The sequence below is a fragment of the Pseudomonas sp. 10S4 genome, assembly GCF_034344865.1.
Classification (GTDB): Bacteria; Pseudomonadota; Gammaproteobacteria; order Pseudomonadales; family Pseudomonadaceae; genus Aquipseudomonas.
The window spans coordinates 6,259,196-6,316,866 of the sequence record NZ_CP133774.1; the positions used below are offsets into that span (position 1 = coordinate 6,259,196).

Annotated in this window: 43 protein-coding genes and 8 pseudogenes (2 of these 51 running past the window's edge); 18 read left to right on the forward strand and 33 right to left on the reverse strand. The window is 56.5% G+C overall.

Annotated features, from left to right (window positions below; all coding sequences use genetic code 11):
- Nucleotides 1-709, reverse strand: the 5' portion of a protein-coding gene (locus RHM58_RS29190) for an AraC family transcriptional regulator ligand-binding domain-containing protein (protein WP_201256429.1). 254 nt of this gene lie to the left of the window's left edge; the window shows 709 of its 963 coding nt (coding positions 1-709); its start codon is at nucleotides 707-709; the stop codon falls past the left edge of the window.
- A gap of 67 nt (nucleotides 710-776) precedes the next feature.
- Between RHM58_RS29190 and RHM58_RS29195 the strand changes: the two genes are divergently transcribed.
- Together RHM58_RS29195 and RHM58_RS29200 are read left to right on the forward strand one after the other, a co-directional pair.
- Entirely contained in the window at nucleotides 777-1,631 is an 855-nt protein-coding gene (locus tag RHM58_RS29195) for a sterol desaturase family protein (protein ID WP_201256428.1), read from the forward strand.
- On the forward strand, nucleotides 1,628-2,224 hold the full coding sequence (locus RHM58_RS29200) for an NADPH-dependent FMN reductase (protein ID WP_201256427.1): 597 nt from the start codon (nucleotides 1,628-1,630) through the stop codon (nucleotides 2,222-2,224). The genes RHM58_RS29195 and RHM58_RS29200 overlap by 4 nt, the downstream gene beginning before the upstream one ends.
- Before the next feature lie 355 nt (nucleotides 2,225-2,579).
- Here the strand turns inward: RHM58_RS29200 and RHM58_RS29205 are convergent, their stop codons facing one another.
- The 3 genes and pseudogenes from RHM58_RS29205 to RHM58_RS29215 form a co-directional block, all read right to left on the reverse strand.
- Nucleotides 2,580-3,149 (reverse strand): GNAT family N-acetyltransferase, encoded by a 570-nt coding sequence (locus RHM58_RS29205; RefSeq protein ID WP_201256426.1) that lies wholly within the window; start codon nucleotides 3,147-3,149, stop codon nucleotides 2,580-2,582.
- 100 nt (nucleotides 3,150-3,249) lie between these two features.
- On the reverse strand, nucleotides 3,250-4,176 hold the full coding sequence (locus RHM58_RS29210) for a Gfo/Idh/MocA family protein (protein WP_201256425.1): 927 nt from the start codon (nucleotides 4,174-4,176) through the stop codon (nucleotides 3,250-3,252).
- A gap of 288 nt (nucleotides 4,177-4,464) precedes the next feature.
- Nucleotides 4,465-5,059: pseudogene (locus RHM58_RS29215) on the reverse strand (eCIS core domain-containing protein).
- Between the two features lie 229 nt (nucleotides 5,060-5,288).
- Here RHM58_RS29215 and RHM58_RS29220 point away from each other — a divergent pair.
- The 3 genes from RHM58_RS29220 (at nucleotide 5,289) to proP (ending at nucleotide 8,863) form a co-directional block, all read left to right on the forward strand.
- Entirely contained in the window at nucleotides 5,289-6,200 is a 912-nt protein-coding gene (locus RHM58_RS29220) for a hypothetical protein (RefSeq protein ID WP_322268913.1), read from the forward strand.
- A gap of 137 nt (nucleotides 6,201-6,337) precedes the next feature.
- Nucleotides 6,338-7,228, forward strand: coding sequence for a bestrophin family protein (locus tag RHM58_RS29225; RefSeq protein WP_322268914.1), 891 nt, complete (start codon nucleotides 6,338-6,340; stop codon nucleotides 7,226-7,228).
- 132 nt (nucleotides 7,229-7,360) lie between these two features.
- Nucleotides 7,361-8,863 (forward strand): glycine betaine/L-proline transporter ProP, encoded by a 1,503-nt coding sequence (proP, locus tag RHM58_RS29230; protein ID WP_201256421.1) that lies wholly within the window; start codon nucleotides 7,361-7,363, stop codon nucleotides 8,861-8,863.
- Nucleotides 8,864-8,896: 33 nt separating this feature from the next.
- Here proP and RHM58_RS29235 read toward each other — a convergent pair.
- The 3 genes and pseudogenes from RHM58_RS29235 to RHM58_RS29245 all read right to left on the reverse strand — a co-directional run bounded on the left by RHM58_RS29235 (nucleotide 8,897) and on the right by RHM58_RS29245 (nucleotide 13,565).
- A pseudogene (locus RHM58_RS29235) lies at nucleotides 8,897-11,793 on the reverse strand (EAL domain-containing protein).
- Between the two features lie 331 nt (nucleotides 11,794-12,124).
- A complete protein-coding gene (locus RHM58_RS29240; protein ID WP_242486434.1) occupies nucleotides 12,125-12,820 on the reverse strand; it encodes a tRNA (adenine(22)-N(1))-methyltransferase in 696 nt (231 codons plus the stop codon).
- 286 nt (nucleotides 12,821-13,106) lie between these two features.
- Nucleotides 13,107-13,565: a hypothetical protein gene (locus RHM58_RS29245; protein ID WP_322270937.1), complete on the reverse strand. Its 459-nt coding sequence runs from the start codon at nucleotides 13,563-13,565 to the stop codon at nucleotides 13,107-13,109.
- Between RHM58_RS29245 and RHM58_RS29250 the strand changes: the two are divergent.
- Nucleotides 13,512-13,726, forward strand: a pseudogene (locus RHM58_RS29250) (Rid family hydrolase); the annotation flags it as partial. The gene RHM58_RS29245 and the pseudogene RHM58_RS29250 sit on opposite strands and share 54 nt — an antisense overlap.
- Nucleotides 13,727-13,957: 231 nt before the next feature.
- On the opposite strand, the gene RHM58_RS29255 reads toward RHM58_RS29250, so the two are convergent.
- From RHM58_RS29255 to RHM58_RS29270, 4 genes and pseudogenes are all read right to left on the reverse strand, one after another.
- Nucleotides 13,958-15,463 (reverse strand): diguanylate cyclase, encoded by a 1,506-nt coding sequence (locus RHM58_RS29255; protein WP_201257628.1) that lies wholly within the window; start codon nucleotides 15,461-15,463, stop codon nucleotides 13,958-13,960.
- A 474-nt stretch (nucleotides 15,464-15,937) separates the two neighbouring features.
- Nucleotides 15,938-16,100: pseudogene (locus tag RHM58_RS29260) on the reverse strand (DHCW motif cupin fold protein); the annotation flags it as partial.
- A gap of 107 nt (nucleotides 16,101-16,207) precedes the next feature.
- Nucleotides 16,208-16,582 (reverse strand): tautomerase family protein, encoded by a 375-nt coding sequence (locus tag RHM58_RS29265; RefSeq protein ID WP_322268915.1) that lies wholly within the window; start codon nucleotides 16,580-16,582, stop codon nucleotides 16,208-16,210.
- Nucleotides 16,583-16,588: 6 nt separating this feature from the next.
- Nucleotides 16,589-16,924, reverse strand: coding sequence for a carboxymuconolactone decarboxylase family protein (locus RHM58_RS29270; RefSeq protein WP_322268916.1), 336 nt, complete (start codon nucleotides 16,922-16,924; stop codon nucleotides 16,589-16,591).
- Nucleotides 16,925-17,034: 110 nt separating this feature from the next.
- Between RHM58_RS29270 and RHM58_RS29275 the strand changes: the two are divergent.
- Nucleotides 17,035-17,921: pseudogene (locus tag RHM58_RS29275) on the forward strand (LysR substrate-binding domain-containing protein).
- Between the two features lie 308 nt (nucleotides 17,922-18,229).
- On the opposite strand, the gene RHM58_RS29280 reads toward RHM58_RS29275, so the two are convergent.
- Nucleotides 18,230-19,510: a haloacid dehalogenase-like hydrolase gene (locus RHM58_RS29280; RefSeq protein WP_201257624.1), complete on the reverse strand. Its 1,281-nt coding sequence runs from the start codon at nucleotides 19,508-19,510 to the stop codon at nucleotides 18,230-18,232.
- Nucleotides 19,511-19,774: 264 nt separating this feature from the next.
- On the opposite strand from RHM58_RS29280, the gene RHM58_RS29285 reads away from it, so the two are divergent.
- Complete coding sequence (locus tag RHM58_RS29285) at nucleotides 19,775-20,545, forward strand: DeoR/GlpR family DNA-binding transcription regulator (protein WP_201257623.1); 771 nt, start codon at nucleotides 19,775-19,777, stop codon at nucleotides 20,543-20,545.
- Nucleotides 20,546-21,103: 558 nt separating this feature from the next.
- A complete protein-coding gene (locus RHM58_RS29290; protein ID WP_322268917.1) occupies nucleotides 21,104-21,601 on the forward strand; it encodes a nuclear transport factor 2 family protein in 498 nt (165 codons plus the stop codon).
- 163 nt (nucleotides 21,602-21,764) lie between these two features.
- On the opposite strand, the gene RHM58_RS29295 is transcribed toward RHM58_RS29290, so the two are convergent.
- Entirely contained in the window at nucleotides 21,765-22,769 is a 1,005-nt protein-coding gene (locus RHM58_RS29295; protein ID WP_201257622.1) for a quinone oxidoreductase family protein, read from the reverse strand.
- 36 nt (nucleotides 22,770-22,805) lie between these two features.
- Nucleotides 22,806-23,693, reverse strand: a complete 888-nt coding sequence (locus RHM58_RS29300) for an alpha/beta hydrolase family protein (RefSeq protein WP_201257621.1) — start codon at nucleotides 23,691-23,693, stop codon at nucleotides 22,806-22,808.
- Nucleotides 23,694-23,882: 189 nt separating this feature from the next.
- Between RHM58_RS29300 and RHM58_RS29305 the strand changes: the two are divergent.
- Nucleotides 23,883-24,292: pseudogene (locus RHM58_RS29305) on the forward strand (transposase); the annotation flags it as partial.
- A 299-nt stretch (nucleotides 24,293-24,591) separates the two neighbouring features.
- Here RHM58_RS29305 and RHM58_RS29310 read toward each other — a convergent pair.
- A pseudogene (locus RHM58_RS29310) lies at nucleotides 24,592-26,117 on the reverse strand (MFS transporter).
- Nucleotides 26,118-26,309: 192 nt separating this feature from the next.
- On the opposite strand from RHM58_RS29310, the gene RHM58_RS29315 reads away from it, so the two are divergent.
- Nucleotides 26,310-27,179: a LysR family transcriptional regulator gene (locus tag RHM58_RS29315; protein WP_201257619.1), complete on the forward strand. Its 870-nt coding sequence runs from the start codon at nucleotides 26,310-26,312 to the stop codon at nucleotides 27,177-27,179.
- A gap of 172 nt (nucleotides 27,180-27,351) precedes the next feature.
- On the opposite strand, the gene RHM58_RS29320 is transcribed toward RHM58_RS29315, so the two are convergent.
- A complete protein-coding gene (locus tag RHM58_RS29320; protein WP_322268918.1) occupies nucleotides 27,352-29,322 on the reverse strand; it encodes an APC family permease in 1,971 nt (656 codons plus the stop codon).
- 610 nt (nucleotides 29,323-29,932) lie between these two features.
- On the opposite strand from RHM58_RS29320, the gene RHM58_RS29325 reads away from it, so the two are divergent.
- The 4 genes from RHM58_RS29325 (at nucleotide 29,933) to RHM58_RS29340 (ending at nucleotide 35,406) form a co-directional block, all read left to right on the forward strand.
- Nucleotides 29,933-30,964 carry an IS110 family transposase gene (locus RHM58_RS29325; protein ID WP_095147509.1) on the forward strand — a complete coding sequence of 344 codons (1,032 nt, stop codon included), beginning with the start codon at nucleotides 29,933-29,935 and terminating at the stop codon, nucleotides 30,962-30,964.
- Between the two features lie 822 nt (nucleotides 30,965-31,786).
- Nucleotides 31,787-32,794: an HAD family hydrolase gene (locus RHM58_RS29330; protein ID WP_201257632.1), complete on the forward strand. Its 1,008-nt coding sequence runs from the start codon at nucleotides 31,787-31,789 to the stop codon at nucleotides 32,792-32,794.
- Between the two features lie 276 nt (nucleotides 32,795-33,070).
- Nucleotides 33,071-34,507 carry an IS1182 family transposase gene (locus RHM58_RS29335; protein WP_322268696.1) on the forward strand — a complete coding sequence of 479 codons (1,437 nt, stop codon included), beginning with the start codon at nucleotides 33,071-33,073 and terminating at the stop codon, nucleotides 34,505-34,507.
- Nucleotides 34,508-35,028: 521 nt separating this feature from the next.
- Nucleotides 35,029-35,406: a c-type cytochrome gene (locus RHM58_RS29340; protein ID WP_322268919.1), complete on the forward strand. Its 378-nt coding sequence runs from the start codon at nucleotides 35,029-35,031 to the stop codon at nucleotides 35,404-35,406.
- A 270-nt stretch (nucleotides 35,407-35,676) separates the two neighbouring features.
- On the opposite strand, the gene RHM58_RS29345 is transcribed toward RHM58_RS29340, so the two are convergent.
- From RHM58_RS29345 to RHM58_RS29355, 3 genes are all read right to left on the reverse strand, one after another.
- A complete protein-coding gene (locus RHM58_RS29345; protein WP_201257616.1) occupies nucleotides 35,677-36,543 on the reverse strand; it encodes an SDR family NAD(P)-dependent oxidoreductase in 867 nt (288 codons plus the stop codon).
- A gap of 2 nt (nucleotides 36,544-36,545) precedes the next feature.
- The gene (locus tag RHM58_RS29350; protein WP_322268920.1) at nucleotides 36,546-37,244 is read right to left on the reverse strand and encodes a pirin family protein; all 699 of its coding nucleotides are present in this window, start codon (nucleotides 37,242-37,244) and stop codon (nucleotides 36,546-36,548) included.
- 129 nt (nucleotides 37,245-37,373) lie between these two features.
- Nucleotides 37,374-38,276, reverse strand: a complete 903-nt coding sequence (locus RHM58_RS29355) for a pirin family protein (RefSeq protein WP_322268921.1) — start codon at nucleotides 38,274-38,276, stop codon at nucleotides 37,374-37,376.
- 256 nt (nucleotides 38,277-38,532) lie between these two features.
- Between RHM58_RS29355 and RHM58_RS29360 the strand changes: the two genes are divergently transcribed.
- Entirely contained in the window at nucleotides 38,533-39,444 is a 912-nt protein-coding gene (locus tag RHM58_RS29360; protein WP_201257613.1) for a LysR family transcriptional regulator, read from the forward strand.
- A gap of 138 nt (nucleotides 39,445-39,582) precedes the next feature.
- On the opposite strand, the gene RHM58_RS29365 is transcribed toward RHM58_RS29360, so the two are convergent.
- Both RHM58_RS29365 and RHM58_RS29370 read right to left on the reverse strand, forming a co-directional pair.
- A complete protein-coding gene (locus RHM58_RS29365; RefSeq protein WP_201257612.1) occupies nucleotides 39,583-40,488 on the reverse strand; it encodes an NmrA/HSCARG family protein in 906 nt (301 codons plus the stop codon).
- A gap of 55 nt (nucleotides 40,489-40,543) precedes the next feature.
- Nucleotides 40,544-41,404, reverse strand: coding sequence for an SDR family oxidoreductase (locus tag RHM58_RS29370; RefSeq protein WP_201257611.1), 861 nt, complete (start codon nucleotides 41,402-41,404; stop codon nucleotides 40,544-40,546).
- A gap of 683 nt (nucleotides 41,405-42,087) precedes the next feature.
- Here RHM58_RS29370 and RHM58_RS29375 point away from each other — a divergent pair.
- The gene (locus RHM58_RS29375; protein ID WP_201257610.1) at nucleotides 42,088-42,573 is read left to right on the forward strand and encodes a hypothetical protein; all 486 of its coding nucleotides are present in this window, start codon (nucleotides 42,088-42,090) and stop codon (nucleotides 42,571-42,573) included.
- A 145-nt stretch (nucleotides 42,574-42,718) separates the two neighbouring features.
- On the opposite strand, the gene RHM58_RS29380 is transcribed toward RHM58_RS29375, so the two are convergent.
- The 10 genes and pseudogenes from RHM58_RS29380 to RHM58_RS29425 form a co-directional block, all read right to left on the reverse strand.
- The gene (locus RHM58_RS29380) at nucleotides 42,719-43,756 is read right to left on the reverse strand and encodes a GGDEF domain-containing protein (protein ID WP_201257609.1); all 1,038 of its coding nucleotides are present in this window, start codon (nucleotides 43,754-43,756) and stop codon (nucleotides 42,719-42,721) included.
- 54 nt (nucleotides 43,757-43,810) lie between these two features.
- On the reverse strand, nucleotides 43,811-44,206 hold the full coding sequence (locus tag RHM58_RS29385) for a RidA family protein (RefSeq protein WP_201257608.1): 396 nt from the start codon (nucleotides 44,204-44,206) through the stop codon (nucleotides 43,811-43,813).
- 17 nt (nucleotides 44,207-44,223) lie between these two features.
- Nucleotides 44,224-45,236: pseudogene (locus RHM58_RS29390) on the reverse strand (GlxA family transcriptional regulator).
- Between the two features lie 355 nt (nucleotides 45,237-45,591).
- The gene (locus RHM58_RS29395; RefSeq protein ID WP_201257607.1) at nucleotides 45,592-45,954 is read right to left on the reverse strand and encodes a DUF6124 family protein; all 363 of its coding nucleotides are present in this window, start codon (nucleotides 45,952-45,954) and stop codon (nucleotides 45,592-45,594) included.
- A gap of 524 nt (nucleotides 45,955-46,478) precedes the next feature.
- Entirely contained in the window at nucleotides 46,479-47,882 is a 1,404-nt protein-coding gene (locus tag RHM58_RS29400; RefSeq protein ID WP_322268922.1) for an MFS transporter, read from the reverse strand.
- Between the two features lie 950 nt (nucleotides 47,883-48,832).
- Nucleotides 48,833-50,152, reverse strand: a complete 1,320-nt coding sequence (locus RHM58_RS29405) for an outer membrane protein transport protein (protein WP_322268923.1) — start codon at nucleotides 50,150-50,152, stop codon at nucleotides 48,833-48,835.
- Between the two features lie 152 nt (nucleotides 50,153-50,304).
- The gene (locus RHM58_RS29410) at nucleotides 50,305-52,203 is read right to left on the reverse strand and encodes an acyl-CoA synthetase (protein ID WP_322268924.1); all 1,899 of its coding nucleotides are present in this window, start codon (nucleotides 52,201-52,203) and stop codon (nucleotides 50,305-50,307) included.
- 2 nt (nucleotides 52,204-52,205) lie between these two features.
- Complete coding sequence (locus RHM58_RS29415; protein WP_201257603.1) at nucleotides 52,206-53,162, reverse strand: fumarylacetoacetate hydrolase family protein; 957 nt, start codon at nucleotides 53,160-53,162, stop codon at nucleotides 52,206-52,208.
- 176 nt (nucleotides 53,163-53,338) lie between these two features.
- Nucleotides 53,339-54,430 (reverse strand): VOC family protein, encoded by a 1,092-nt coding sequence (locus RHM58_RS29420; RefSeq protein ID WP_201257602.1) that lies wholly within the window; start codon nucleotides 54,428-54,430, stop codon nucleotides 53,339-53,341.
- 84 nt (nucleotides 54,431-54,514) lie between these two features.
- Entirely contained in the window at nucleotides 54,515-55,129 is a 615-nt protein-coding gene (locus RHM58_RS29425) for a TetR/AcrR family transcriptional regulator (RefSeq protein WP_201257601.1), read from the reverse strand.
- A 361-nt stretch (nucleotides 55,130-55,490) separates the two neighbouring features.
- Between RHM58_RS29425 and RHM58_RS29430 the strand changes: the two genes are divergently transcribed.
- Nucleotides 55,491-56,726 (forward strand): NADH:flavin oxidoreductase/NADH oxidase family protein, encoded by a 1,236-nt coding sequence (locus tag RHM58_RS29430; protein ID WP_322268925.1) that lies wholly within the window; start codon nucleotides 55,491-55,493, stop codon nucleotides 56,724-56,726.
- Between the two features lie 21 nt (nucleotides 56,727-56,747).
- Here RHM58_RS29430 and RHM58_RS29435 read toward each other — a convergent pair whose 3' ends face one another.
- Nucleotides 56,748-57,395: a TetR/AcrR family transcriptional regulator gene (locus tag RHM58_RS29435; protein WP_322268926.1), complete on the reverse strand. Its 648-nt coding sequence runs from the start codon at nucleotides 57,393-57,395 to the stop codon at nucleotides 56,748-56,750.
- A gap of 2 nt (nucleotides 57,396-57,397) precedes the next feature.
- A protein-coding gene (locus RHM58_RS29440; RefSeq protein ID WP_201257598.1) for a bifunctional 3-(3-hydroxy-phenyl)propionate/3-hydroxycinnamic acid hydroxylase crosses the window boundary here: on the reverse strand, nucleotides 57,398-57,671 show its 3' end. 1,385 nt of this gene lie beyond the right edge of the window; the window shows 274 of its 1,659 coding nt (coding positions 1,386-1,659); the start codon falls outside the window, past its right edge — the gene reads right to left on this strand; it ends in the stop codon at nucleotides 57,398-57,400.

Here is a 57,671-nt window from a genome sequence, read left to right on the forward strand (position 1 = left end):
GTCGCGCCCCTGCCGCCACCTTGGCGGCCCAGCCGCTGAAATTTCGATACACCGCAATCCGCCGGTCTAGTTCCTGAGTCAGCAGCTCCAGCATACCGTTATGTCGAGTAAGCATCGGAAGACCCAGGCTACGAGAATCAAAGTAAAAGCAGCTAGTCGGGCAGTCAAACTCAATCCGCTCTCCAAACGAATGCGCGTATTGCTTGTAATACGACGGACGCGAATGGGTAAATTTTGCCAGCACTGGACAAACTTCCTGGCCAGTTCCGCGCTGCAGTTGGGTTATAAACATGACGCCGTAGTGCTCGGTGACATAGCGCCTCAGCTCACCCGGTGCGTCGACGCCCAGCTCTACCCCAAAGCCGTTTTCGTCATTCACCAACCTGACACTGTCCGCATCCGATGCCAGCGGTGCGTAACGGGCCCAGTACTGCAGTGCAGAGGCAACGTCTGGACTGTACAGGCACAGATAAACTAGTACGTGCCAGTCCTGAGGTGTGAACAGTGTGAACAGTTTCAGGCCAATGGCGGGGTCAATACGCGCCGCCTCACGCCATAGCTGATCCAACTCCACCAGACTGTAATCTGCACTTTTATGCTGGGCTTGGCTGTCGAGAAAACGCTCCAACACCTGACCGAGCTTGCCGCGATGAAAACGCTGGTTCGAGCGATTGGCCGGTTCTAGCTCAACTCTGTCCGATTCACGCATTGGGGGCGCCGAGCTCCTGGTTTCTAATTATTTGGCATTGCCCGCAAGGGCCTAAATCGAGAGTGCCATGAATACAACAATGCTCGCCAACAACCCAACCTTTATCGTGGCCGGAATTTTCCTTGCCTTCGTTTTAATAGAGCTTGCTTGCTCATCGTTTCGCCAGGCGTCAAGTAGCAAACGTGACGTGCTGATTGAGGTCTTCGGGTCTAGCATAATGGTAGCCATCACGTTTCCTTTGGTGATGTGGCTAAGTGGCATGATCTTAAATCAGCTTCTGCCAGATAAGAAAGACGCGTTGGCCGAGATCCCATGGATTGCCGGATTTGTGTTGTTTTTACTGCTGGATGACATGACCCAGTATTGGTGGCACCGCCTGACTCACCGCATCCCCGCGCTATATGCCCTGCATCGCGCTCACCACTCAGCTCCTTACATGAGTATTCGCATCGTCTATCGCAATAACAGTTTTTACTATCTGCTGATGCCGGGCATCTGGCTTTCCGGTGTTCTAATTTATCTTGGTCTCGCCCCGATTTATTACGTTTATTTGATCTTGAAAATGACCGTGATTTTTGCGGCGCACAGCAGTGTCGCCTGGGACGATAAACTTTACCGCATCCCTGCTTTACGCCCTCTTGTCTGGATATTGGAGCGCACCTTCTCTACGCCATCCACTCACTCTGCACATCACGGTTTGACTGCTGAGGATGGCGTCACGCATTACAAAGGTAATTTTGGCAACATGTTGTTTCTTTGGGATGTACTGTTCGGGACGGCAAAGATTACGCGCCGTCGTCCACCAGCTTATGGTATCGAGCACTTGTCGCCGATCAGTTGGAAAGAGGAATTATTCTGGCCAGTTGTTCGATCCCGTCGTGTGGCGCCGACGGTGAATGCTGAGCAGAAGGTCGCACGATGAGTAGCCATATCGTTCTGCTGTCTGGATCAAATAGATCACACAGCCAATCAGTGAAGGTCGCCAATTATCTGCGAAACCGATTAGAAAAATTAGAACTTTGCGAGTCAATCAACCTAATAGACTTAGCATCAAGTCGACTACCACTTTGGCCGGAAAAAGATACTGACAACGTCTGGAGCATACAGCAGTCAATCCTTAAAAAAGCAACAGCGCTGGTTGTTATCAGCCCAGAGTGGAACGGCATGGCTTGCCCAGCCTTAAAAAACTTCTTCCTTTATGCCGGTCTCGCCGAATTGGGACATAAGCCAGCGCTATTGGTAGGGGTTTCGGCCGGTTTAGGGGGCGCCTATCCTATCGCTGAGTTACGTGGATCCAGTTATAAAAATTGCCGGATTACCTACCTTCCGGAGCATCTGATTGTCAGGCAAGTTGAAAGTATGCTGAACAATGGAGAACCTAAAGACGAAAATGATATTCGCCTTCGGGCGCGTGCCGACTGGGCTTTGCATATGCTTTGTTATTACGATAAAGCGTTGCAAGCAGTGCGAAATGATATCGACATGTACCAACCGGACTTCTCCACCGGCATGTAATCCATAAAAACCTTTCACCAAAATACAATCCGCCGCCGATCAATCAAATGGGGCATAGCACTAAAACTATGCCCCCTAAGGAGGCGCTGAACAACTCACCAGCTCGCACTATTTGCCGAAGACCAGACAACTTAGTCCCTCTTTTCGAAAACAAAAATAGAGTACGTTAGGTGATAGCTTAAGGCGTAAACACTCACAGTGAATTCAAGCAAGTCGTCGACCGTCCGATCACATGGACTGATGGCTGGACCACGGTTACCTTCGAGAGTGTCCGTAAGCTCTCACCAGGGGAATTGGCTCGGCCACCATCTGAGCGCGCTCGTAATACCCGTTGGCCTCCTGAATACGGCTATTACTACTGGTCGACTCCAAACTCTCTAGGCCACTCACGGGCGAGCATCGCGAAGATCACGTCATCAACCCACTCCCCACGGAGTTGGTAGCTTTCCACATGATAAGCCTCTTGACGGAAATCTAGCGCTCGGAACAGTGCCACGCTTGCCCTGTTGCGAGGGTCCACAGAACAGACCAACCTACGATAACCCCACTGCCGGAAAGCAAGGTTGATACTGGCCACCACGGCCTCGCGTGCATACCCTTTGCGCTGATGAGCCGGGCTGAGTGATAGACCGAACTCGATTGAATCCGCCGTCGTTGCTGGAAACCGTACTCCGAAGTCGCCGATCAACTCACCGGTTTGCTTGCTGCGGATGGCAAGCTGGCACCACTCGCCGGCTTGGCCAAATTTTATGTTCGACTGCTCTGAAATAAAGTCGGCCGCCTCTTTGACACTGGAAGGTTGCCAGCCTTGGTACCTGGCCACCGTGGGATCCCCACGATATTCAAATAGAGCTTTTGCGTCGTTTTGAGCAAGCGCATCAAGTACTAACCGCTCCGTCTCGATCACTGGGTCTATGTTTTGCACCACTCTGCGCGCCTTTTTTGGGATCTAATCGTGTATTGGGTCGAGATAAGGGGACAGATTTAATTACCACCAAGCGTAAATAAACCTGTCTCGCTTTTCTCTAATCGTAAAACGGCTCAACCAACGCCCGACTGCCGACAAAAAAGCTATCGGCAACCAGTCGCAGCGGTTGGAGGTCCAGGTCACTGGTTTTGTCGGCAATCAGCTGTTGAAAATGTCGATACACCGCCGCGTACTCGCCCTCCTCCGAGACGGCTTGGCGCACCCCGTCAATACTCAGCAGTGCGCCGCCGTTGTCCAGTCGCAGGATGCCTTCGGTGCAGCGAATCTCGATGCTCCAGAGTTCATCATGACCGTGGTCGAAATCAAACTCCGCGCGGACATCGAGGTGGCGCGCGTCAGACATCTTGATGGAAGCGGCAATAGGCGACTGGCAGTTGCCGGGGACTCGCAGTTCGGCAGACTCAACGAACAGCGGCAGCGCCAATAGATGGGTTGCAATCGACAAGGCATTGATACCGGGATCGAAGACGCCCAGGCCGCCGGGTTGCCAGATCCATGTCTGGCCGGGGTGCCACTTGCGCACGTCTTCCTTCCAGTCGATCTGCACGCTTTGCAGGGTGCGGCTGGCCAGCCAGTCACGGGCCGCTTCGATGCCGGGCGCGTAGCGTGAATGCCAGGCGAACAAACCGCTAACGCCCTGCTCCCCGACCTGATTCACCAGTGCCATCGCTTCACCCAAGGTGGCGCACGGCGGTTTTTCTACCAGCACGTGTTTGCCAGCGGCCAGCGCTTGCTGCACCAGAGCGAATCGTCCTTGCGGCGGAGTGCAAAACGCAATCGCATCGACCTGCGGGCCGTTTTCCAGCAGCTCGCTCAAAGACTGAAAGTTCTCAACCCCGGCGCAGGGCTGCCCTTGGGTTGCGACAGACACCAACTGGAACGCAGGGTTGGCGTTGATAGCGGGGACGTGTTGATCCTGGGCAATCTTGCCGTAGCCCACCAGACCGAGACGGATCGGTTGCATCAATGACTCCTGATTTTTTGTCTTGTTTTGGTCAGCGAACTGGCGAGATTACGTTTGTATGGCGAGGAAGTCATTGATGAAGTGCTTAGGTTCCATCTGGTGTGCGAGGTTGAGCGTTGTGGTTCGTACTAAGGTCTGCTTTGGGGTCGAAAGCAGCCTGTCGCGAGAGGTAGAAATCGGTCAAAAGCAGTCAGTCAGGAACGACGGGGTCGACGCTGGGAGCATGAAGCCGTACTGGAAGAAATGCAGGACAGGTTGCGCAATGCGCCGGAGCTTCACTACCATCTTTCAGTAAGTCCCTTCCCGCACCCACCGCCTGACCTCAGCCTGTATGGCATAAGCCGGTGCCTCCACAGCATTGAAATCTTGTGTATAACGCTGGGCAAATCCTTCTACCCCCATTCCCGATACTGCTGCACATGCTTTAATTCGTGAGCCCAGAGCGGGATGTTCTGCTCTGCGGTTTGAGCGTCCCGGAAGAGAATGATGTCGATCAGCGTCACGGCACCGACATCGGGGTTTTGCAGCATGGCAGTGGCGGCATTGAGTTGGCCGTTGTCGCTGACTTTGTAGCGCGCGGCATCGAGGACACTGGGGTCGTACCAGCGCAGCAGTTGCTCCCGGATATGCAGTGGAATGGGTTGGGTGCCGGCGCTGGCTGCTTCGGCGCGGGCTTGGGTCAACCACAGCGCCAGTGCGGGTGCCGCGATCTGATAGATGCCATCAGGCAGGGGCCGAGCAGCGGCCCCAGGTCCGGCAGACAGACGCAGCCATCCAGGCACACTTGTTTCTCGCCAACCGGGCAGGCATTGGGCTGGGCTGGGACTTCAAGTGTCAGGCAAAGAACAAACAGCGCCACCAGGCGCGTGATGATGGGCGGCATTGGGCGCTCCAGGGGCGGATGCAGCGCGAACAGTGGGTCACCATTGATCGACGACCCGCATGGATTTAGCGTAGTCCCGAACCAAGCGCTCCCAATGTAATCGCAGGAAGCGTCAGACCGCTTTTCCTTCATTCTTGCGGCTCATACTGGATCGGTCATAACTGGATCCGGGTTGCAGGAATGATTCAAGTCGCCGATAAGCAATGACTTCAAGGGAATGATTTGATCCATGAGAGATGACCCCTACTCACTGTCCATGCGCTTTCAGACGCCCGACCCTGGCATTGCCCCGCGCGAACGGGTGCCGATGCTTGCCCAAGAGCAAGCCTGGGCGCGTGAGCACGCATCCGGGCACCGTTTCAGCTGGATCGCGGTGTTGCTGCCGCCGTTGTGCTTTGGGCCGCTTCTGCCGGGTATCGCGTTTTTACTGGGCCTGTTGCTCTATCGATCGTTATTCGCTCCTGGCCTGGATGTCGACCGGATTGTCGGAGACGCCTCTGGCTGGCTTGCGCTCGGGACGCTGCTTTTCACCGCGGCCTGGGTGTTACGCAACTTTTTGCGCGATACACACGACCCGACCAAACGCTATTGGCAGTCCATCCCGGACCAAGGGCTGGTCGAGCTTGAGCGCCATACCTTGGTGTCTGGCACCAGCTTGTGGTCCTGCGACTATGATCCGGACTGCAACACCCTCATGCGATGGACAAACGGCAAGCTTGAATGCGTGCAAGACAGTGGTGTGTCGCAATGGGTTCTGGCCAAAACCACGGCCGGCCACTGGCTGGTACTCAAGGATGAATATCCGGGCAACTTCAGCTACGGACGGGTTGGGAAAATGCCCTCGCCAGACAAGCAAATGCAACCCGGCCAGGAACTGACGATCCCCTTTGCCCCCGGTACCAACCTCGCTCTCGGCCGGCGTTTCAGCGGCGCGCCGATGCCCTTGGTCGACACGCCCTATTGGGTGTCTGCCGATGAGCTCAAACGCCTTGTCGAGGTCGCCCATCACTGGACCTTTTTCCCTCCGGACCGCTACGCCGTGGTCAACAATCAGGATGCCGAGTGGGTGCAACGGCTGGTGGACAGGGCTCAAGCCAGCGTCGGGCCCCAGTCGGCGCGACTCACCCCAACAGCGGTTTAGTCATATGATCGCACCCGGCGTCCCGGTTCTCGCACTCACCGCTCATGATCATTGATCGCAGCCCCACCGAACCTTTACCCGGCAACCACCGTCCGAGTTAGTGCATTAATGCCCACCGCTCGCCGCGAGGTCCGCGCTTGAAAGCCGCCATCATCAAAAAATACCGTCTGGTCATCAAGACCATGGGCTATGTGGGCTGGGCCCTGTTCTGGTTGCTGCTCTGGGATATAGCCGTCACCGTGGACTTCATGCTGTTTCTCAACAGCAAAATCAACCTGCCGCTGATGCCTTTGACGTTGCTGGGCTCGGCGTTGGTGGTGCTGATCAGTTTTCGCAACAGCAGTGCCTACAATCGCTGGTGGGAAGCGCGCACGTTGTGGGGGGCGATGGTCAATAACTCCCGTAGCTTTGCGCGGCAGGTCCTGACGTTGCTGGATGACCCGGACAATGAAGTCAACCCGATGAAATCAACCCTGCTGCGCCGCCACGTGGCATATGTGAACTGCCTGGCCGCGCACCTGCGGGGGCAGCCTAGTCCGGACGAGATACGTGCGTTTATTCCCGCCGAGGAGTTCGCCCGCAGCGGCACCACCAATAACTTTGCCAACGATATCCTCAACGGTTCCGCGGCGCTGCTGGCCCAGGAATACAAGGCCGGGCGCCTGGATAGTATTCGCCTGGCACGGCTGGAGTCGACCCTGGTTGATCTGTCCAACAGCCAGGGCGGAATGGAGCGGATTGCCAATACGCCGCTGCCCTACCCTTACGTCTATTTTCCACGGCTGTTTATTTCGCTGTTCTGCCTGATTGTGCCGGTGGGGCTAGTCGAGTCCCTAGGCTGGTTTACCCCACTGGCCTCGACGGTGGTGGGCTTCATGCTGCTGGCCATCGAACGCATCGGCACCGATCTGCAAAGCCCGTTCCGCGACAGCGAACACCAGATCCAGATGGAAACCCTCTGCGAAACCATCGAGAAAAACCTGCAGTCGATGCAGCGTGATTCGCTGGGTGGCGATCGACTCAGCTAATCCCGACACAACGCGGCGCAGACAAAAAAAACGGCAGCCAGTGAATTATTCGGTGTCTTCTTGTATCTGAACCAATGAGTGCGTGCCTGTAAAACGATGGCATCGAGATGGATCAGCGACAGGGAAATCCGCATGAAATCAAGCAAGAAAGCCGTTAATCCCATCGGGTTGAAAGACATCACCATTGTCGACGACGCCAAGATGCGCAAGGCGATCACAGCCGCCGCACTGGGCAATGCCATGGAATGGTTCGACTTCGGCGTCTATGGCTTTGTCGCCTATGTGCTCGGCAAGGTGTTCTTTCCCGACGCCTCCCCCAGCGTGCAGATGATTGCCGCGCTGGGCACCTTCTCGGTGCCGTTCCTGATCCGTCCTTTGGGCGGTCTGTTCTTCGGTTCATTAGGCGACAAATATGGTCGGCAGAAAGTTCTGGCGGCCACCATCGTGATCATGTCCCTCAGCACATTCGCCATCGGGCTGATTCCGTCCTATGCCTCGATCGGCATCTGGGCCCCCATCCTGCTGTTGCTGGCCAAGATGGCCCAAGGCTTCTCGGTGGGCGGCGAATACACCGGCGCCTCGATCTTCGTCGCCGAGTATGCCCCGGACCGCAAGCGCGGCTTTCTCGGGAGCTGGCTGGACTTCGGCTCTATCGCCGGTTTTGTACTCGGTGCAGGCCTGGTGGTGCTGATTTCCGCGGTGATAGGCGAAGAGCAATTCCAGGCGTGGGGCTGGCGCCTGCCCTTCTTCCTCGCCTTGCCCCTGGGCATGATCGGTCTCTACTTGCGTAACGCACTCGAAGAGACCCCGGCCTTTCAGCAGCATGTAGAAAAGCTCGAGCAAGGTGATCGTGAAGGTTTGGCGCGCGGACCGAAAGTGTCCTTCAAGGAAGTCGCCACCAAGCACTGGCGCAGCCTGATGACCTGCATCGGCGTGGTGGCCGTCACCAACGTCACCTACTACATGCTGCTCACCTACATGCCGAGCTACCTCTCGCACAACCTGCACTACAGCGAAAACCATGGGGTGTTGATCATCATCGCGATCATGGTCGGCATGTTGTTCGTACAGCCCATGATCGGCTTTATCAGCGACAAAATTGGCCGCCGGCCGTTCATCCTCTTCGGCAGCATCGCGCTGTTCTGCCTCGCCATTCCGGCCTTTATGCTGATCAACAGCGGCAAGCTCGGGCTGATTTTTTCGGGGCTGCTGATCATTGCCGTCGTGCTCAACTTCTTCATCGGCGTAATGGCGTCGACCCTTCCGGCAATGTTCCCCACTCACATCCGCTACAGCGCTCTGGCCAGTGCCTTCAACGTCTCAGTGCTGATTGCAGGCCTGACCCCGACCGCAGTGGCCTGGCTGGTGGAAAGCACCAATGACCTGTACATGCCGGCGTACTACCTGATGGTGATCGCCGTGGTGGGCCTGGTGACCGGCATAACCATGAAAGAAACCGCCAACCAGCCCCTGCGTGGTGCCGCTCCGGCAGCTTCTGATATTGAGGAAGCGAAAGAGCTGCTGCAGGAGCATGAAGACAATATTGAACAGAAGATCGAAGACATCGACGCTGAAATCGCCGCGCTGGAAGCCAAGCGCAAGAACCTGGTGCAGCAGCACCCGCGCATCAACTGACGGGGAAACCCGTGGGCGTTTGGGGAAGTCGTCCTAACGCCCAACCAGGGTTGTCGCCAACAACGCCTCCAACCCCATCGGCTTGGCAAAATAATAACCCTGAGCCTGCCCTGCGCCCATTTCCCGCAGCAAGACCAGCGTCGCTTCATCCTCGACACCTTCTGCCACCACACTCAGGTCTAGCGATTCAGCCATGCGCACAATCGCCCGGACGATCGCGCGACTGCGAGGACTGGAGGTCAGTTCGAGGATGAACGACTTGTCGATCTTCAAGCCGCTGAAACGGTATTGATGCACATAGCTCAGGGATGAAAACCCGGCACCGAAGTCATCGAGCACCACCGACATGCCGTTGTCGGCCAGTTGCTGCATGGTCCGTCGGGCCATCGCCGGCTCGGCGACCAGCGCGCCTTCAGTCAACTCCAGGCAAATCCGCGACGGCGCGACCCCGTGCCGCGCCAACAGTGCAAGCACATCACTGACGAAGTCCGGACGCGTCATGCTGTAGCTCGAGCAATTGACGTGCACCGGCGGCCAATTGGCGTGTTGGGGTTGTGCGAGGATCACGGCAATGCTGTTCAGCATGTACAAATCCAGTCGACCGATCAGACGCAAACCCTCGACATCCGGCAAAAACTCGCCCGGTGCAATCACCCGGCCGCCCGGCTGATGCCAGCGGATCAGCGCTTCAAGGGCCAACAGTTCGCCGCTTTCAACGCTGACAATCGGCTGGAAATACGGCAGCAGCTCGTCGGTACGTTTGAGCGCATTGCGCAACGCGCCTTCACGCTCGACCTGATCCGAGACTTCACGGCGCACTTCCTGGTTGAACACCGCGTAGCTGTCGCGTCCGGCACTCTTGACCCGGTACATCGCCGCATCGGCATCGCGCAGCAAGTCGGCAGGCTCGTGGTGGAACTGACTATCGGCGCTGACAATACCGATACTGCAGGACGAAAAAACTTCATGGCCATTGATGAAAAACGGCAGGTCGAACGCCACCAAAATCCGTTCGGCGATTTCGATCACCACGTCCAGCGGCGCCTCGGGAGCGAGCACCGAAAACTCATCACCCCCAGGCGCGCCAGCATGTCGGTGTCGCGCAGACAACCGCGCAAACGCTGGGCGGCCTGCATCAACAGCAGGTCGCCAAAATGGTGGCCGAGGCTGTCGTTGACGACCTTGAAGCGGTCGAGGTCGATGAACATCACCGCCAGGTGCCCGCCTTCGCTGCCGAACCGCGACCAGGCCAGATTGAGGCGCTGCTGCAGGTAGGTACGATTCGGTAGCCCGGTCAGCGCATCGTGGGAGTTTTCGTGTTGCAACTTGGCATTGGCGTGATCGAGCTCGCGGGTGCGGTTCTGCACCCGGGCTTCCAGCTTGAGGTTGGCGGCATGGATCGCTTCGGCGGCCGTGCGGCGCGACAACGCTGTATCTATGTGCCGCGACACGAACGTCAGCAGTTCCTGGTCACGCAGGGTATAGCGCACCTGCGAGGTATAACTTTGCACCGCAAGTACGCCACGCACCACTTCGCCATCGAACAATGGAATGCCCAGCCAGGAGTAGGAGCGGAAATACACTTCGGAAAGTTCGATTTCACCGTGCGCAGACAATCGCTCAGCCTCGCCGGCGTCAATCAGGCAAGGTCGACGCTGACGGATAACATACTCGGTCAAGCCACGGCACCCACGCCGTGCCACCGGACAGGTCGTCTGCCGCTCATCTATGTAATACGGAAAGGTCACTTCACTGATCGCATCGTCGAACAGCGCAATGTAGAAGTTCTGCGCGAACAGCAGATCACCGACGATGCCATGCAAGGTTTGAAACAACTCAGCCATGTCACCAGGCTGGCTCGACAGTTCAGCAATCTGGAACAGTGCGCTCTGTAGATGTTCGGCGCGCTCTCGGTCTGCCACTTCCTGCCTCAAGGCATCGTTGAGTGCCGAAAGCTCCAGGGTGCGACGCATCACCGTCTCTTCCAGATCCGCTCGATGCAGAATCCGGTCCAGCGCCATGGCCACGTGGCGGGCCACCACCAGAAACAGCGCGCGGTCTTCAGCGCTGTAGATACGAGAAACGTCGTAGACCTGCATGGCAAGCATGCCAAACACATCATCCGAGGCATTTTTCAACGGTGCGCCCATCCAGAACTCGGGACGATCACCGATGCAGTAGAAGCGGCCTTCGGCCTGAGCGGCGAGAATGCCGGCGGCGTCGATCAGCAACGGCTGGCCCGTGGTCAACACCTGGCCGGTCAACGACAGGTGCGAACGATCAAGGTATTCGTAGTTCTCTGACTCCAGGGCATCCACGTCGATGATGTCGACGTAATACGGGTAGTCAATCTTGCCGCTGTGCGGGTCATACAGCGCGAGATAGAAGTTTTCGGCATCGATCAGGCTCGCCAGCAATTGGTGAACCCCCACCAGAAACACTGACCGGTCGCGGGTCGAACTGGCCAGGTAGGTAATTTCATACAGCACACGCTGAGTAATCTGCGCGCGGGCAAGGGTATCGGTCTGTACCTGAATGCCCAGGCGCTGGGCAAACGCGGCGAGCGCCGGCTCCGCGGCATCGTTGACGGGCGCGAGTAGCCAACCCAGCACCGTTTCGCCTCTACCGGTCGGCCAGCGGTGCAAGCGCCGGGTCAGGCAAAAGGCTTCAAACTCTTCATTCACAATGATTGACGGCCATCGCACCCGTGGGTCGCCCTGCCCGACTAAATGCATTTGTTCACCGGCGCGATAAACCACCCACGCGGTGGTATGGGAACCGTTGCGCGCTGAGTCCAGCAATTGCTCGATCGTATCTTCGTTGCCGGCGCAGGCCATGCCGACAGTATCCGGGTTCTCTTTTGGTTGAGAGGCAACAACGTCGCAATCGTTCGATTGTCGCGGGGAGTCGGTCAATGGACGAAAACTCATCAGCGCTCCCTGAGCCAGAAACTGGCGATACTCACTTATTGTTTGCTAGCAATGTGCCAGTGATCTTCCCGTTTAAAGCTTATAGAGGGTTTTTTCAATCGTTTTATTCGCTTTGGTGCCAACTAAGGGACGGACGACGAGTTATTCGCTACTTGTTGTCCAGGACAACCTTTTCGACGGTGAGGTGTTTGATCGCCGCAAATGGCGCGAGATCCGCGGCGGCGTTTGTAGAAGTGACCAAACGCCTCTCGCGCTCGACGGGTTTCCAGTGTTGCCAGGTATCCCGGCAGATTGAATGGATGCGACTGGATCAAGATGACCGAAGCTATTCTCAAGCCAGCAGCTGGGTGATCCAGCGGGCCTGCCGGGCGATGTCTTGCACCTTTTCCTCGGGCACGGCCTGCCGCGCCCGGGCGAAGTTGGTCAGGGTCTTCTGCTTCTCGCGCAGGATGCGCTGCCACTTGGCCAGGAACACTGGGCTGCGTGCCTGCATTTGCAGCGGGCCGAAGTACAGTTCCTCGGCGGTGTACATCACCGCTGCGGCGCGCTCGGCGACGATGATTTCGTAGTCGAAGCGGTTTTCACGCAGCAGTTCCTCGCAGAGGATGCGGTAGCCATTTTCCATCAGCCATTGGCGCAGTGGCTGCTCGCCGCCGTTGGGCTGCAGGATCAGCCGCTCCTGGCCGCTCAGGCGCGATTTACCGTTGTCGAGGATGTCGCGGATCGTTTCGCCGCCCATGCCGCAGATGCTGATCGCCGTGATCCCGTCGCCCGGCTCGATCGCCGCCAGGCCATTGCCCAGGCGCACGGTGATCTGCTGGTCCAGGCCGTTCTCGCGCACGGTGCGTTCGGCCGAGCGGAACGGCGTCAAGGCCACCTCGCCGGCCACCGCCGCCGCGATGGCGCCACGGCGCATCAACGCCACCGGCAGGTAGCCGTGATCCGAGCCGATATCGGCCAGGCGCGCACCTGCTGGCACATGTGCCGCCACGCGTTCCAGGCGCATGGACAATGTCTGTTCGTTCAACTGCAGTTCCTTTTCACCACGAGTGTCCGGCAGCTTGGCCGGATCAGGGCGCGACTCTATCGAGCAACGCCGCGCAGTTCAAATTCCTGCGACCAGGGCCACGGGCCGTCCCGAGCCTGGCGCTCGCGCAGGCTTGACGGTTGGGTAGTACCCGATAACGAGACGTGCAACTGGAAAACGGCCGTCATTAGAGAAGTAAACCCGACTACTTCAGACCTTCTCTAATTAACCGGGTGGCGTCTACTTGGGAAGTAGAGGCCACTCGCATAAGGTCTATGCCGTACGCTTAGTGCGCATTCAACAACGAAAATACACCCATCACTACCCACAGTACTGACAGATACTGCATGGGCACAAAAAACAACGTGTGCTTCTTGCGAAAGATGACTTCGCCACCCGTGTCTTTATCAATGTAGGTTTTGCCCGGCTGGTTATTCAGTCGGTGACCAACATAAGCGTTGACGGCCGCACCAACCAATAGACCGACACCCAGCCCGAGCCCATTGGGCAGCCCCACAAAAGGCAATATGCAGAGCACCGGGATAAGAATCGAAAGAATGCCCCAGCCTTGCCAGATCACAAAAAACATAACGCGTCCCTGCTTAATTTTTGAGGCGCGCAATCTAACAAAAAAACGCGTCGCGGTAACAATTTGAAATAAGTTGCCCGATGGAAAGCGCGTTCTACATGAGCCCTGGCGCGGGTCGATGCCTTGCTCATAGAAGCCGGCTCGACTCGGGAGCATTTGCTATCTTTCTGGCCGACATGGCGGACTTCGAAGCGATGAACGCCGTATGGGACGCTTGGGTACCAACGGAGTATGCCCCAGCGCGCGCCTGTGGCGAGGCGAAACTGGCTGATCCGCGGTTGTTGGTGGAAGTCATCGTCTGCGCGGCGAGGGGGTGAATGCTTACGGCGTTCACATACGTTTCAAATGTCGATTACAGCCGATAGCTGCCTTTAGTGACAGGCGGCAATCGGCCAGAAGCAGGCATTCAAGGAGCCCACAAAAACACTAACGATTTTGGCAGATGTGGCAAATCAAACGATGAACATTGCAGATAACAGAACCGGTAAAAATACGGTGGAACAAATGGTGCATTTCCAATTTGACAGGAAGTCGGTTTTGAACGCACATCACCATTTCCCCCTCACAAACTGGTTACGTCCCAACGCCTTGGCGCGATACAGCGCCTGATCTGCCGCCTCGATCAATCCCTGCAAATGATCCAGTTCCGACCCCGTGGCTGTAGCACACCCGATGCTTACACTGACACGTCCGAACGGGCTGGATTTGTGCGTAATGTTCTCTTGTTCCAAGCGGTCGAGGATAAGTTGCGCCACTACCGTTGCACCGTCACTGTCGGTGTCAGGCATGATCACGCCCATCTCTTCTCCGCCATAACGTGCCACCAGATCCGACGGTCGCCGTACACACTCCTCGAATATTCTGCCAACCGTCTGTAGGCATGCGTCTCCAGCCACATGCCCGAGTGAGTCGTTAAACAGCTTGAAGTAGTCGATATCAATCATCAGCAATGCCAACGACGTGCCGTCACGTTGTGCGCGCCGTGCTTCCATGGCGAGGCTCTCATCGAAGCAGCGCCGATTTGCCAAACCGGTCAGGGCATCCTTCATCGCGAGCAACTCAAGCTGCCGATTCGATGAGAGCAATTGCTGCTGAGTCCCTCGTAACTGGCCCTCTACCTCGGTTCGCCGGCGAATATCCAGGATCAAAAACCAACCGATGAGACCGGTAAGCCCCAGCAGCCCCGTCACCACCACCGCCGACAGCAGTGCCTCCATTCGCCACGCAGCGAGGGCCTCGCGCTTGCCAAGTGCAACGGTCGTAATCAGCGGCAGTCGGTCACTCTTTCGGAAGGCGTAGAGGCGCTCCACACCGTCCAGGCTGGAGGTAAACGACGCAGTGCCGACTGATCGATCTACAAGATACTTTGCATAGATCGGCGACTTCAAAAAGTTGCGCCCCATGTCCTGCTCGCGGAAGGGATAGCGAACCAGCAAAGTACCATCGGTATAGGACAATCCGATGGCTCCTTCCTGTCCTACGTCGATCTTTCCAAACAGCCGTAGGAAGTTTTCGATCCCCAAGGTGACCGCCACCACCCCGGCAAACTCGCCGTGAGGATCATTGAAGCGCCGGCTGACGGTGATCACCCACTCCTGATTAGAGCGGCTTTGGATTGGCGGACCGATAAAGGTCTCACGGGATGGATCGTCGCGATGATGAATGAAATAGGCACGATCAATGCTGTTCGCCCCGGCGGGAATCGGCCGATTGGAAGACATCAACCAGCGGCCCTGATTATCGTAGATGGTGATGCCACTGAGCTGTGGCATCAGCGGCTCCTGTCGGTTGACCAGCATACTCAGGCGCTGGATCTGCGCAGGGCCAATACCTTCGGCTTCCAAGCGTTCGACGAGTCCGAGCAGAAGCAGCGAGCTTTGGCGGACAATACCTTCAGAGTAAGTAGCAAGCGCCTGGGTAAGGTTCAAGCCATGGACATTCACTTCCTCCAGTGCTCGATCTCGAGAGCTCAATACTTTCCAGACAGTCAGTGACGCCAGGGAACAACCGATAACCAACAGCAAAAGCACCACCAGGTGGGTATCACGCTTCACGTTACTACCTTATAGAAAGTCCGGTTTTCCGTTACAGCGACTATTAAGCCAAGGCAATAGCTGCAGCCGTTTGTCCTCGTCTTGAACAAGGATACAAGCAGTGGTGGATCGCTGCAGCAACAGATTATGTTGTAGAAAAAGTACATTTTGCTTCGCATTGCTATGTCCAAGCGATGCAATTCAAAGACTTCAAGAAAGAAGGTTCACACATGGCGAAGCAGCGATAAGAATGAGTACGCAGCCACAGATCCCGGGCCAGGACATTACCGTCACAAGTCACGATGTGGCAGCTTCGCCCGTCAGGGCTTACGGCGTTTGAGCAGCCGCATTCGGCCCAGAGTGTGTAAAAACGCTTTCGCGAACCCTCGCTATGATTTCTGAGGATTTCATCGCAAGGATCGCCTATGAAGCGCTTTATCCAAGATGAACATCGAGGCCAAGGTACCTTCCTTCCAGAGAGCCTCGACGATTACGCCAATGATCGGCCAAATATCCAGGGCTGTACTCGACCATCCGCACACGCGCTGAACCAAACTGGCAGGTACGCCAATAGGCTGTGCCTGTCTGACCGGCATTCGCCACCGACTCTATCGATTGACCAATCGGTGGTTCCGAATGGGATTTCAGTAAGATCCATGGTTGCCTCATCGAAATACAACAAATGCAGACCATCAATCTGGCGATGGTGCCGATAGACACAGACGGCCCGCATTTATGGGATACAGGCGCGGCACAACCCGAAGGCTAGTTGCCCCGCCCTCCACCAAACGACCACTCATCGCCGGCCGTAGTGGTGATCACCACCATGACATCCTCCGCGTTCAGTCCCGGCGCCCGCCCCAATTTATCGACCAGATCGCGATAAAAACGCTGTTTGGTCTCAACGCTTCGAGGACGGCCTGCGGTAATCGCGATTAGCACAAAGTCATGGCTACGCGGCCCGCCCAGATAGTGGGGATCAAATATCAGCTCTCCGAGTTCATGTTGGTGAATGGCTTGGAAGCGATCAGTCTTCGGCACTTCGAAGCTCTCGACCAAGGCGTCGTGCAAACCCTCAGACAATGCCTGTAAATACTCGGCCGACTTCCCGCGATGCAGTGAAATTCGTGCAAACGGCATCAACGATTACTCCTGATGTTTTGGAAGGCAAGCCTGTAGCTCACTGAGCAAATTCAGCGCCGATGCGGCTGTCGGCCAACCTGAATAAAACGCCAGATGGGTTATGACTTCGGCCAGTTCGTCGACACACAAGCCGTTATCCAGTGCACGTTTCAAATGAAATGGCAGTTGCTCCAGACGGTACATCGCCACCAGCGCGGCCACCGTCGCCAGACTGCGTTCACGGGGTTTCAATTGCGTACGCGTCCACATGTCGCCAAACAATACTTTGTCGGTCAGCTCGGCAAACTTCTGCGGGTAGTTGCTTTGGTGTTCTCGCCCCGTGACCATCGATACATTCATGATGTTTTCCCCTCTGATGTCCCAATTTGATGGAGGAAAACTATCAAGTCGCAACCATTCCGAATATCAGATTTAATTGCATCAATCATCCCGAATTAGTGGACTATTGAATGCGCCGCCCAACCTTCGATCTCGACGTATTGCGCACCTTCGTCACCGGCGTGGAGTTCAACAGCTTTGCCAAAGCGGCGGATCGTCTCGGTCGGTCGACATCTGCCGTAAGCGCTCAATTGAAGAAACTCGAGGAGCAGATCGGTACGCCGGTCCTGGCTAAATCCGGTCGCGGACTGGTCTTGACCCCAACAGGAGAAACACTGCTCAGCCATGCCCGCCGGTTGCTGGAGCTGAACGATGGCATTTTCCAGACCTTGCATGAAAGCCAGACCGCCGGGTCCATACGCCTCGGGCTTCAAGAGGACTTTGGGGAACATTTCCTGAGCGATATTCTGCGACGCTTCGTCCAGACTTACCCGAGGGTGAGTCTCGAAGTCAGGATCGCCCGTAATGCCGAACTGCTTGCTCTGGTCGAAAGCGCAGATTTGGACCTGGCCCTGACCTGGGACACCGGGCACATGTCGCCCTATGCCACGCGTCTGGGCGCAACACAGATGCACTGGATCGGAGCCCGCGATACGCCACTGCTGACGGCCCTTGATGACTCACCGCTGCCATTGATCATGTTCGACGCGCCTTGCGTATTGCGCAGCGCCGCCACCCAGGCGCTGGATGCCGCGCAAATACCCTGGCGGATCGCCCTGACCAGTCCCAGCGTCGGTGGTATCTGGGCGGCCGTCGCCGCCGGATTGGGTCTGACGCTGCGAACCCGCATCGGGCTGCCGAGCCATCTCACCATTGTTTCTGGCTTACCCCCGTGCCAAGCCTTGGCTATGTGCTTCACAGCGGTGGCGACGACCCAACACCAGCCACCCAACAATTGGCCGCATTGATCAAAACGAGCCTGCAAGAACAGGCGTTTCGTTTCACGATTACGAAGTAATCGAAGGCACCCAAGGGTTCAATTCGAGCAATACGGATGGAGAATAACGAAGCACTGAGGCTGTGGGCCAATGACGGCGATGGGTCAATTGGAGTCTTTCACGACAAGCGTCAATCGGCCACAAGCGGCCTGTGGGGTGCGCCTCGGAAATCTGGGGAAACTCACAATTTTTACTCGACGCTACTTACTGAATCACTCGGGTGGGTAGCGGTACCGATTTTCCGGCGCAGAATCATCATTTGCGCAGATACAGGCCGTGTTGGACTGCGGCTCGCGGATGGCCGTCGACCACCCGCGAGCCAGTGCCATCACGCCAGCAGTTTAAGCTCGTCTTTACCGTACTTGAGCGATTTCTCGTCTGGAATCATCAACCCAGTGTGCTCATCGCGCCCTTGCAGGACGAAGCGGGCGTTCGGGCTGCCCAGTTGGGTCGCGGCCTGCTGGCTGTCGGCGCCGATCTCGCCCTTCTTCATGCGGTTGACGATCACTCCCACCGCCGTATCGTTGAAGTCGCGCAGCATCCAGGCATCGCCATCGCTGTCGCCAGCCACCAACACCGGGCCATAGCCCTTCTGTTTAACCAGCACGTTTTTGATGCCGACGGTCTTGCCCGGACCGTAATTGAAGTGCCAGTCAGGCTGATAGCGACTGGTGTACTTGCCTTCTTCCATCGCCAGGCGCAGGCCGATCACGTTCTCAGGCGGCACGCCATATCCGTAATGGGGATTGCCCGCGAACACGCGTACCACATCGTCGATCGAGGCAGTGCTGATATAGACGTCGATGCCGTTGGCGCGCAGCGTGTGCATCAGGCCGCGGATTTCCTCATGGATGCGGATGCCATGAAAGTGCGTATCCGCCACCACCCCGGCCTTGCCCGGCAATGTGCGTGAACTCTCGTACTTGACCTTGCGCAGCGCGTCGCCGATGGCGTAGTTGTTGGAGGCCTGCGCCATCGCCTGCAATTCAGCCGTGGTCATGTTCTTGTAGAAGTACAGAATCCACTTGTAGCCGATATCCACCGGGTAACTGTCGCAGATCGCGTCGTACATGAAGTAGAGCTTGGCGAGAAAATCCTTGTATTGCTCGCTGGCCTGGATGTCCTCCAGGCTCTTGTCGCCGGCGAGTCCCTTGTAGTTGGCGTGCAACCAGCGGTAATCCGCTTCCACATCGCTGGCGATGTCTTCCATCTTGACCGGCTGGCCGTCCACCGTGGTGTAGTCCTTCATGAACGCGCCGTTCGGCACGTCCTGGCGCAACACGGCGGCGAACTCATCGGGCGTCAGCTTGTACTGCAAATGATTGATCTGGTAGACCAGCAACGCTTCTTCACAGTCGTTCATGATGCAAGTGTTGTCCCAGTCGAACACCGCGTACGGGCGCTGCTCTGGGCGGTATGAGGCGCTCTTGACGCCGTGCTGGTCGATCACTGCCTGTAGGCGCTTCAGGTTGAGCGGCGACCAGCGCGCCGGGTCCAGCTCGCTGGGCGTGGCTGGGGGCGTGGCAGCTTGCGTTAGGCGGGATGACAACAACAGCGGACTGACGATGGAAACGGTGGCGAGGGTGTTCAGAAACTGGCGACGCTGCATGGCATAGCTCCTACTTCTAGACGAGAGGTTACAACCGAGGCGATGGCGAAAGCGTGTTTCGAAATACAGACGAGGGGAAGAACCCGTCCGGCCACGAGGCTATCTCCAAATACACAAAAAAACAATAATGCCTCAACATTACACAAATATGACGCGCAGACCTTGCCGACCCAATGATCATGGGGCCGCGCCAAACTTGACAGCGACCGACGCCCCTCCACAATGCGTGCTCGGACAGCGACTCAAACAGCAGGGACACCCGGTATGTGGCAAGAAGAGCGTTATCAGCGGATCCGCGCACTGCTATCGACCTTGCAGCGCGTCACCACCGACCGCATCGTCACGGAGCTGAATGTTTCACGCGAGACTGTGCGGCGCGACCTGGTCGCTCTGGAAGAACAGGGAGAGTTGAAGCGGATACACGGCGGCGCCATCTGCGTTGAGGACGAAGCGCCAATCGCCGAGCGGGCGCAAAGCAACGTCAAGTTCAAGCGCGACCTCGCGCGCGCCGCGGTCAGCCTGCTGTCGCATGGGCAGACGGTGTTCATCGACGCGGGCACTACCACCGTCATCCTTGCCGAAGAGTTGGCCAAGCTGGGAGGGCTGACCGTGATCACCAACTCGTTCAACGTGGCACTGCAACTGCGCAACCCCTCCGCGTCGGGCGGCCAGCACAACGAGGTGCTCGTACTGGGCGGTTCACTCGACGACCGTGCGCCGGCGACGGTCGGCAGCACCACGGTGGCGGAAATTGGCCGCTATCGGGCCGACTTCGCGCTGTTGTCGCCGGTCGGCATCGACGCCCAGCGCGGTGCCAGCAACTACGACCACCGCGAAGCCGAAGTGGCGCGCGCCATGGCCGACAATGCCGAACGCGTGGTCATCCTCGCCGATTACAGCAAGATTGGCGTGGAGAGCCGCGTCGCCTTCTGCCCTCCAGAACGCATCGACGTGCTCATCACCAACCACAAGGCCAGTACCGAAACGGCGTTCGCCGCACTGAACGCCAAGCTCAAACGTATTGTCCTGGTGTAGCGGTGGCTTGGCGGTTGCAACAGGAATTGACGCAGTGTGATGCGCAGGTGCAGCGCAACCGGGTAGATCTTGCACGATGCGACTATCGGCGCTGGCAAACTGACCGTAACTGTACCAGCTGCGAACGCCTGCAATGGGTCGGTTTCAGCCATTCGCGACGGGCAGTAATCGGCCAGAAGCGGTCTCTCGCTACCCCACGCCTTTGATCGATGTCGTGCCGATTCTATCCCTCACCTTCCACAGTCCATCTCCCCGGTTCAATTGGTGAGGTGTATTAGTCTGACCGACCAAAAGAACCAAGCATCGAGAGAGTTTTTTGATGTCTACAGAAACGACCCTGAAGGACATTTTTGACCACCAGGAGCGCTTGAGGAATGCCGACCGCGAGCTTCGTGTCGCGCAACATGGTCGCCCGTTCGGGGTCCAGCGTGTTGTGGCTGGTTTCTCGTTATACTTGCCGGCAGCACACCGCCGTAAAACCAGATCAGACACCCTCGGCAACGAGTCGGCTTCACCGCCACCCCGTCGCCTATGGGGACTTAAGAGGAGCATCGCCCCGTGAAGTCGATTATTTCTGCACTTCTTGCCAGCATCCTTCTTGTACCGGTCATTTCGTTTGCGGAACAGTCGAGCGAACCGACAACTCATCAACAGAGCCATTCGAAGCATTCGGCGGAAGCCAACAAGAAAATTGCTCTTCGCGTATTAACCGGAGCATTCGTCGATCGGGACCCAAGCGTTGTCGATAAGTACTTCGCGCCGGATTATATCCAGCACAACCCTTCAATCCCGAACGGCCCGGCAGCGATAAAAGAGTTGATCTCGAAATTGCCGAAGGACTTTTCCTATCAGCCGGGCATGGCGGTAGCTGAAGGCGATTTCGTGATGGTTCACGGACGCCTCTTAGGCTGGGGACCAAAGCCAATGGTCGTCGTCGACATATTTCGTTTGAAGGGCGGTAAGGTGGCCGAACATTGGGACGTCTTGCAGGAAGAAGTCCCGGCGTCGGCCAGCGCCAGTGGCAACTCCATGTTTTCTTCGTCGGAAGCGAAGTGATCGGCGTGTCGATGAACACGAAGATCACTGGCTGATTCTGATCGGTAAAGGCGTTAAGCGCGCGAAGGTTACGTTGCCGCCGTTCTCGCGACTGGCCGAAATCGCCCCTGATAAAGTCGGGGATATCTGATGACACGTGCTTCAGGAGCAGCGTGGTGCTTCATCAAATAATCGTACTCATTACTACTCGGCCGAAGGGGCGATCTTCGACTAGATAACGTACAGCTTCAGCGGCTTCGGTTAGCGGAAACACTTTGGCGATCGTTGGCTGTAAGGCTCCCGCAGCGAGGAAGTCAATACATGCCTGCTGGGCGGCCTCCACTGTCTCGGCACTGAAGATCCCCGGTTTGAACGTAAAGCCGCGAATCTGAGCACCTTTCCAGATGATGTCGGTCACATCAACAGCCGCATCCCGCCCTCCTGCGTAGCCCGCGATTACCAGCATGCCGCCGAACGCGAGCGATCCGAGCGCCGCCTTGGTGAGCGAGCCGCTGATGCCATCGACCACAACATCGACTCCCTTGCCATTGGTCAGACGCATGACCCCATCCTGGAGCGCCTCACGAGACAGGTCGATCACATGTTCGTAACCTGCGACCCGGGCCTGCTCAGCCTTTAGCGTGGTACTTGCCGTAGAGATCGCCATGGACGCGCCAAGATGCCTGGCGATCTGCACGGTCTCCATACCTACGGCGCCTCCTATGCCCGGGGCCAGAACCGTCTGGCCAGGCCTGAAGTGCGCAAACTCGGTCAAGGCCAGATAACCGGTCAGGTATCCGGCGCCGGCCAGGAACGCCGCTGCATGATTATCATCGACGTTGACCGGGACCCGCTTGAGCCCTGTGGCGGGCAGAGCGATCAACTGACGCCAGGTACCATCGACTGTCACGCCAAAACCTTTCCCGGATACGAATACCCGGTCTCCTGCTGCCAGGTCGGGACTTTTGCTTTCGAGCACGACACCTACACCGGTCTGACCGCCGATGCGAGGCAGATTCTCTGGTGTTGCGGCATAGAAATGCCCTGACCGGAGTGTATTGTCGAGCGGATTGATGCCAACCGAATGCATCTCCACGAGCACCTCGCCATCGATTGGTTGAGGGCGTGGCAGATCGACAATCCGGTTTTCCTGGTAATCACCATAGCCTTGGTATTGAACAGCTAGCATGGTCATGCTCCTGTATGAACATGATGGATACCGGGATCAGCGAGTGTGTTTCTTGACGAAGGTCGCTGTCGTCGAAATCAGCTCGTCGATCTGCTTCTCGTCTTTGCTCATGTTGAAGAAGTGATCCATGGGCCGGACAAGCAACTCATGTTTTCCAGGGTGATAGCTGATAAAGCTTTTCCCGAGGGTTGGCTGCGGAGAAACGATGTCGTCGTTAGTGCCAACGGCGACGAGCAGTGGTCCCTTGTACCGTGTGATCTCGGCGGCGGCATCGAGGGTCATCAAGCTGACAAAGAACGCGGATTTAAGCGAGACCTCGCCACCACCAGGCATTGCCAGTACGACAGGGGTGTCGCCACTGTGCAACGCTTCCTTGATCTTCTCGGCGCCCCAGAGCAGCGGGAAAGCAGCGCCCATATTAGTCGCGGGGTTCCAGAGTGCGACCGCGTCGAGTTTATGCGGGGTCCGTCCTGCTACAGCAGCACCAACTGCTCCGCCCATGCTCCATCCAACAAGCGCCATGCGGCTGGCATCGACGCGCTTGGATTTGGCCAGAAAGTCGAGCGCAGCCAGCCCATCCTCAACATCCGTATCGAGTGTTCCGTCGGTCTTGGCACCATCACTGTCGCCGTCAAAACGGTAATCAATACGGAGGCTGGCAATGCCTTGTTCGGCCCAAAGACGTGCGGCACGGGCAAAAATACCTTCATTTACAGCCGGAATGATGTGCTCATCCCTACTGCCCCCGAAACTGTGAAGTAACAGGATTACTGGGGGCTTCTTAATGCCGTCGGGCAGGTTCAGAGTGCCGACGACGTTCATTCCCTCAACGGAGAAGGTGACTTTTTCTTCAGCCGCAGACGCAAAATATGGGGCTGTAACCAGGCTTGCGAGAAGGACTATGCGGGTCAAGAAAGTAGGCATTGGAGTGATCCTCAGCTAGACGGGTAAAGGTTTAATTCTTGGGCTGGGGGGCATCGCCCAAAGATGCAGTCGGCGCTCCGAGCAGTCCGATGTTGAGGTAATCGGCGATGAAACGATGCGATCACCATTCGGTAGGCGTATATCGCTCGCCCGAGTTACGCTCGTCAGTAACGAGTACCTCATAGGACGATGTTGAAGGGGGGACATATCGTTCGCTCCTGTACCTTACGCTGCGGCGGGCTCGACGGCGCATCCTGGGAAATGATCAAGGATCGCCTCACTCAGAATCAGAGAAGCGGACGTCCATGAAACAACCGACTGATGCTCAACGCCGTACTCTGCGTGATGTGTTCTGGTGCAGCTTGGCGTGACATGCCCGAACGATTTTTGCCCTTGGTCAACGATCTATCAACGCCTCCGGGATTGGAGAAATCAGGGCGCGTTTGACCGGATTCTCAAACGCTTGACATCAAGCTCAACGAGCAAGGGCTGATCGATCTCAACGCCTGGATGATCGACTCCACAGCAGTACGTGCCACTCGTGCCTCTTCAGATGCAGAAAAAAGGGGGCCTGAAGAACTTTAGACCACGCGCTGGGTTCTCGCGCGCAGTCATACACATTTGCTTTCGGGCGCTCTACCTGGCCTGCTGTTGGCCGAGGCTGTGTAGAAACGTTTAACGGTCAAAACCACAACGAAAAGCGCATTCCTGCGCAAATTTCAGGTCTCTGACTATCCAAGCACTGGCGGACTTCACGTAGCAACGCAGATGTCTAAACAGTGCCTGCGTTTTTTACACAGTCTGGGCCGTTTGCTGCCAGTCACCACCGGCAGCTTCGGATCGAAACGGTCTGTCGTGACAGGTAGCGATCGGCCAGAAGCCATCCTTCGGTTTACAGTCACTGCTGAGAATGAATGGCTTTGCCCGAACGGAAGACCCACCAGCTCGCCGCCACCAGCACCCATGCAGCAAGACCGCCATACAGCATCACCCAGCCAAACCCATTTGCCAAAGCCGCGTTGGCGACATCGATCGCAATCGTAGTCCCTTGGCCCGGCAGAGCGAACACGGCAGTGTTGCCGGCAGAAATACTCTGCGCCAGCAACCTCAGTTGCCCGTCATCGAACGAACCCGATAGCTGGTTGCGCAGGGAAGACAGAATACCTTCCACCAGGATGAACCCCATAAGCGCGATATTGATTGCAAGACTGATCATGCGGGCGCTGATATCGATTCCCGATGCCATGCCGGCACGCTCACTGGGCACCGATCCGGTGGTTGTATTGGTGACTGGCGTGTTGGTCAGCCCCAGTCCAACCCCGGCGATCAGGCAGCCTGGAAGCATCGTCAACCAGCTGGCATGCGCGACACTGCTGCCCCATTTCATCAACAGGAACCCCAGACCTATGGTGAATAAGCCTGCGGGAATGACTACGTCTGGTCGATAGCGCAACGCCAGCCGTTCGCCTAGCGGGGGATAACCAGCGTCGGCAGTGTATAGGCCAGCAGAGCCAGACCGGTGCCGACACTGGCGTAGCCCAGGCCATTTTGAAAGTACAGAGGCAGGTAAATCATGAATGGCCAGAAGCTGAAATTCATGCCTGCCGACCCTAGCAACGCACCCGAGAATCGGCGAATGCGCAATACCGAGAAGTCGAACATGGGATCGACATGGCGGCGCTGCACGGCAGCAAAGACGATCACACTGACTATGGCTACAACCAGGCTTGCGATGGCCGAACCGCTGGAGAAACCCGTCCCCGCGCCCTGCGTGATGAACCAGGAAAGACCTAACACTGCCAGCGACAGCGAAATAATGCCCAACACATCCAGCCTGCGACGCTGCGGATCGACTGACTCGTCAACACCGACAATCACCAGCGCCAACGCGAGCACGGCAATTGGCGCATGCACCAGGAACACCCATTCCCAGCTCGACAACGCCACGATCGCAGCGCCGATAATCGGACCGAACCCCAAGCCGATGCCAAACACGATCCCCCAGGCACTGAAAGCTCTACCGCGCGCAGCTCCCGACTGGAATCGGTGAGACAACACTGCCACCTGACAAATCAGCATGGCACCGCCGGACATCCCTTGAAGGAATCGGCTTGCGATCAATACGCTGGCATTGTGCGCAAATCCACAGCCCAGTGAGGTAATGCCAAACAGCACCAGGCTAATGATAAACACCCGCTTGCGCCCATACCGATCCGCCAGTGTGCCGATGGCCATCAGCACCGTGGTGCAAGCGATGGTGTAAGCATTCATGATCCACTGCATTTCTTTGAAATCGCTGCGCAGAATCGATTCAAGCGTGGGCAGGATTACCGGCACACTCGAGATTTCCAGGCCAAACATCAATGAGGCCAAGCAAACGGCGGCTATTGTGAAAACATCTTTTTGCGACGAGGAGAACGGCATCGTGATCTTCCAGATCAAGTTGATGGGCGCTGGCAAGACCGCCCTGAACGCCGTCAGGGGAGCGACGCAATAGCTACGCCAGCGTCACCTGGCGCAAGTCCAAGTGACCGACCGCATTCTGGAAGTAATTAATAAATGACAGAAATGATTTAATTTCGTAAGTTTTATTAATATTCGTCATGAGTTGAGCTAATGGACTTCGACCCAGCGCTGTTGCGCGCTTTTGTCGCGATCAACGAGACCGGTAGCTTCACCCGTGCCGCCGAGCGACTGCACTTGAGCCAGTCAGCAATCAGTCATCAGGTCCGGCGCTTAGAGGAACAGGCCGGCACCACACTGCTGATACGTACCACCCGGCATTTGACGCTAACAGAAGATGGCGAAGATTTTCTACGCCATGCCGAACACGTCCTCAACGCTCAAGACGCCCTCTCCCGGCGCTTCGAAACGTCATCGGTATCCGGGGCCGTGCGCTTCGGTACACCGGAAAACTTTATCGGTGACGGCCTGCCGTCGCTACTGTCTCGGTTCGCCAGACAATTTCCCGCAGTACGCCTGGATGTAACCGTCGGCACCTACCTCGATCTACGCGCGCTGGTCGATGCCGATGGGCTCGATCTGGCCGTGGTCATGGCATTGCCGGGCAGTCAGGCCGGCGGTACCGTACTGCGCGAAACCCGGTTTGTCTGGGCCGCAGCGCAGAGTTTCGACTTTACCGGCGATGCGCCTTTGCCACTGGCATTTGCACCAGCGCCCTGCGTGCACCGTCAGGTGGCCGTAGAGGCATTGAAAAGTTCTACCGTGGATTGGCGAGTCGCCTTTACTTCGCCAAGCCAACAAGGCCTGCGGGCAGCGGTATTGGCGGGGCTTGCCGTCACCGCTCTACCGCTGGAAGACCTAGAGCCCGGCATGGTTGTGATTGACGGTCAATATGGCCTGCCCCCACTGGTGGAGGCTGATTTCCGACTCGTCTGGAGTATCACCGGAAAGACACCTGCGGCCAGCGCATTTGGGCAGTTGCTGGTGGAGATGCCTAAGTCGCCCCTAGCCCACACAACCTGACTGTCACGGGCAATCCTGGATAAGTGCCCTGCCGATTGAAAATGACTGCCTGGAGTCGATTTCGGTCAGTCGTGACAGGCAGAAGTCGGCAATAGCGGACATTTGATGCTTTCCTCCAAAGGACAGTCCGACATCAGAGTTATTCGTAGAGTTTGCCAATACTGTTTATCAATTAGTGAAGCTTGATCGGCAAAATTACCAATGGAATACCTTCAAGATGCAGCCTGCGCTGCAACACCAGGGGCGTCTGGTTGTGCAACCACTCGGTAAACCACCAACCTTCCGGCAGAATGAGTTTGCTGCTGAAGCAAACACACTCGGGTAAACGCGAAACGACGTCTTTCAGCAGCCGTTCCAATTCTGCGACCGGGTCAATTCCATAGCCGATCTGACGAGTAGCACTGACGCCACTGTTGGCACAAAAGGCCTCCAGTTGATTCATTGACTCATCCAGCCGGGTTCTTTTTTGTGGCGTCGTATCAAGCGGGCCCAGCACATCGCCTTCAACTTTGACGATTCCGATGAAGAGGACATGTTTGAATCTGCCCGGGAAAAGTCTCTGCACCCATAAAAACGTATGGATCCCCGCCCCCCAATGCTCCGTGGCAAGAATCACCGCCGTCGGGCTATCCAGTGGCGGCGCCATCCCTCGGACGTTCACTATCGCTTGAGCAGGTAAGGTGAAGTCTGTATCCATCCGTATGCGCAACTTTTCCACCCGGCGGTAGTGGCGTCGAACAAAGGCGCAGCCAGCGACAATGATCATCGTCAAACATAACGTTACCCACCCACCTTCAAAGAACTTCTCGGTCAGCGTCACCAGCAGAATTCCAGTCGCCACCGTGAAACCTGTGGCCGCAATGAATATCCGGCTGACCCAGCGACTGTTGTGCTCATGTCGGTGCTGCCACCAGTAACGACAAAGCCCGGCCTTGGCCAGGGCAAGACTCAAAAACACGTTGATGCTGTACAGGACAACAAGCAGTGCGAGCGAGCCACGCGACAAGACCAGAACGGCCAACGCGCAGCCGCCTACGAAGACCACTCCATTCTGTCTGACCAAGCGGCTGGAGAGATTGCAGAAACGATGGGGCAGCCAGGAGTCGGCGGCCATATTTCCGAGCAGCGAGGGCGCAAAAATCAGGATGGAGTTGGCCGCGACGAAGAGGATTGCCCCTTCGAGTGCAAGGGTGAGCAAGAGCAGTGCGTTACCGACGTTTAGGTCGATCCCCAGTTGGTCGATGATCGCTTTGAACACGACCGCATTTAACGTCTGCCCATAGGTCGGTTGAACGCTCCACAAGGTGTACAAAAGGACCATGCCGCCAGCGGTGAACGCCAGTGAGATGCCGACATAGAGCAACGTCGCTCTGCCGGTTCGGACCCGAGGTTCGGCCAGCAGGTTAACGTTGTTGGCGATGGCCTCAGGCCCTGCATACGTACTTCCTCCCAAGGAGTAGGCACGTAAAAATAACGCCGCGACCATGGGCCAGCCGATGTCCTGAGAAAGGGCCACGGTGTCAGTCGTACTCTGCACCCACGTAGTGACCAGGCCGCCAGCCTTCGACACGATGCCATAGATAATCAGGGCTCCGTGCATCAACAGGAAACCCAGTGCGAGTGGCAACAGAAACCGTATCGAATCCCGAATTCCACGCATGTTCAAAACGATCAGCAGCAGGACCAGGCCGATCTCGATCAGCAGCTTATGGGCCTGGGCTTCGGGCGCAAGCAAACTGAACAACGCATCAGTACCGCTCACCACCGACACCGCAATGGTCAACACATAGTCGACGAGCAAGGCGGAACCGGCCACCACCCCCAGCCGGCGTCCCAGTAGCTTCGACACGATCTTGTAGTTCCCGCCGCCCGAGGGAAACAGTTCGACGACCTGGCTATAGGCCAACGACAGGATGAAAACCGTCACCATGGTCGCCAGTGCGAGAAACAGCCCCAACTCAGGGTGAGCACCCAGTGCGAGGTAGGCTTTTTCCGGGCCGTAACTGGCAGAAGACAAACCATTGGCCCCCAACCCGGCCCAGGCCAGCAGCGCGACCAGTAAAATATGACGGCGCGCATCAGGCGCCAGAGGGTCACGTGGAGGCCCGATGATCCAGCCAGGTACTCGTTCCAGTTTGAGCATAACCGCCACCTTGCGCTAATCGAGTGCACGTCCGGCACCCGGCGGATGAGTCCATTGTCAGTGATGCAGTGCTCACAACGAGAAGTTGACTGACCTTGCGACACCTGAACCTGAGTGTAGCTACCGTTCCAGTAGATCTATTGATCCACTGGTTACTCACAGAGGGAGTCAGGAGAAGAACAGCAGGACGGGCATAAAAAACAATGCCTGAGGCATTAACTGTTTACGCGTTCTTTACGTAAGTGCATATAAAAACAATGTCGTCGTTATTTGGGCAGGGTCGGCGCACCTATACTCAAGTTGTTAGAACCAAGTTTGAAAGTCCGCTACTCCGATAAAGTGACCCCAAAACGTTTACGGCACATCAATAAACCATATTGATATCGGCGACCGGTCTGATTGTTGACACATCCAGACCGCCCGCCCCTTTTTTACTTCAGTGTCGAGAGTTCCTTTGCACAGGCCCGATAGACCATATCGGGTCAACTTCGGTCAGTCGCGACAGGCAGAAGTCGGCCAAAAGCAATGGGATGGACTCCTCCTCACTTCGGCATCTTGAGTGCCAGACTGAAAGTGCGAACCACAGTCAACGGTGAGAAGGAGTCCACACATGAAGCTTATGCGAATTGGGGTCGACCTGGCCAAGAACGTGTTTCAGATCCACGGCGTGGATTGTCATGAGCTACCCGTCTGGCGGCAGCGCCTACCGCGTGATCGCTGGCTGCAAACGGTGTTGGAAAAGATCGAACCTGGCTGTGAGATCGGGATGGAGAGTTGTGGCGGTGCGCATCACTGGGCTCGGCAGCTACAAGCCCACGGATTTCGGGTAAAGCTGGTCGCGCCGCAGTTCGTCAAACCGTACGTCAAGAGCAACAAGAACGACGCGAACGATGCCGAGGCGATCTGTGAAGCGATGAGCCGTCCCAGCATGCGCTTCGTCGCCATCAAGACCATCGAACAACAGGATATCCAGGCGACGCATCGCATCCGGGCCGGCTTAATCGAACAGCGGACGGCCAAAGCCAATCAGATCCGCGGGCTGGTCGCCGAGTACGGTCTCGTTGCACCGAAGGAATTGCTGATGCTGCGTCGTGCAATACCATGCTGGCTAGGGGATGCGGATAACGGTTTGACGGCACGCTTTCGTCGTCTGCTGGATGGTTTGTGGGACGACCTTCGTGCGCTGGATGGGCGTGTTTGCCAGCTCGACGGCGAGATCACTGCGATCGCGACAAACGAGCCGTCCGCCGTTCGCCTTCAACAGCTGCGCGGTGTCGGTCCAATGATCGCCACAGCGCTCGTCGTCGCTCTCGGTGATGCCCGTCAGTTTGCCAATGGCCGACAGTTTGCCGCCTCGCTGGGACTGACACCGAGGCAACACAGTTCTGGTGGTAAGGATCGACTACTCGGTATCAGCAAGCGCGGTGATACGTATCTGCGAACATTGATGGTGCATGGCGCACGCTCGGCGCTACGCACAGCCAAATCCAAAGAGGATCGGCTCAGCCAGTGGGCCGTTCGTTTAGCCGAGCGATCGCATCCCAATGTGGCCGCTATTGCGCTGGCCAACAAAACTGCACGCATGGCTTGGGCGATGCTGCGTCACGGCACTGATTACCAACCGAATCAGGCAGCGGCCTGATCTATTTACCCGACGTGTTCTACGAGAGAAACAACTCTTAACCACGATTGCGAAGCAACCTGAACGATGGCAAACCGGTCGAACCGGCGTCGGCAAAACCCTTGAATGTCCAAGTGCGAAAAGCACGAAAAAGCGATCGGGAGCCGGCGCGCGAATAGCCCATCATGGCCCTGCATCGAAACGATGCCGTATTTAGAGGCCGAATATACGTGTGCAGTCGGCACGGGCGCCAGAGCAACGGGGCTTGCAATGAGGGGGAGTCCATATACGGTCATTGCTGCCACACTACGTTTCAGTCCTTTCAATTCACTAGCGGGTTCGCTAGCAGTGTCCATTGCTCCATCAACGCATCGCGTACTCGTAGTCCTGCGGGAACGGGGTGCGCGAGGTCGGCTTGAATGAGGCAGGCGAAAATGAGCAAATGCTTATCCTTTATTGCCCATCCGACAACCCTGCCGTATCCATAGCTTCACACTACTTCGGACTTCAATTCGAAAATCGGCCGCGCCTGTTTTACCGTGAATATGCCAACCAACCGGACGTAAGGTGATTTGCTCGTGCAGGAGCTGCGCAGACCATCGAATGCGCTGTAAAGACCGGTCTTTTTTGAGGAAGAGTTGAACACTGCTTTTGAGTCAAAGATGAAAACGGTGACGTCACTTTGGCGCGACCATTGGCGATCTGGCTCACAACAATAAAACATCCATTGATGCCAGCGACAGCATTGCCACCCTAATGGCAATTTTGGCCTTGCACCCTATGCTCGTATAGGCCTCGCCGGCGCGGCGAGCAGCGCGTGACACCCCCTAAGGAATGAACATGATGAAAGCGATCACCTGTTCACAGTGGCTTCGATACATGACCCTAGCTTTGCTGATACCTGTTTATGCACAAGCCGCAGAACCGTTAACCTCCTGGAATGACGGCCCCTCGAAAGCTTCAATTACGACCTTCGTCCAAGCCGTGACCACGGATGGCAGCAAGGACTTCGTACCACCTGCAGAACGCATTGCCGTGTTCGACAATGACGGCACGCTGTGGAGCGAGCAACCAATGTATTTCCAGGTTCTTTTCTCCCTGGATGAAGTCAAGCGCCAAGCCCCACAACATCCTGAATGGAAGGAAACGCAGCCCTTCAAGGCCGTACTCGAAAACGATCACCAAGCACTTGCTGCAGCTGGCATGGACGGTTTGTTAAAAATCGTCGGTGCCACCAACACCGGTATGACCACCGAAGCCTTCACTGCCAATGCCAAGGCCTGGTTGGCCAAGGCAAGGCATCCAAAAGCTGATAAGCCGTATACCGAGATGGTCTTCCAGCCCATGCTGGAATTGCTCAACTACCTGCGTGCCAACGGCTTTAAGACCTATATCGTCTCGGGTGGCGAGGTAGCCTTCATGCGCGCCTTCGCCGAAGAGGTCTACGGCATCCCACCAGAACAGGTAATTGGTACGACATTCCTGACCCAGTTCCAGCCGGGCGATGGCAATCCCACTATCCTGCGATTACCCAAACTTGTACATAACGACGATGGTCCGGGTAAACCTGAGAGCGTCGAATCGATAATCGGTCGACGCCCACTATTGGCCTTCGGCAACTCCGATGGAGACCTCCAGATGTTGCAATGGACTGTCGCCGGCAATGGCAAGCGCTTCGCAGGGTTGGTACATCATACCGACGCGAAACGTGAGTGGGCTTATGACCGGGAATCCAAGATTGGCACGCTGAACAAAGCACTAAATGAAGCGACCACAAAGGGGTGGACAGTCGTTGATATGGCCAAGGACTGGAATCGCATCTACCCATTCGACTCCCATCAAGACAATTGATCAGGACAACGGTATCCATGAGTAACGCTCAATCGACATCGACCCACCAGGTAGCGGGTCGGTGCAGTAGCCTTTGTCGTGGCCAAGGATCTGCCTTGGCTACTTGGCCTCGCATGCGCTGCCGCTACTCGCCATTTTGGCAGTGCAGATGATCGCGATGGCGGGGAATTCGTCGCTAGTTTTCTGCCTCACCAACGTCAGCTTAGGGTCCAGGCTGTGTGAAAACTCCCGCAATTGTCTAATCTTCTGATCGTCGAGATCGTAGCGGGGGCGATCATGAAACGATTTATTGAAGGTGAGGCTCGGACGCAAGTCACCTTGCTGCCGGCGTGTCTGGACGATTACGTAGCCGAAGAAAATCCAGTGCGCGTGGTCGATGTTTTCGTCGATGAACTCGACCTGGGCGCACTTGGTTTTGAGGGCGTCGATCCTGCCGCAACTGGTCGTCCGGCCTATCACCCAGCGGTGTTGCTGAAGATCTATATCTACGGCTACCTCAATCGAATTCAGTCCAGCCGCCGGCTTGAGCGTGAGACCGAGCGCAACGTCGAGTTGATGTGGTTAACGGGGCGTTTGGCTCCGGACTTCAAAACCATTGCCGACTTTCGCAAAGACAACGGCAAAGCCATTCGCAGCGTATGCCGCCAGTTTGTAGTTCTTTGCCGCAACCTCAATCTCTTCTCTCAGTCGATCATCGCCATCGACGGCAGCAAATTCAAAGCCGTCAATAATCGCGATCGCAACTTCACTCAGGGCAAGGTGAAGGCACGCATGCAGCAGATCGAGCAGAGCATTGATCGCTATCTGGCGGCGATGGATTCGGCGGATCGGGCAACGCCCGAAGTGGCCGAGGCCAAAGGAGAGCGGCTGAAAGAAAAGATAGAAACACTAAAAAAGCAGATGCAGAAACTCAAGGAAGTCGAGGCACAGCTCCACGAAAGTCCAGACCAGCAGATTTCCCTCACAGACCCAGATGCACGCTCAATGGCCACGAGCGGTCGAGGCACCGGGACGGTTGGCTACAACGTGCAAACCGCTGTCGATGACAAACACCATTTGATCATTGCCCATGAGGTGACCAACGTTGGCAATGATCGCGGGCAGCTGAGCAATATGGCGAACCAAGCGCGTGAAGAAATTGGAGCTGAATCGCTAACGGTGGTGGCTGATCGAGGCTATTACAAAGGTCTGGAAATCCTTGCTTGCGAGCAAGCCGGCATCACTACCTTCGTACCGAAACCCCTCACATCTGGCAGCAAAGCGGAAGGCAGATTCGGCAAGCAGGATTTCATCTATCTTGCGGCGTCGGACGAGTATCGATGCCCTGCGGGGCAGTTACTAACCAGGCGACATTCGTCGACGGAAGACGGCATGTTATTGCATTGTTATTACTTCTCGGGCTGCCAGTCCTGCTCAATGCAAAAGCAATGCACGACGGGTAAGGAGCGTCGGGTTAAGCGCTGGGAACATGAAGCGGTAGTTGATGCGATGCAGGTTCGATTGGAGCATGACCCGGGGAAGATGAAGGTTCGCCGCCAGACTGTTGAGCATCCTTTTGGAACGCTCAAATATTGGATGGGAGCCACCCACTTCCTGACCAAAACACTACCGCGGGTAAGTACTGAGATGAGCCTTCATGTGCTCGCCTACAACCTCAAACGAATGATGAGCATCTTCGGCATCGCAGGACTGCTTGAGGCGATCAGGGCGTGAATCCAGCCGCTTGGCTCGCCCGTTAGTAGCCGTTTGGGCCGCTGACGCGGTCCAAACGGCATTACGAACGTCTATGTAGCTGACTAGGGCAATTCGCGCTTCCGTCTGCTGGTTTCGCAGACAACGCCCGTAGTTCTCAACTTTCGATGTGTTCAGTGCGTTTTCACACAGCCTGGGTCGATAGCTGCCTGTCACGAAGGACTGCAATCGACCGAGGCTGTGTAAAAACGTTTTAGGGTCGGTTCAACGGTCAAAACCAGAACGAAAATCGCGTTCCTACGCAAATTTTAGGTCTGCTGACTAACCAAGCACAGGCAGACTTTACGTAGCAACGCAGACTTCAAAGCGGCGCCTGCGTTTTTACACAGCCTCGGCCAGAAGCGGTCACTGAGATGCGCCTGGAAAACGAGTTGATTCATGGGCATCAGAAATGACTGTGTGTGCCGATACGATGGCTGATATCTTTCCCGCGCATCAAATCGCGTCCAATCGACGCTGATCCATCAAGGAAGATAAAAATAATGAAAATATTATTCATCGCTTCGCTAGGAATTTTATCGCTAATTCAAACATCACTATCCTTCGCGGATAATGTTAATGGGAAAAATCTCTATTTGCAGAGATGTACCATGTGCCACGGAATAGATCTCAAAGGAACAGGACCATTGGCTAATAAAAGCAATCCTCCTACACCTGACCTTACAACATCCGTTTTCAAAAAACGATTAAATGATTATCCGGGCGTTATTGTTTCATCAATAATACTTCGTCCAAATGGAGACTTGATTCCAAGAACTTTGCAAGAGAATGGTGTAAAGCTATCGCCGTACGCTTGGAGGATTAATGATCTGCGCGATTTAAATCAATACATGAGTAGTGTGATTTCAAAAAATCGATGATTTTTGAGTTGAGAGATAGGCACAGAAGTCTAAGAGCCATTTCAGGTTTGAGGGCTTGCGGGGCAATGCCGGTGAACCCGTCGACTTCTCGCGGGCACATCGCTAATGAACAATCTCGGATTAATACAAGTTCGGGCGGCTCTTCGCATCTCGCAGCAATCGGCTGCGGTCGTGACAGGTAAATAGCGGCCACCAATAGCAGACCAGTTTGACGAACAAGAAAGCGGACCCAGAAGGTCCGCTTCGCCCGCTATTCAGCGACAAGCTGAACTAATCACAATCCATACCCGTTAACACTGCGCTGTCACGCCACAGTTGCTGCGCAACATCCTCACGACGAGCGAGTTCGGATGGCTCGGGCCAAGTCAGTTCACCTCTCACCAGAGACGCATACAGACGCCCCCTCGGCGGCACAATCCGCCCCAACGCAAGGTCGGCCAAGACTTCTCCGGCCTGCATGCGCATGCCCTCGGCGAAGTAAGGACTCAATGCCATGGCGGGTGCCGGAAGCGCCCCCGCAGGCAAGTTGCGCCCTAGGCCGGTGCCGGGAATATATCCAGGGTTATAGGCGATAACCCGCAAACGCCGAGCCTTGACCACGGAGGATGCCGCGAAGGCACGGGCCGTCAATAGATTGCACAGCTTCGAGGTGGCGTAGGCGCGAAATCCGGACTCGAACGCCACGCTGGCATGCGCCCCTTTTTGAAGGTCCAGATGCGCCAGTTGTTGTGCATCGACAAATGAAAACGGGGCGACCGGGCTGAACATCGGGTCATGGGTATTGCTGGTGGTCATCACCACAATTGCATTACGCGCCAACGACGGCGCAAGAAGCCGTAAAAGCAGATAGTGGCCCAGGTGATTGACCGCAAAGGTGGTTTCGTAACCGTCCACCGTGCGGGCTGCGGCGGGAAAGCTGAGCCCTGCATTGAGCACCAGGGCATTGATTTTTCTCTTGCCCAGCGTGTCGAGCACTTGCCTGGCAAATTGCCTGATACTTCCCAGACTTGCCAGTTCCAGTGGCAAGCGGGTTTCCCGCCCGCCAAGGATGAGTTGGGTGTCGGGGGACGCGTTCAACTGCTTCGCGGTCGCTTCCCCCAGACCAAAAGTCCCGCCGGTCATGATGATCGTATTCATAGTCAAAACACCTCGACCAGTAGCACTTCGGTATCGTCGATGGCTTCGATAATGAGCCGGGTCTCCTGAGTCAAGGCAATACCGTCCCCCGCTTCGACCCTTTCTCCGTTGACTCTCACCGTGCCGAGCGTCGGCACCAGATAGCCCTGGCGAGTGATCAAACAATCATGGCTCAAGCACTGGCCAGCCTTGAGTGTCGCCCCGAGCACACGTGCATCGGCGCGGATGGGCAAAGCGTTGTCATCGCCAGGCATCCCGCTGGCCAGTACCGCCCATTGGCCGGTCCGATCAGACTTTGGAAAAGGACGCGAGCCCCAACGGGGTTGTCCGCCACTTTCGCGCGGCCGCAACCAGATCTGGAACAGCCTCAATGGAACGCTCCCTGCGTTGCGTTCTTCATGCCAAATGCCGGTGCCGGCACTCATTACCTGCACGTCCCCGACCTCAGTGCGGCCTTGCCCGCCCGCACTGTCTCGATGGGTCACCGCGCCTTCCAATACGTAAGTAACGATCTCCATGCTTTCATGACCATGCATGGGAAAACCGCTGCCGGGCGCAATCTCGTCGTCGTTCCAGACCACAAGCGCCCCTAGCGGACGGTGAGCGGGATTGCCGTCGGCAGTGACGTTGAAATGATGCCTGGCCTTGAGCCAGCCATAGTCGCCACCACCGAGGTCGGCCTTGAATCGATGTTCTAACATTTAAGCTCCTGAAACAGAGGCGTGGCAGGGTTCCAGCCGTGTGCTGGATGCCTTGCTGCCCGGATTCAACAGATAGCGGTCACCGCAGCCGGAACAGGCTTTCAGGCCGAGTTCCACCGGGTGCCTGGGTTATTTGAAAACGGGCACAGCAGCAGACTCACTTGGGTTTTGCAGGTACTCACGGAGCCGAACGCCAATCTCGGCAATTTTTGCCTCTCCCGCACGCAAGGCTTGCGGGTTGGTGTGAACCGAGTAATTTCCCAGCACAAGTTCATAGGGATGAGGCATCGCTGAACCGATCACGAAGACCGTATCCTTGTGCATCGCCTTCAGCGTAACGGCACCGTCACCTGGCTCGAAGATGACCATTTCCCCCGCGTCGACCAGGTTGGGTGCGCTAAGGGATCCTCGACTGACACTCAACCACAATGACTCATGCCCACTGGGCGAAACATAGGTCCAGGTTTCCCCGGCACGTAGCGTGACCAGCAAGTAGTTCATTCCAGCAGGCGCGCGAACTGGACTTTTGACCCCTTGGTAGGTTCCAAGAATCACCCGCGCAGGCCCCACTTCAGGCATCACGCTCGACTCCAGGTATTGGCTGTCGACATTCGCGTTTTCCAACGCGGGCGGTAGTGCCACCCAAAGTTGAAAACCTTGAATCCGCTTCGATGTCCCTACCGACATCTCCTTCCCGTGCCAGACCCCGCCTCCCGCCCGCATCCATTCAACGCCACCATAGTCAATCGTCCCCGCGCCCGATTCAGCCTCCTCGAAGCGCAAATTACCTTCGGTAATAACGGTGACAGTGGCGATCCCCGAGTGCGGGTGCATTGGCATGCCGCGAGTGAATGAACTCTCACCTTCAAACAGATCAAGGAAAACGAAAGGTTTGACCAAATGGCCCAGATCTGAAGGACTCATCAGTCGAACAATAGGACCGTGCCCGCTACCTGTGGTGCGGTAGCTGATTGCGCGGTGAGTAACGGTTTCGCGTGTAGAACCAATGTGAGGTTGTGGCTGAGGGGTCATGATGATTACTCACAGGAGAGTTGGAGAAATGAACGCCACGACGCAGAGAAGAGAACATGCACACCCCAGACGAAATGGCGCTGCGCAGGAAAAGCGGAGGAAGAGTGAGTCATGGCAAATCGATCTCCTGCAAAGCCTGCTGTGCGGAGTGGGGAGCCTCGCGGCCGGATGCCTGAAACAATAGGGCCACGCCGATTGCTTTATTAGTCGATACAATTGGATTGCACTCGTCCACCAGCGCCAGGAATCACCCGCCATGATCGACCTCAATGACATCGCCATGTTTGTACAGGTGGTACGCAGCGGCAGCTTTGCAGAGGCGGCGCGACGACTGGGCATGCCTCCCAATACCGTGAGTCGCCGCATCCAGCAGCTCGAAGCGCGTCTCGGTACTCGGCTGCTGCAACGCTCCACCCGCAAGCTCACGCTCACCAGTGCTGGCCAAGGCTTTCATGAGCGTTGCGCCGGAGCGGTCGATGGCCTGGTCGAAGCTGGGCAAGAGTTGATGACGGGCAGCAGCGAGCCCAGTGGCCTGGTGCGCGTGGCGGCGCCGGCCGACTTCTTCGACTTCTTCCAGATGGAGTGGGTGACCGAGTTTCTGGCCGCGCATCCGCGTGTGCGGCTCGACTTCGTGCTCAGCGATGCGAAGGCCGACTTGATCGCAGAGCAGATCGATGTCGCTTTTCGCGGCGGGTCCTTGCGCGATTCCGGCTATGTCGGTCGTCAGATCCTTGACCCCGGCAGCATCGGGATGGTGGCAAGTCCCTCTTACATCGCGGCGCGCGGCTCACCCCGCACGCTGCAGGACCTGGAGAACCACGATTGTGTGATCTCCGCGCACCCCAGCGGCCACGCCACCTGGCGTTTGGTTGGCCCAAATGGTGAGGAAGAAGTTCAAGTTGTCGGGCGATTCAGCGGCAATACCGCGCAGGCACTGCGCAAGGCCACGGTGGCCGGACTCGGCATTGCGCTGCTCCCGCCTGTGATGGCCAAGCTTGAGGTACAGGCCGGCGTGCTCGTCCCGGTGCTGCCTCAATACCAGCCCAACGGCTACGGCATGAACGTGCTATATCCGAGCCGCCGGCAACTGCCGCTCGCGGTATCGGCGTTCATCCGGTTGGTGATCGAGAAGATGAATGCGGCAGACGCACCGCAGGTGTATCGATAGCGAGTCGCGGCAGGGCCCCTGCCCCATTGCATTTGGGGAAAAGAGCCATGGTTTCATTCGTGAAAGGCCCGGTGGACGAAGCATCCACCGGACAGATGTTTGTTTCGAATGTCACGTCGTCGCGTGGCAATCGATGCGTCAGGCGGAGGCCGGAATTTCGAAGTTTGCCCGAGCCCACGCGGCAAACTTCGTCGGCTGTCGGCCGGCGACTTTGTTGGCCAGCGCGATTGCGTCGCGCGAATCCGCACCGAGGTAGGTGTGGGCCTCAAAGTAGGCGAGCATCTCTGCGATTTCCTTGGCGCCCGGGAACCAGTCGGCAAACAGTTCTCGCGGGACGTGCTTGAACGAAAAATCATGTCCCAGTCGATTCAGATCGGTGATGACCTCGTTGAAGCTCAGGAAGTCGCCGACCAGCGGCAAATATTCGCCGTTCCCTGCGAGTTCAGGCTGCGCGAACGCACCGACCACGACGTGGCCAAGTTCGGTGATGTCACCCATGTGAATGACGCGCTGTTGCGGATCGAGCGGCATCGCCCAACCCAGGGTCCCATCCGCTTGTTTCTTCGGAGCCATCATGCCAAGCAGATTTTGATAGAAGAACGGAGCGATCACGTAGGTGTGGTGCGCGAATCCAGCCTCACTCACGATGCCGTCGATTTTTGCTTTGTCCGTAAAATGTGGGACATCAAGCTTGCCGCGGCTGATCGTCTCCACGTTCGGCAGCGTCGACCAGATGAAGTGTTGAACGCCAGCAGCTTTCGCCGCGTGAATAGCTGCGAGTGCCTGCTTGCGCTCGTCCGTTCCCGGCCCCCAGAAATTGGTTACCAGAAAAACCCCGTATGCCCCGGCAAACGCGGCCTCCAGTGTTTGCGGACGATCCAGGTCCGCCAGCACGACCTCGTCAGCCAACTGCGGATGCTCGGACGGATTGCGCGTCAACGCACGTACCTTGAATTGACCATTCGCCTGCAACGCACGCACAACGGCGCCGCCCTGATGACCGGTTGCGCCGACGACGGCGATGAGCTTTTTGGTGTTTGACATGGTAGTTCTCCAATAAATGGTTTCTTGGTGAAGAAATCGGTTCGGCGGCAAGTCTTCAGGCCGAAGGAGATTTCAGCGCCCTGGCAAGCACATCGCGAAGAGGTTTGGGCGGTCGGCCGCCAAGGCGCTCGACGTCGCCAGTCACAATGTCGAACGCACCCGCTGCGAAGCTCGCCTGGATGCTGACGACGATGTGGACGGCCCCTGCCGGCAGACCCGCCTGCGTCAGTCCGGCGCGAAGTTGCTCTTGCGTGATGGCAAGGAACGCGAGTGGCTGACCCGTGATTTCGGCAATGATGGCCGCGCGCTCCGCACCCGACAGGCGCTCGGGCCCGGTAGCGTTGTAGATCGCGCCGGCATGGCCGTCGCCGATCAGGATTCCGGCTGCGGCGGCCGCCACGTCATCGCGCGCAACGAAAGCAGCCCGGTTCTCGGTCAGCCCGGTCAGCACGCCCTGGCGTATCGCTGCCTGCGCCAGTTGCACGAAAGCTTCGGCATAGAAGTTCATACGCAGGACGGTCCAGGCCGGTGCCGTGGCGATAAGATGCTGCTCGCCTCGCCAGTAGGCCGCGCCGCGCGCCGGCTCCTCCTCCTGCCGCGTGCCCACGGCCGACATGAGGACGATATGCTTGACGCCCGCCCTCACGGCCGCGTCGATGGCAGCAACGCTCTGCGCCCCACGCTTTCCGGGCTCCGGATCGACGGTCGTGATGATGAGCAGACGATCGAGACCCGCATAGGCCTCGGCAAGGCTTTCGGGCCGATTGTAGTCCCCGAAGCGTCCCTGAACCGGTCCGGAGACGGCTTCGGGCGTGCGCGTGATAGCCACTACCTCGTGCCCGCCGGGACGCAGCAGCAATTGCGAAACGACAGCTCTGCCCAAATGGCCGCTGGCGCCACTCACACCAATTTTCATGTCCACCTCGTCCTGGTCAAACTGGTCGACGGGCGCACGCAGGCCCGTCCTATGTCATTGCAAAGCCCGCTAGGCGGATTTGCGAGCCTCTCGGCCCGATGCAGGAACAATAGGTCTAGGCCAATTAGCTGACTAGTCGGAACAATTGGATTGCACTCGTCCACCAGGGCCAGGAATGAACACCCATCCCGGGTGTGTCAGCGTTAGCGCTGTATAAGGAGAACGCCATGAAATTCCATGCCAGGAATCCAAACCCAAGACTCATAAAACAGTGGGAGAGCCTTACCGCATAGAACGAGGTGAAGATGCGAATGAGTGCTGGCATTATCGAAATGGTTTGAAGTGCAGAGGCGTATTTGTTTCCTGAGTGATAATTCCAGTTCCTCTTCTTGCCCCAGTCGGGCTCGATGATCACACACTCAAGTTTGAAGGTGATTCCTGCCGATCCCGAGTAGTAGAAGTAGATATGCCAGAAAGACCATTCATGTGCGGCTGGATGGTGGCAGAAAACTCCGGTGTGACTTTGATTACGACAATGAAAATCCTCGGCCCGGGGGTGCGGAACGGATGCAAAATACGTACTATCAGACAGTTGTCGGCCATGAACTGGCAATCAAGGTTGGCACCCAAAGCTGCCCGTCAACTCCAATGCGGAAGACCTGATTTTGCCTAGACAGCAGCCAATGAAACTTCTAGATCGAGTAGCCGACCCTCATGAAAGTATTGAATTCAGCCTTCGTGGCCGAGGTCTTTTACTCGGTATCGCTTTTCTTTCCATACCACTTTATTTTATTTTTTACCCGAGCAATTGGTTGATACTTTTCCACTGGTCATGGCTATCGGCATGCTGGGCTTTAGTGGTTTTGTTGTCCATTTTGCGCAATATCAAGTGGTCGCCTATTTATGCAGGACCAATCCTTATAGTTGATACCGAAGGAATATCTGGCCGTGGAGGAGTCTTTGATTCAGCCTGGAAGGTTTCTTGGGATCAAATAGAAAAATTTGAGTGGGGGCGGAACGGACTCTTTCTTTATAAGAAAAACATGAAAAATTGGGAAGTCCCAATTCGCCAGGGCGGCGTTGGTGGGCCACGACTTGTGCAGGCGTTAAATGCACGGCTTAGTGCTTATGCTTCAAACAAAGGCGACCCACAAGAAGAGGCGGCATAGGGTTGAAAGTGAGCATCCCTTTGCTGCTGAACGTCAGCGGTCCAGGCACGAAGGCGGCAATACCGGTTTGTTCACACGCGACGATTTCCGTGCCCTTGTACCCAACCACTGTCAGCGTCTCTACACCGTTCTCAAGCGGCATCAATCAGACCACTTGATTGCGTCCATTGCGCTTGGCGCGGTACAGCGCATCATCTGCACGGACTACGAGACTTTCCACCGTATCGTCCGCGTTAGCGAGGGCAACACCGAACGACGCCGTGACTGTATCGAGCACTTCGTTCGTGCCACGCGCCTTGATCCGCAACGACTGAATCTTTTGGCGCAGCAGTTCGGCAAAGTCACGGACAGCGGAGAGATCGGCGCACTCGCGCAGGACCACGCAAAACTCTTCGCCACCATAACGCGCCGCCAGGGCCTGAGGTGGCAGTGCAGCTCGCAACACCTGACCGACATGTTCGAGCACGCGATCGCCCAGCGGATGCCCATATTGGTCATTGAATTGCTTGAAGTGGTCGATATCCAACATCACCAACGCGACGCCTTGCGCTTCGGTGTTCAGCGCATGCTCCAGCACTCGAGAGAAGGTGTTTCGGTTGAGCACTTGAGTCAGACCGTCCAGCGATGCGTCCAGTTGGGCACGCTCAAGTTTATCGCGCAGGCTTTTAATCTCGTTTTGGGCAGTGTGCAGTTGAGCAAGGAATCGCTCTTGCTGATCGTGCATCGCCTGAGTGCTTTGTTGAAGCTCGTTGAGTATTGCCGGCAATCTTTTATCGACTGGCTCAGCGAGCATTTCCAGGCAGTGCCCAAGACTGGCCTTAAAGTTGAGACTGCCATTTACGCTATGCGAGACGTCTCGTTCCATGCCATCAACCAGATTAATCGCCTGTTGCTGGCCGGCACGGGCATCTTCCAGTTCATCGCGAATAATGTAGTCGCGAAAAAGCCTGGAAGCGGACTCCGAGGGGAAGTAATCGAAGTCTTTAACAACCCGGTCCAGGTGGCGATTGAGTTCTGGTTCCAGGCCTTTGCTATAGGTGTACCAAAGCGCGTAATGCACCGGATTCGGCGGGATGTTGTGACGCACCATCAGAGGCACGGCTTGCTTGAGCAATGCTGCCGCCTCGCGGTAGTCCTCTGGATACAACGCTAAGGCAGTCGCATGCAGCTCTGATTGGCTCATGACATCACTATTATTAGTTGTTATTGGCGAGTAAGAATGCGCGCCAGCATAGCCTTACGCTCGCCGCACCGCTATGCACTTAATCTCCACCAAAAGTCCCGGGTTAGCTAACTCACTCACCCCAATACAAGTCCAGGCGCACAGCCCTCTGGGGAACAGGCGATTTTTCACCTCACGAAACACCGCCATGTGCTTGGCCAAATCAACGTGATAGGTAGTCATGTCGACCACATCCTCGAACGTGCAGCCTCCAGCGGCGAGCACCTGGCGCAGGCTTTCCCAGGCACAGATGAACTGTTCTTCAGGATCCACGATGACTTGCAAGTCAGGTGTTCTTCCAACCTGACCGGCACAGTAAAGTGTGTCGCCAACCCTCACTGCAGGCGCATAACCCGCGCGTTCAACGATAAGTTTCATGGCTTCAGGAATGATGATTTCTCGGTCGGACATTGCTGGGTCTCCGGGGGTTATTTGACCAGCCGCTTTTCCTTGGAAGGCCGGTAGCCAAAGTACGAGCTATAGCATTTGCTGAAATGACTCGGCGACACAAAGCCGCAGGCAACCAGCACATCGACCTGGGATAACTCGGTGTGTTGAAGCAGCCGACGCGCCTCGGTTATCCGCAGTTCCAGGTAATAGCGTTGCGGCGTTGTGCCCAATTGCTCCTTGAACAATCGTTCGAGTTGCCGCCGGGAACGGCCTGCGTAAACAGCCAGTTGATCCAGTTCCAGAGGCTCTTCGAGGTTGGCGCCCATCAGATTGACCACTTCACGTAACGGTGCGCTCACACTGATATTTTCAGTCGGTTTGATGCGCCGGTAGCGCGACTCCTCGAACGCCAGGATGTCTTCAATGCCCTCGACGAGGGCTTTGTCGTGCAAGCCTTTGATCCAGTCCAGCGCCATGTGGAAGGCCCCGGAAGGGCTGGACGCCGTGAGCCGGTCTCGATCAATGATGTAGGGCTCGCTGCTGACCTGCGTGACCTTGCAGAACTCTGCGAGGGCGGGGCGGTGTTCGGGGTGAATGGCGCAACGGTATCCGTCAAGCAACCCTGCCCGGCCTAGAAACCACGCGCCATTCCACAATCCGGCCAGGCTGACGCCATGCTCTGACGCGTTTCTCAGCAGGCTGATCAACTCGTCGCTGGCCTTCAGTTCTGTCCGGTAGCCACCACAAATGACCAGCAGATCCAGATCACGAATCCCGGAACAATCGATCCGCGCATCTGGCCGTATGACCAGGCCCAGATCGCTGACCACCTCCCCATCGTTCAAGCTGAACGTTCGGGAAGAGAACAAGCCGGGACGTAGCAGATTCGCGGTGATAATCGTGTCCAGCGCTTGAGTAAACGCGGGCAGCGAGAAATGCTCCAGCAGCAGAAAGCCTGTGCGGGCCATTTGCACCGGCTCATCTGGCTGCTCATTCAAATAGCGGAGGTTTTTCCCTTCATGCCACCGCTGAATTGGCGTCGTTCGATCAAGGTCTGGGCCACTCGGTTACGTTAACGAACATGGGCGTTGATAAAACGCCATGCTAACCGCCAGCCGCATAAAAAGCCCTTTCCTCTTACTTGCAGTAAAAAGGTGACAGATCCATTTTCCTGGAAAATGAAGCTGTCACCTTTTTTGCTGATCACTGAAAAATGTGGCGAGGGAGCTTGCTCCCGCTGGGCTGCAATTGAGCCCCAATAAAGCTGTCGCGGTTTTTCAGAAAGAACTCGATGGCCGATTTGGGGCTGCTGCGCAGCCCAACGGGGTCAAGCCCCTCGCCACAGGGTGTTCCATCAGAAATGAGTGTCGTGAGGGAGCAAGCTTCCTCACGAACGTGCCTGGCGACTACCCAGGTTTGTGGTTATCCAGTACTCGATTGACCGCTAACTCACCCATCATGATCACCTGTTGTAGCAACAGCATTTTTTTGCGTTGCGGGCCTTCCATTAAACCGGCGATATCACCGGCCATGTCGCTGGCTGACTCTAACGAATCGCAAGCTTGGAGGAGCAACGTTTCGTCATCTACCGCTGGGTCGATGAGGAAGATGATGCCGGGCTTGCGGGGCGGTATCGGCTCTTTCAGCGCCCCGGGGTTGAGGTAGAAGTTGAGTGCGCGGTCGGTTGCCTCTTTGAGCTTTTTGGGGTCGAGGGAGGCATCGTGGGGTACTGGATCGGTGTCGGGGGGATTGGATGTGACTTTGAACATAGATCTGATTCCAGAGTTGGGGCCACTACCGCTCTCGACTAAAAGAGGGTGGCGGCTGTACGCAGGTTAGTCGACCGGTGGAATCAGCAAGCCCGGCGCGCCCAAGGGCGCCCTGCGCACAACCACCATCAAGTACAGACATAGAATGACCTGACTGAATGGCGCTTATGCACCTTACCGATAACCACCGGGCGACTAAACCCGACCACTGATGGGCAGTGGCAGGCAAACGATAGAGTCCGGGGGCAAAGCGCACAAGCCGGCGGATTCTGGCGTACGCGTAGGTAATGACGCAAGGTGTTGTAGCCTTTAGGACGTAACGCCGAGTGTCCTTAAACATGCGCCGCGAAGCATGTTTAAGCGGTGCACCCACTGACGCCATCGCGAGCAAGCTCGCTCCCACAAGGGCCGGTGTCGGCCGCAACACTTGCGAACGACACCGAGCCAATGTGGGAGCGAGCTTGTTCGCGATGACGGCGACACATCCAGCATCCGTCTAACGGACGTACCGCATCGCCAGCCGTTTACAAATCAGTAATTTCCTTATGCTGCGGCACCAGCATTTTCATCACGCTCCACGCCACCAGGTAGGCCAGTGCACAGATCGCAAACATGATCATGTAGCCGGTATGAATATCGTTAATCGATTTGTAGTAGTCGAACACCCAGCCGCCGATTTTGGTCATCACCACGCCGCCCAAGCCGCCTGCCATGCCGCCAATACCGACCACGGACGCCACGGTTTTTTGCGGGAACATGTCGGACACGGTGGTGAAAATATTGCACGACCACGCCTGATGCGCCGACGCGCCAACGCCAATCAGCAGCACCGGCACCCAGAAACTGATGTAACCCAATGGTTGCGCCAACAGCACCAGCAGCGGGAAGAGCGCGATCACCAACATGGCTTTCATGCGCCCGTCATACGGCTTGTCGCCGCGCGCCATGAAGTAGCTGGGGAACCAGCCACCACCGATGCTGCCCACCATGGTCATGCTGTACAACACGGCCAGCGGCATCACGATGGCTGAACCCTTCATGCCGTATTGCGCCGACAGATAGGTCGGCAGCCAGAACAGGAAGAACCACCACACGCCATCGGTCATGAATTTGCCGAAGGCAAAGGCCCAAGTCTGGCGGTAGGTCAGCAACTTGAACCACGATACTTTTTTCGCAACGTCGCCCGACACTGGGGTGACGTCCACCTGTACGGTCTCATCGCTGCGGATGTAGGCCAGTTCCTGCGCTGACAGGCGCTTTTGCTGCTCCGGTTTTTGGTACAACGCAACCCATACAGCCACCCAAACGAAGCCCAACATACCGATCACGATGAACGCTGCTTCCCAGCCCCATAGACCGGCAATCAGCGGCACGCAAATCGGCGCCAGGATCGCGCCCACGTTGGCTCCGGAGTTGAAGATGCCTGTGGCGAAGGAGCGCTCTTTCTTCGGGAAGTATTCGGCTGTGGCCTTGATCGCGATCGGGAAGTTACCCGCCTCGCCTATCGCCAGTACGGCGCGCGACAGCATGAAGCCGGCGATCGAAACCGGGATAACGGCAAGGCCGAATGCGCTGCACACAGCGGCGATCCCCTCACCCATCGGCACCGAAAACGCGTGCATCATCGCGCCGGTAGACCAGATGCCAATCGCTACTACATAGGCGGTCTTGGTGCCGATCTTATCCACCACACGGCCGGCGAATAGCATGGAAATCGCATACACAAACTGAAAGACCGAGGCGATGTTGGCGTAATCGGTATTACTCCAGCCAAATTGCGTCGACAGATCCGGCGCCAACAGACTGAGCACCTGGCGATCCAGGTAATTGACGGTGGTAGCAAAGAACAACAACGCGCAGATCGTCCAGCGATATTTGCCTACAGCCTGGCCTATGCGTTGCGGATTGATGGGCTCGTTCAGATTCATGGCATCACTTTATTATTGGATTAGGGTGATGATCTCTCGACATCAATGTGAGAGTGCAGGTGCACGTTCTCCATGCTTTTCGGCTGGAGTTGAACGTGTTGCAAGGGCTATCGGGCGTGTGGCGGGACGGTTGCCTGTAATGGACCTGAGTCTGTATAGAGGCAAGCAATCAGGATCGGACCATTAGGCGCGGCATGCAGGGGGATGAGTAAGCGAGTTGAATTCATGATGAGGGCCGACACTCTTTTTTATTTTTAGGGGTGAACAGGCGATCTATCGTCTGTCGTCGTACAACTACGCCTTTTATAGCTAGCTCCCTACCCGGCTGTCAATCTGAAAAATGGCCGTCTGTCTCGACAAAGAGCGTCCGAAAAATTTCGGTTCCGCTTATAGTCCGCTAGCTGTGGGCCTGCCAGGGTGATTAATCCTGGTGGGGGGATGACGACAAGGAATGATAGACCACCCTAGTTGTACGACAACACATGTCGTGATATGAAATCCAGATGAGAGGTACGGACTCGATCAGAAAGGCATCGGTGGGCCTCCGACTGTTCACTTTGGGCGATTGCGGCCATTCGAGACAGGCAGCCAGCCAAAAGCTGCCATTCACTTAAGTAAATCGTAGCGATTTAGCAACACAACAGCTCCAGACTTTGATTTGCGTAATTCGGTGGCGCCATTCCGAACTCGCGGAGCGCGAGTTCGGAGTCTTCCACATCGCCACGGATAACGACGACCTTCAGACAGGCGCAGAGATAAAGCAGAGACCCTCTTGTGGAGAGTGCACCGACAGCAAGGAGCTTGGTAAAACGCCTCGATTAGGCATGGCTACTAACGCCGTGGAACGCGTAGCTTCAGCCCGCTGTAAAGAGCCCCATGACAGGTTCAGTAATGGGCGTTGGAAAAACCACTCAATCAATTTGTAGTGGAAATGCTTTGGACCAGATTGATCAGTACCGATAGGTTGCCTGCACTGAAACTCCATTTGCACTATTGTCGTAGTTGGCACTGTATTCCGGTTGAAGGCCGGAGTTGTTCGACTGCTTCACCGAGACTTTTGAATCCCAGAGATAACCATAAGCAAAGTCTATCGTCAGATCGGAATTCGGAGAGTAGGCGCCTCCCAACGTCACGGCTTGGCGGTTCCCAACGGGGATGCGCACGCTGCGATCGGCATTGCCAACGGGCGCAGGATCATAAGCGTAGCCCGCGCGCATCAGCCATTGCGAGGTCAACTGATAGGATGCACCAACAGCCCCAGACCACGTGTCGTGCCAGTTCAATGGTTCGCCCACTTGCCCCAGTCCGATGCTTTGTCCAACAGGCGAAACACCACTGTTGATGGCTTCGAACTTGTCGAGCCGGCTCCACCGTTTCCAAGTCGCCCCCAGGTATCCTGTCCAGCGATCGTTGAAATGATGAGTGATTGAGGTATCCACGGATTCAGGCATGACCAGATCAATCTTGGCGTCATAATTTCCGTCCAGTGGAAGAACAGCCGGAGAACCGGAAATCTCGGTGTGTCCTTTGAGGTGATAGCTCACCTTCGAGTGGTAGTTAATCCCCCAACTCGTTGCATCACTCAAGTCAACCAAGAGGCCGAGGTTGTAGCCCAATGCCGTGTCATCGCCCTTGATGGTGATCAGTGTGTCCTGACCGTTGTTCAGGGCGCCGGTGGCCAAGTAATTTTGAAGCTTTGCGTTGAAATGGTTTACGGTCGGTCCGCCACCAATGGACACGTAATCATTGATTCGATAAGCGATGGTGGGCTGAAGGGTGATCTCCTTGGTCGTGCTATAGGAACCATGGTAGCGGCCCTGAAAAGAGCTCTCGTAATCATTGATCAGACCACTCGGAGCATACAGACCCAAGCCAATCGAAAAACGATCATCAAGTGGCGTCGACATATAAGCGAAGGGCACAACCCCCAGCGGTACCGAGTCCCCTTTATTCGTTCCTGAGGCGCTGCTCTGCGCATCACTGATGTCATCACTCACCGAGACGACCGCAGCTCCGCCGGAAATCTCCGTACGTTTCAGTTTGGTCAAACCTGCAGGATTTCCAAAGATAGTACTGGCGTCCAGCGCGGAAGATGACCTTCCCGCATAAGCAGTACCCGCACTGCTTGCACTTTGCTCGTTCAAGGCAATGCCATTGGCGCCTGCGCTTGTTGAAACGCAGAGTATTGCCGCGGCGCCGGTGAATTTAATCCAGGAAGACACTTCTCGCACAGCTGAGAGACACGGAGTTGCAAGGTTGCTCAGTTTCATTTCCCACCTCGTATTGTTTTTATTGGTTGGTGCGCAGGCAAAGCTTCGCCTTCCGGTGCACTTGGCAGTGCCGGTTGGAGTTGATCGAAGTTGTGAAACAGGCCCTGGCTGACGACTAACAGGGCCGAGGTGCCGAACTTATGTAGTCAGGGTCATTTGAGCCACTCCACCTGAAAGCTATAGCGACCTAGAAGGAGGGCCAGGGACTCTTGATGTCTCCCGGCCCGGATGCAGGCGACCAATCCACGTTGTTCATGCTGAATCACCTCGACCGCAATGTCCTTCATACACATGCGATCCACATCCTGCCGGACTACCCTGGCAACTTCGCGCTGCTGCAACGCGGGCTTGAAGATCTTTCCAACCGCCGTCAACGGCAGTGCTTCGAGGATTTCGATCCGCTTGGGAATGGCCGCTCGCTCACTGATGTGGCGCTGAGCAAACTTCTCAAGTTCTTCAATGTTGCAGACGTGGCCCGGCCGCAGTTGCACGTAAGCGACCGGCACTTCACCCGAATAGGCGTCAGGGCTGCCGATGGCAGCCGCCAACGCCACCGCTGGGTGGGCCTGCAAAGCCTCCTCGATTTGTTTGGGATCGATGTTGTGGCCGCCGCGGATGATCAGTTCCTTTTTGCGCCCGGTCAGCCAGAAGTAGCCATTTCCCTCCTGGCGACCCAGATCGCCCGTATTCAGCCAGCGCTGACCATTGATCTCGATCCACAGGCCCCGGTTATGGCTTTCCTCAACGTAACCCTCGAACAGGTTCGGGCCCGTGATGGTGATCAAGCCAACTTCGTCGATGTCGGCGTCGCGCAGATACTCTCCAGCTTCATCGAGCATGACTACGCGCATGTCTTGGTAGGCAATCCGTATACCGATGGAGCCGATGTAGCGCTCGCCATGGGGCGGATTAACCGAGGAAACGCACGCGCCTTCCGTGAGTCCATAGCCTTCAAGGATCTTCACTCCGGTTCGGCCTTCGAACTCCCGGAAAAGTTCGACCGGCATCGGCGCGGCACCACACATGGCATAACGAAGGCTGGACAGGTCGCAGCCTTCCAGCTCATTTTGCAAAAGTGCGGAATAGACGGTAGGAACGCCGGAGAAGAAGTTGATGCCGAAGTACTCAACCATCTCCCAGAAGCGTGGGATAACACCCTCACCGCGATAGCCCTGCGGCGTGCCGAGAATGACATGATCACCTTGGGTCCAAGGCATCAGGCCTGTCACCAGCTGAGCGTTTACATGAAACAGCGGCAACCCGCAGAAAATGACCTGGCCATGCCCATGTGGTTGCATGTGCGTAGCCATGGCCCACGCGTTGAAGACCTCCGCCCCATGGCTACGCATCGCGATCTTGGGCAGCCCGGTGGTACCACCGGTGCAGAAGTAAGAGGAACGATCCTCAGGTCGGAATTGCCGGTCGCTCTTCAGGTGCGTGCCTGGCTGAGCATCCATCAACGTTCGTAATTCGTGAATCGTGGGCCCCCTGTGCAACTCACGTTCTTTCTGTGCCAGGGATTCAAGCGACTCACGCTGAGCTAAATCAACATAGGGTCCCATGCCAACCCAAACGACGTGCTTGACCTCGGGAAGTTGACTCAGCTGCGAGGCCAGCTTGAGCCACAGGTCGCTGCCCGGAGTCGGTGCGAGCGTTACTACCACGCTGGCCTTGACGGCCCGTAGCAAGGCAGCTATCTGTTTGGCCTCTTGCAGCGGATTGATCGCCATGACGACACCCGCCGCTTCCCCCCAGATGGTGAAATGAGTTTCCGGCAGGTTCGGCAGGATGAAGGCCAGCACTTCACCCGGGGTAATGCCCAGGTCGTGGAAGGCATTCGCCGCGCGAGTGATATCTTCGACGAGTTCGGCATAGCTCCAGTGTTGGGTGTTCCTGAAGCAGGTAGCGTCGGCGAAGAAACTCAGTGCAGGCGCGTTGGGGCCAAGCTCGGCTGTCCGTGTCAGAGCTTCATAGGTGCTTGAAGCCAAGCCACGCTCCGCCAATGGGACCTGCTCGATGTTTTCAATGTCGTTCAGCGATCGCACCATCATTGTCAGGCTTCCTCTACGACTCGGTTACGTTGCACACCGAGGTCGACTACGCCATCCGCGCTCCTAATGCGCGCTTCGACTACGTCTCCTGGCTTGAGATACTGAGACCGTCCCTCTTGCGCTTTGAGGAAAAGCTTCCACTTGGTGGCTTCTGGCATCAGGGCCGCAATGCGCTGTTTGGCCGGCGAAGGGATGGTCAGTGCGCATCCCGCAGGAGTACCGGTGGCGATCAGGTCGCCTGGGGCAAGATCTTGGACAGAGGAGAGTTCGGTCAGGGTTTCAGCGGGGCCATACACCAGGTTGGCCGTGCTATCGCTTTGTCGCACTTCACCATTGACCGTCAGGCGCAACTGCAATGCTTTGAGGTAATGCATGTCCTGGGCATCCAGAAGACAGAGGTAAGGACCGACCGGACCAAATGTGCGGAAACTCTTGCCCTTGTAGAATTGCATCTGCGGGATCTGAATGTCGCGTGCCGAGTAGTCGTTGACAATGACCACACCGGCAATGAACTCGTGCAGGTTGGCGTCAGTGACAGAAACAGCGCCAGTGATCGCGCGCTTCATCACCAACCCCAGTTCAATTTCGTAGTCGAGAAAGCGCACGGTGCGCGGCTTGATCAGGACGCTGTCAGCAGCCACCAGACAACTGGTCGCCTTGGTGAACATCATGTTGTATTTCTTCGCATCCGGGTCCATGCCCGACTCGATCATATGCTGTCGATAGTTGGCCCCTTGGCAGACAAACTGCTGGTTACGGGTCACCGGCGACAGCAGTTTCACCTTGTGCGCCTCCAACTGAGTACCATTCAGTTGAGCGAGGTCATCAATACTGTTCTGGCTGATGAAGTCACCCGTGGTCTCAAAAATACCGGGGACAACCGTGATACGGTCTTGGCGTAGCACGCCCCAGTGGATACCGTTCTCAAATTCAAAGCGGACGACGTGTACAGCAGACATTGAAGGTACTCCTGGAGCGGCGTTTGTCCCGCGCTCGATGGCACGAGAACTGTGGTGTTGTTCTGAGGGTGGGCTGGCGATGCTGTAGATCAACGAGCCGCCGGCGATTAAGGCGCCGGCTTTGAGCACGTCTCGCCGGCCATACGGGGTTGAGTTGTCCAACGTGGCGGCATGTCCTACCCAAACATCCGCATCAGCGTGATCAATTTGCGAATCGTTAAATCCGGGCTGCGCCGCAGGTTGCGGATCAGCGCTCGGACATTGCTGAAGCTCATCTTGGGTTTTGTAAAACTCTTGGGCATGCTCTGCCCCCACTGCGCCATTGCCTCGGGACTCACGGGATGGATGCCCGTAGGTTGTATGGCGGTAAAAATATCCCCGTCGCAGTAGTGCTCGTGCTTATCACCCCAAGGATCTTGCCAGTAATCGAAGATCTGACTGCCCAGGATGTGCCGGCCGATTCCCCATGCGTGCTCCCAACCCCGCTCTCGCAGGACTCGTTGCCCCATGCCCACCGCGTCTGCATCGACGACCTCATAGGCGCTATGGCTGTAGGTCGCCATGAACCCCTGCGCGATCGCGAGCGTGTGGTGATCTGCCGGCCTGTCACCGAGATCAAGGCGCATGAAAGCGACGATGGGGGTGCCGTCGGGGAGTACCTGTACATCGCTGGGAATAAGCCCGAAATGCTGCGTATACCAGGCACAGGTCGCCTGATAGTCGGCTACTTCAATGACGATATGGCCCAGTCTGAGGACTTCAGGCGGCGCAATCGGCGGGCGCTGCGTGACGTTGATTCGCGGCTGCTCTTGCGCCAGATTCCAAGGAAGTGGAGCCCTGTGTTCCAGGCTTTTACTGGGCGTCTGGTCGTAAACGGCTTCGACGATAAAGCCTGAAGGATCGGTCAGTCTGACGTAGTGCCCGCCACCAGGATGTATCGAGGCCTCGACCAAGGATGCACCTGGAATTTGCGTCAGCTTTTCCAGATCCCTGAGCGATTGGACTGCCAGGCCAAAACCGACAAAGCCTGCCTTTTCTGAACGGTGCACGCGATAACAGTAGGCAGTTGGCTCAGTGCCGCGCAGATACAGCGTATCGGCATTCTGATAACTGGCGGTCAGACCGAAATCAGTCAGGAAACGCGCTGCCTCATTCAAGTCCGGCCTTTGAAAAATCAGGTGAGTCAAACCTTGGGCCTTCACCCTCGGTTGTGGATGCCGGGCAGGCTGTGGCGTCGCCAACTGGGGCATTTCATTTTTGTTGTTCATTGTTCTTGTTATCCAGTTTTAAGGGCAAACGATCCCCGAACCCCTGAAAATGCCAGGGGTTTTGTCGTGTGTCGGCTACCGCGCTTAGTCGATCTGGGGAAGTACCGGCAACTCTACGGTCGCCAGCGCTCTAGCCTCTTCGAGAGGCACACCTAAGGCGCGCAGCACGAGTTCGGCCGTATCAGCTCCTGATTCGCGCCACGTTCTGTGCCCTTCCAGAACCAGGAAAATGGATCCGAGTACGCTGCTCGATATCAGCGTCAGGACCGAGAGCAATTGCTCTTGCCGAAACAGGTACCGACCGGTGGAAAGTCCACTCATAAGATCTGTCGTCGCCTGGCTGGTAAACATTTCACGCAACGAAGAGTTGCTCATGGCGAACTTATGGATGAATGCCCCCCAGTGGGAGTCTTCGTGAGCCCGACGGATGAAGAATCGGATGCCGTTGGCCAGGCGCTGAGCAGGATCGGAGAGCGAGTTGAAGCTCTTGTTGACCCGTTCATGCATCTCTCTCGCGAGATGGCTGGCGACCGCCTCGAACAGGCCTTCCATGCTCTCGATGTTGCTGTAAACCGTGCCACGCGCCACCCCTGCCTCTTGCGCAAGGTCGAGGATGTTCACTTGAGAAGTGCCTTTCTCCGCGAACAGGCGAAAAGCGGCTTGGTGAATGCGGCGCTGTGTTGGATTCAGGAGTTCCACAGGTCTCTCTCTAGGATTGCCTTACGGGACAATTGAACACTCGTGTTCGATTGACGTCAATCCTGTTTTTTGAAAACAAAGCTGTTTTTTCAAATAAAAACCGCAAAGAACCTTTTTATCTTATTTAGCAAAAGATTTGCGAGGCCATCCGGCACGTTTCAGATACCTGCACATTGACCAAATTGAACACGAATGTTCAGATTTGTGTAAGCGGATGCAGTCGCTAAATGATTCATTCAAAGCCATCTATCGGGAATTCCCCAGCCCCAGGTACACCGACGTAGCCCGAAGATGACGTTTCGCCAGAGGCGTCGCCGTTTGAATGAAGGCCGTCCATTTATCGTTAACTGAAGGACAGAATATGACCGGCTCCAAGCTCTTTGAACCGCTTCGATTGCCAAATGGTGTAGTGATTCCGAATCGAATCGCCAAGGCTGCCATGGAGGAAAACCTTGCCAATGAGAATCACGCTCCAGGGGAAGCGTTGGCCAGGCTTTATCGGGGCTGGGCAGAAGGTGGGGCCGGCCTGATCATCACGGGTAACGTGATGGTTGATCGCCACGCTTTGACCGGACCCGCGGGCGTAGTGCTTGAGGATGATCGAAACCTGCGGAATTTCCAGTTATGGGCCGAAGCTTGCCGCAGTCGTGGGGCCCAGGCCTGGATGCAGATCAATCATCCCGGACGGCAGCTATTGGCCTCAATGGGACAGCCGGCAAGAGGCCCCTCCGCTGTTGCGGTCGATTTCCCCGGACTATCTAAAGCTTTTGTACCACCCAGGGCTTTGGATGAGCAGGAGATCGAGGAACTGATTGAGCGCTATACCCAAGCGGCCGTGCTGGCAGAGCGCGCCGGATTTACGGGGGTGGAGATTCATGCGGCCCATGGCTATCTGTTCAGCCAATTCCTGTCGCCCTTGACCAACCGGCGTGACGACCGCTGGGGTGGCAGCCTGGAAAATCGTGCGCAAATCCTCCTGAAAACGATCGACGCCATACGTCAGCGCGTGGAACCGATTTTTTGCGTCGCTGTGAAGCTCAATTCCGCGGACTTTCAGCGCGGCGGTTTCGATGCCGAGGATGCGGCTCGCGTGGTGGAAATGCTTAACGCCAAGGCGGTCGACCTGGTCGAGCTGTCAGGTGGCAGCTACGAAAGTCCGGCGATGCAGGGGCAGACCCGCGATGGCAGCAGTCTGGCTCGAGAGGCCTATTTTCTCGAATTCGCGGAGAGGATAGGAAAAATCGCGGACATGCCGCTGATGGTTGCGGGTGGCGTACGCAGGAAGGAAGTCGCGGAGCGAGTGGTGAGCGGCTCGGTGTCGATGGTCGGACTTGCCACGGCGTCGGCCATTGAGCCGACCCTGCCCAGCCAGTGGATGGCAGGTCAGAACACCGAAGTAGAGCCCATCGTCGTCCGCTGGAAGAACAAGGCGCTGGCTTCGCTTGCAGTGGCGTCGCTAATCAGAAAGCAGCTTGGCTTGCTGAGTCAAGGGAAGCGGATACGACCTGGGATGTCACCGTTCATGGCATTGATCAGCAACCAGCTGAAATCTCGACGCCAGGCGAAGCGTTATCGGCAATGGATTAATAACGTCTGACCGATCAAGAAAGACCTCAGATCAGGTGGGTAGTGGCTTCACGGCAATTTTCCGGGCTTTGGCAGGCGTTACGCCCAAGGCCTGGAGAATCATTTCGGCGACCCGCACATCGTGCTCAACCACTGCACGTCCTTCGACAACAGAGCGCATCGCTCCGGTTGTGCACGATAAGACCAAATCAAGGGCGATCCCTTCGTCCTCATAAGCCAACGTTCCTGCACGCAGCCCCTCACGCAGATCCCCCATGACATGAGTAGCCAAGCGCGAGCGCATGGCCTGGTCGAAATGGATGATGCGCAATAGCGCATTCGCCCATTGGTGGTCAGCTGCAGCCCGACACACAAACATGCGTACACCAATCGAAAGCCGTTGTGCACCGCAATGCACATCAGCGTTCAGGACAGAAATGGCGTCAGAGAACTCGGCGGCCATGGCAATGCCCACCGCTTCGAGAACTTCGTCGCGCGTTCGAAAATAGTTGTAGATAGTGCCGTTCGATACCGCCGCCTCGGCGGCGACTTCGAGCAATGCGATCTCCCCCACCTCCTTACGTGCGACAAGTCGCAATGCCGCGTCGACCAGACCGCGACGGGTGCGCTCGCGTTTCTTGTGCCCCCTGGTGAGAGGTTCTGGCGCAGCAGCTTCTAAAGGAGGTGTGGGGGAGTCCATGATCAAGCTCGTAATCTAATCGGCTCGTTGATAGTAATGGAAACGCAGTCAGGAGTGGCGTCCTCACTCATCAGCAGCCCCCTACAGTCTCGAAGGAGTTTGCCGGCCTCTGTGCAAGGGGCGTGGTGCATGATGATACGGTCAGGACGAACAGCGACGAGCGTTCCTTTAGCAGCTAGAGGCAAGATCTCATGGTTCATGTCTTCGATGAAGTCACAGCTGCCGCCGGAACGTTGGCCGCGGGGTCTGACCGCTAAGAAGTGACCGCCCATCTTT

Bases quoted from the DNA above. Each gene is read 5' to 3' on its own strand.
- RHM58_RS29410 (WP_322268924.1), bottom strand. From the start codon at position 52,203: ATGATGGTGCGATCGCTGAACGACATTGAAAACATCGAGCAGGTCCCA.
- RHM58_RS29315 (WP_201257619.1), top strand. From the start codon at position 26,310: ATGGACTTCGACCCAGCGCTGTTGCGCGCTTTTGTCGCGATCAACGAG.
- RHM58_RS29265 (WP_322268915.1), bottom strand. From the start codon at position 16,582: ATGCCGTTTGCACGAATTTCACTGCATCGCGGGAAGTCGGCCGAGTAT.
- RHM58_RS29435 (WP_322268926.1), bottom strand. From the start codon at position 57,395: ATGGACTCCCCCACACCTCCTTTAGAAGCTGCTGCGCCAGAACCTCTC.
- RHM58_RS29355 (WP_322268921.1), bottom strand. From the start codon at position 38,276: ATGACCCCTCAGCCACAACCTCACATTGGTTCTACACGCGAAACCGTT.
- RHM58_RS29345 (WP_201257616.1), bottom strand. From the start codon at position 36,543: ATGAATACGATCATCATGACCGGCGGGACTTTTGGTCTGGGGGAAGCG.
- RHM58_RS29340 (WP_322268919.1), top strand. From the start codon at position 35,029: ATGAAAATATTATTCATCGCTTCGCTAGGAATTTTATCGCTAATTCAA.
- RHM58_RS29245 (WP_322270937.1), bottom strand. From the start codon at position 13,565: ATGCTCCCGAGTCGAGCCGGCTTCTATGAGCAAGGCATCGACCCGCGC.
- RHM58_RS29365 (WP_201257612.1), bottom strand. From the start codon at position 40,488: ATGTCAAACACCAAAAAGCTCATCGCCGTCGTCGGCGCAACCGGTCAT.
- RHM58_RS29220 (WP_322268913.1), top strand. From the start codon at position 5,289: ATGAGAGATGACCCCTACTCACTGTCCATGCGCTTTCAGACGCCCGAC.
- RHM58_RS29430 (WP_322268925.1), top strand. From the start codon at position 55,491: ATGACCGGCTCCAAGCTCTTTGAACCGCTTCGATTGCCAAATGGTGTA.
- RHM58_RS29420 (WP_201257602.1), bottom strand. From the start codon at position 54,430: ATGAACAACAAAAATGAAATGCCCCAGTTGGCGACGCCACAGCCTGCC.
- RHM58_RS29380 (WP_201257609.1), bottom strand. From the start codon at position 43,756: ATGAGCCAATCAGAGCTGCATGCGACTGCCTTAGCGTTGTATCCAGAG.
- proP (WP_201256421.1), top strand. From the start codon at position 7,361: ATGAAATCAAGCAAGAAAGCCGTTAATCCCATCGGGTTGAAAGACATC.
- RHM58_RS29405 (WP_322268923.1), bottom strand. From the start codon at position 50,152: ATGAAACTGAGCAACCTTGCAACTCCGTGTCTCTCAGCTGTGCGAGAA.
- RHM58_RS29195 (WP_201256428.1), top strand. From the start codon at position 777: ATGAATACAACAATGCTCGCCAACAACCCAACCTTTATCGTGGCCGGA.
- RHM58_RS29395 (WP_201257607.1), bottom strand. From the start codon at position 45,954: ATGTTCAAAGTCACATCCAATCCCCCCGACACCGATCCAGTACCCCAC.
- RHM58_RS29360 (WP_201257613.1), top strand. From the start codon at position 38,533: ATGATCGACCTCAATGACATCGCCATGTTTGTACAGGTGGTACGCAGC.
- RHM58_RS29270 (WP_322268916.1), bottom strand. From the start codon at position 16,924: ATGAATGTATCGATGGTCACGGGGCGAGAACACCAAAGCAACTACCCG.
- RHM58_RS29375 (WP_201257610.1), top strand. From the start codon at position 42,088: ATGAAACTTCTAGATCGAGTAGCCGACCCTCATGAAAGTATTGAATTC.
- RHM58_RS29285 (WP_201257623.1), top strand. From the start codon at position 19,775: ATGTGGCAAGAAGAGCGTTATCAGCGGATCCGCGCACTGCTATCGACC.
- RHM58_RS29385 (WP_201257608.1), bottom strand. From the start codon at position 44,206: ATGTCCGACCGAGAAATCATCATTCCTGAAGCCATGAAACTTATCGTT.
- RHM58_RS29330 (WP_201257632.1), top strand. From the start codon at position 31,787: ATGAAAGCGATCACCTGTTCACAGTGGCTTCGATACATGACCCTAGCT.
- RHM58_RS29210 (WP_201256425.1), bottom strand. From the start codon at position 4,176: ATGCAACCGATCCGTCTCGGTCTGGTGGGCTACGGCAAGATTGCCCAG.
- RHM58_RS29400 (WP_322268922.1), bottom strand. From the start codon at position 47,882: ATGAATCTGAACGAGCCCATCAATCCGCAACGCATAGGCCAGGCTGTA.
- RHM58_RS29200 (WP_201256427.1), top strand. From the start codon at position 1,628: ATGAGTAGCCATATCGTTCTGCTGTCTGGATCAAATAGATCACACAGC.
- RHM58_RS29325 (WP_095147509.1), top strand. From the start codon at position 29,933: ATGAAGCTTATGCGAATTGGGGTCGACCTGGCCAAGAACGTGTTTCAG.
- RHM58_RS29415 (WP_201257603.1), bottom strand. From the start codon at position 53,162: ATGTCTGCTGTACACGTCGTCCGCTTTGAATTTGAGAACGGTATCCAC.
- RHM58_RS29280 (WP_201257624.1), bottom strand. From the start codon at position 19,510: ATGCAGCGTCGCCAGTTTCTGAACACCCTCGCCACCGTTTCCATCGTC.
- RHM58_RS29350 (WP_322268920.1), bottom strand. From the start codon at position 37,244: ATGTTAGAACATCGATTCAAGGCCGACCTCGGTGGTGGCGACTATGGC.
- RHM58_RS29300 (WP_201257621.1), bottom strand. From the start codon at position 23,693: ATGCCTACTTTCTTGACCCGCATAGTCCTTCTCGCAAGCCTGGTTACA.
- RHM58_RS29295 (WP_201257622.1), bottom strand. From the start codon at position 22,769: ATGCTAGCTGTTCAATACCAAGGCTATGGTGATTACCAGGAAAACCGG.
- RHM58_RS29370 (WP_201257611.1), bottom strand. From the start codon at position 41,404: ATGAAAATTGGTGTGAGTGGCGCCAGCGGCCATTTGGGCAGAGCTGTC.
- RHM58_RS29335 (WP_322268696.1), top strand. From the start codon at position 33,071: ATGAAACGATTTATTGAAGGTGAGGCTCGGACGCAAGTCACCTTGCTG.
- RHM58_RS29320 (WP_322268918.1), bottom strand. From the start codon at position 29,322: ATGCTCAAACTGGAACGAGTACCTGGCTGGATCATCGGGCCTCCACGT.